The sequence below is a fragment of the candidate division WWE3 bacterium genome (assembly GCA_026396615.1).
In the GTDB taxonomy this organism is placed as follows: Bacteria; Patescibacteriota; WWE3; order JAPLWK01; family JAPLWK01; genus JAPLWK01.
The window spans coordinates 133,709-191,379 of record JAPLWK010000010.1 but is presented as its reverse complement, the minus strand read 5'-3'; the positions used below and the strand labels follow the sequence as shown (position 1 = coordinate 191,379).

Below are 57,671 nucleotides of genomic sequence, written 5' to 3'. Positions count from 1 at the left end.
CCTCTTTTCTAATCTGGATCACTTGTGACCAGTTAAGCAGTTCTTTATTGTCGATAAAATATTTTGGATCAAAATATAGCAAATCCGCCGCTGCTCTCTCTGGAGTAGCAACAAAATAGCCACTCTTATCTACCAAACCAAGGTCGATAAACAGATTTTGACCCTTCAGCTGACGCGCTTTATAAATATTATCACCAATTTTGAAATTTTTAGAGACTGAGGAAATCAGGGTAATGGCAGTGGGGTTTTGATTGATGACGCCAGCTGCGGCAAGAACGCTCTCGGTGCTTAAGTAAGCGAAAGTGTGCAGAGAGGCCAGTCCTAGCTCGACAGGGTCAAGTTGCTCTAGAGGAACCGTGTTGTAAAAACCTTTGTAAACCGACCGCAAAACGCCATTTTTTAAGTAGCGGCTAATAGTCTTATATAAAGTGTTTTTATTGGAAATGCCCCAAATAACGGCTAAGTCCTGAGTATGATAGTACGGTCTATTTTGGAGCATCAGTTCTTGTATTCTGTACATATATGTACAGTATATCACAACGTGTCGTGGAGTCAAGGCTGAAGATAGCCATGTGCCTTAAAGGCTTGATATATCAATCCCCTACGCCGCCACTTCGAGTAGATCCCGAAGAAACCTTAGGGGCCGCATATATGCGGCCCTCAACCAATCTATAGAAAACGAAAAACGGGAGGTAAAATTTATAAGCATTGCTGCAAATAAACTACCTCCCGTAAAGAGACATTTAGAGACTCTTATGAGTAAACGAATTAGAGTCTCTTAACCCTCCGAAGCTTTGCCAGACGTAGCTTTAGCGAAGTCTGGTTTAGCGAAGGAGGGAACTTTCCACCTAATTTTTTCAAGAGCATTGGTGGTCTTGGCTCCGGTGCGGTTTTAGATTAAATTTGATCTAAAACTTATACAGCACCCTTCACGAAACTACACGAGCTTAAGACGAGTAATTGTATACGTCGTCTGGTAGCGGTGAGTTTCCTTGGTCTTCCGATCGTATACGCTGTAGCGTATGCGGCCTTCGATCGGATTATTGTTGCTTATGCTGGAGAGTAGGAACTCCCAGCAATATTCGTCTTCGGGCTCTTCGTCGAGAGAGATGCCGGTTTCTTTTGTAACCAGTTCCCTCCCTAATAACGGATTTGCTAGCTGCGAAAAGTCGCTAACTAGCTTTAGGAAATCCCTCGCGAGTGTCCCCGGCATGGTGTAAACCTTGCCTTCGACTGCGAAGCTATTTCCGTAGTACGACTGGCCCTCCCCGAAGATCGGGTCATTCGTCTCGCGAGATACAACGTAAACGTTCATTTGATTACCTCCTAGGAAACAGAGCTGGCGCCCCGCCCTCGCTCCGTCTGCTGATCGCTAACCTAACGTAGCCTTCTTAAAGGCCTCCAGGTCAGCAATTTGTCGATCAATCTCTGCTACGGCGTCGGATCTTAACACAGCGGTTGAACCACCGGTCAAACTCGAGCCCGGCAAGAAAACAATCGGTTCGGGTGTGGCGAGTTCGAAGGAGACAATGTTAAATTGCTCCCGCAAAGCCACCCGAATCTCAACATTCGCCTTTGCGTAACGCTGAGAAAAATCGTCCCGGTCTATTAAATAGACCTTCGGCGTAAACCGAACGCTGCGCTCTGTGAACTCCACTGTCCATAAAACGCTCATGGCTGGCGCCTGTATGGATAGCCCACGAGGCTTTAAATACTGCTCGTGGAGCCCCCGATTCGAAAGCGGATGCCACACAAATTGTGAAAAACCCACCCCCGTCCGATCGTCGAACTTTCCGCAACGCTCCTCAAGCTGCTTGCGGATCCAAATATTCAACTTCATGGCGTCTTTCATGTTCTTGGACCTCCTTCTAAATATCCAAAAACTCGTAACACAACTCGGGAGCGATCTCCTGAGTTGACCACCCAATCCACTCTTCGGTGTGGCGCATGGGGTTAAGAACCTCCATGTCCTCATCGAAAACATGGAACGAGACCTGACCAACGACCGTCTCGAAATAGACGATGCCGTCGTTCGCCCAGCAATGATCGCTAAGTCTCTGTGCGTGCGCGATCAAAGTCGACTTGATGTCGTAAAACGACGGGTCGATCTCTTTCGCGCTCAAATTCGCCAGGTTTGCTAGTAAAGCCAAACCTTCGCCAGTCTCATACAACGCCCGATCCAGTGGCAATTGCCACAATGAAATCAAGCGCTTGATGTCCGGCATAATCTTCCCGATCGGGAGTGGTTCATCCCAATCCCCTACCGGAAAGAATTCTTCCGTACCGAACATGTATGGCTCTGGGTTTTTAAAGGCCCGAGCGAAAGCACCGGCGATTGTATTCATTTTCTCCTCTTTAATTCTTCTGATTTCGACCTTAATAAATCCAAGTCATTTAGACTCATCAAGGTCGAAACCAGTATTTATATTTTCAACGTGCCTCTCTTTCCTAAAGTTTTTGATCTAAACCATTAATCACTTGTCATCCGCCGGCTGGCGGATCCAGTAACTCCGATTTAGTCCAAAAACTTTAGGTCCAGTAGCAGCGATTTCACCAGGTGGCTAATTTCTTCTGCTACTGAACCAAAGAGACAAACGGAACGGATCTAACACAATTTGACACTTCCTCAATGCTTATTTGCCATTGAAGTTTTATTTCACCAAGCCGTGTCAATTCTTAGAACTAAATATCTACTCCTCGTCGTTCTCCTCGACCACTTCCTCTTCGACGATCGGAGCTGCCTTGGGGCAATTCTCCTCCAAACCGTTGAAGTTTGGTCCGAAAGCGGGGCGATGCTGGCAAACACCGTGTGCATAGATATGCTCAGATACGTTGACGTTGCCGCGCTCACGAGCGAACAGGCTGTCCTGAGCGTCGTGGATCGCCTGCTTCGCCTCCGGCCCCCATACTGCGTTGAAAGCAGCGAACGGACCCGCTTTCGTGGAATCCCAGACCTCGATCCAAACTTCCTCGCCGGCGTCGAACGGGTCATTTTCGAAAATCTCAGGCGGCCGGGCTGGCAGATCGCGTTCGACCAGCTCACCGATCCATTTCTGACGGCATTCCTCACCACCGAACGGTGAATCAGGCCACCGCGGTTCGACTGTGAAGCACTTTGCCACGAAACCGGCCTCGCGGGGCGAGAAATGCGGCTGCGGATCTTTGTCCTCGGTCGGCGCCAAATAGGCCCGCAAAGTGGCAGACTTATCCCCGTGCGCCCACTCCTTACGCAGCCACACCCATGTGTTGGCTTGCTTCCATTCCCAACCCTTCTCCGGCCAATCGGCAGCCTGGAGCTTCGGAATGCGTGACTCGTACATGGCTCGAAGTTCTGCAGCCTTTGCTGCGCGTTCTGAACGAGCGGACTTTATTTGTTCTACTGTAATCATTTTTCTCTCCTAAACTTTTCTGTGATTTCGACCTTTGCAGACCCAAATTATTAGATCCATAAAGGCCGAAACCAATTTCTAGAAGAAAAAGATATTTGTAATATTTGTGAAAGTGCAGATCTATTTAATTCGTAGCACCTCACCAATTACTTGATGAAGTCTTACGAACTCGGGAAGTGATGTTAAAGACAATAAAGTCAAAAACACATCACCTCCCGATCGAGACAAACGTTTCTTTCCACAAATCTTAGAGCTTAGTGGAGTGGCTCAGTGCCGTTTACAACTAATTTGCTTGTAAACTTATTTAGCACCATTAACTAACGACTTACTTTCCGAGGGCGTCCATGATTTCGCGAAGAGCTTTACGGGCTGCCGATATTGGCGCCTTTTTACTCAACGCTTCATACGCCGCATTGCACGCATCGTAAACCTCGGGACTCAAGCCGTTCTTCATGATCCGAAAGTGATTGCTCTGTGCACGATCACACCAACCATCCACATTTTCGATATGTCTGGTGCCACTCAAAAAACGACCTTCGGACACTTGATCACAAGGCAAATCAACTGATTCGCCTTCAGCTAGAACTTTCCAATCTTTACCGTCACCGTCTGGCGGTATCAGATTAAAACACGTCTCGTGGCAGTCAAATACTGGCCACTGTTGTATGTCCATCTGAAATGTTCGGTACCATATTGGCAAGGCAAAAACAGCCCGAGCTTGTTTGCGGACTTGCCCAGCAATCGTAGCAATCTTGTTGCCGATCCAATCCACGTTTTCCGCAACGTCAGCGTTCGTTTCGGTAGAATTGCCGCTGGGCTCATATACCCAACGAAGATTCGCAACTTGGAATCCGGCTTGAACGAGGTTATCCGCAACCTTCTGCACGTGAGCTGCAGCCGCCAACTTCCAAGCTTTTTCGGAGCCAACTTCTGGAATTAAATCGGTCTTTTTAAGAGAGACCGACTTTCCCTCACAGGTAACCGCTGTGACCTCATTCCCATCGTCGTATGTAACGACGACAGCACCGGAAATCAACTTACCGAACTTATCGACCGTACCCTCACGAACGAAAAAATACTGCTTCATTTTTCTTCCTATACTTCACATCGAAGCCTCGTCGGGAAGATTGTCGGATTCGATTTTTCAAGAACCTTCTGTTACTTGCTCTTGCGAGTTCAAGTTTCCAGTTCTAGTCACAGATTCAGCTGTGCTCCTAAGTCCCTTGGGTTACCCCGCTTCTGGACCAGCCTCGTTTTTAGGACGATCTCCTAGTCTTCTCTCCGAAAGTATCTTTTCCAAACTTTACCAGTTGCCATACGCGAAGCTTATGCGCCTTTAGGGCGGCTCGCAGCAATTAATAAACCTATGGATAGGCCTGCTGTTAAGCAGATTCAAAGTACTTGTTCTTTAAGAAGGCAACCTAGCTACCAAGTTTGATAACCACGTTGCGCTTCTTAAAGAAGTTTGTTAGTCGTTAAGTTCTCAAAGTGCTGCTTCTAAATGTCACTTGTGACATTTATCTAGACTGAAAGTCTAGTTATTCCCTAACTCCAAAAAACTGCACGGTATGTTTTTTGGGGTCAGCTAACAAGCTGATCGGCATTAATCATTTGCCATTAAACATTAATCATTAATCATTAATCGAATTGGTTTGGGGAAGAAAATGAGAGAGTACTTAATTGGTAGGTAATCTTTTCTCTCTCATTGCCTTCTCGGTCTCTCCTCTAGTACCCACGAATCTATTTGGTAAGTACCTAAGGTAGGTTTAGGTAAACAAATTGATGTTTACTACTTCTATTTATACGGTTCTTAGTTTGTCTCTTTATTTGAGCCTTACTCCTTCGACAAGCTCAGGACAAGTTATTTTGACAAGTCATTTGCCAATCTCCAGCAGATTCTCTTGGGGCCGTGTTATCAGGTGACAACGTGCGAGTTTTGAGTACCGCGGTTGGGATATACCCAGTCGTGGCCGGTAGGCTTGTAGGCAAAACCGCTTCGGCTACTGTTCTGTGTTATTTGTTTTTTGTTGTTTCTATTTGTTCTCTATTTATAGGGCTCTGAGCGGGGGGCTTATTTGACCCTTTCTCAGCATGCTATCATCATAGCACCTATAGTCTTATTTGTCAAGGGGGTTTGACGGCGCTGGCAGGTAGGGCCCTTGCCGTGTTCCTCACTGTGACAATCATATTGTAGCATACCCCTATAGTATTGTCAAGTGGTATTGACAATTATGTTGGTTGAGGACGGGGCATGCCCCGTCCCTACAACCGTGTTTCAGGAGGCCTCCTATAGATCTGTAGGGACGACCCATGGGTCGTCCTCAACCCGATTGCGTCTCTACATGGAATCGAATATATTATTGGTATGTACGAGAAAGCACTTAAAGAATCTGGATTAAGGGACAAAGAGGCGCTCCTCTACTCCGTTCTCCTACAATCAGGTGTCTCCCCCGTCGGTGACGTGATTAAGAAATCGGGCCTGAAGCGCGGGATTGTTTATAAGACTCTGTATGACCTTGAAGAAAAGGGCCTGGTATCGCAAGTAACGATTAAGAAACGGCTCCACTTTCGCCCGGAGCATCCCTTTAAGCTAGCCGATATCATTGAGAACCGGTTGAAAGAAGCTAAAAACAGTGAGGTGTCACTGCAAACCTACCTGCCAGAACTAATCTCCGCCTTTAAGACCACCGAAAATAAGCCTGGGGTGAAGATTTACGAAGGACTGGAAGGCATTAAAGCGGTGTACGAGGATACTATTAAAGAGCAGGCCGAAATTTGGGCTATTCTGCAGACCGAAGACGTTGACCCTAAAGTTTATGCTTGGTTGACCAAGGTTTATGCTGTGAAGCGATCAAAAGCCAAGGTCTGGGCCAAAGTCATCGTCGCCGAAGACGCCAAAACCAAGACCTATACCAGTCGTGACGAAGCGGAACAGCGGGAGACGCGAGTCGTCCCCAAAGATAAGTTTCCAGTAGGAATTGAAGTGGATATTTATGGCGATAAAGTGGCTTTTATTAACTTCCACGCCGAAAAAGATTTAATGGCGATAATAGTTCAGAATGCTCTCATCGCCCAGACTATGCGTGCCCTCTTTGCCCTGGCATGGGATCAAGCAGGGTCGTATAATACGCCCCCGCGTACTCCGTAGTTAACTCTGTGCCGTAAGCAGTGACGTGCGCCAAACACGGCCCGAGCATTTCCGGTTTAGCGTGATCCAGCGTATAGGGACCAAGGGCTAACGCTTGCCCCAAAGTGCCCCGCCACGACTTAATATTTTGATTGTAATCTACCCCGCTATCAAGTAACCCCATATGTGCAAGCGCATCTTGTAGCTCCCAGCGATTCATTTTACCGGGGTCAAAATTCGGATCTTTTTGTAAAGTGTAGTAAACGTTAGTTATTTCGCCATGATCACCTAGTCGATGCTTCTCCATCGCTTCAACCGTAAAACCAAAAAGTTCGGCGTATTCATGTATTTGAGTATCGGTTAAAGCCATCCGGTTAAACTTATGAAGTTGATCTGGCCCATCAAAAAGCCGCATCGACTCGGAACTATCCAGACCTAAGTTACGAGCGTGCTCCCGTAGATGAGCCTCATTGTCGTTATAAACGCCATCGGCCATATCCGGCACGTCTAAAAGAAGATAACCATCGTCTTTAAGAACCCGCCAACTTTCATTCATAAAACTGGCCCAATCAGAGCCAGTGCGATTGTGCAGCGCTGAACGGCCTAAACAGTAAACCATATCTAAACTATCCGCCTCAAAGCCTAATTGGTGCCAGCTCATGGCCGCCACTTTAACCTCATCAAGACCCTCGGTAGCCGCCTCTTCTTTGATAAGCTTTAAGTGATCTGGAAAAGTGTCGCAAGCGGTAACGTCAGTATAACCAGCCCGCAAAAGCGCTAAAGTATGGCGCCCCGCTCCGGCCCCTAGGTCGGCGATCCGATCATTCTGATGACTAACCCGCTCGATTAAACCGACCTCAAAGTCAGTTAACTCTTTATTATTAAGAGCATACTTACTAAACTCCACGTGCGAATAGACTTCGTCAAGACTGGCCATGACCGCCTGCACTTGCTCTCCCTCAATCTCGTCATAAAGAGTTTTTAAATTCTGACGTAACTCAACTGGTAAATCTTCGTTTTTGAGAGCGGTAGACAAAGTATCAACAGCTTTAATAAAGCCAAAAGTATTAATATAGTGTACTAAAAGCGTCCGCCTATCTGTTTCTGGAAGATCCTCCAATAACAGCAATTCGCGAGGAGTAACCTCGTCATGAATTGACTTATAATGCTCTAAAATTAGTCGTGGTGTTGCTAGGTCACCATTTTCTAACAGTAACGGCACTGCCGCTGTTAGTATAGGCGAAATCTGATCCTCAAGACTCGCGTAATAATAAGTTTCCGGGGACGTTACCCAGGCTCCGTAAACTTGATTTAGTAAATACGGAATCAGCACTTCTCGAGCAGTTATTTCTGGATCCCGCAAAGTTTCTAAAATTAATTTGGGGTTAGGTTTATTTGTGAGTCCTCCAAAAAACCGGTCTAAATATTCGTCCTGGCGAATAAAACGTTCGTCGAGAATCTCATCGTTATAGTTGCCCCTGTCGCTAATCCCTAGCCTCAGCTCGTCTGTTTGATCTTTGGACTCCTTCCAGGCACTAAAAATAATCCCTAAGTCTGTTTTATTTTCGGACGATAATCTATCAATCGTAATGTTTACAGGGAACTGGGAAGCGACACGATAGTAGGCATCCACCGCGGCTTCCGATAAATACTGTTCTGAACCTAATTTTTCCAGCACCTTTTAATAATGCCTTATTTTTTAAATTATGCAAAGCCGGGAAAGAAGTCGGTTTTAATATGGTGATTACTTACGCCTTGTCCGAGAAGAGCCTCTTTAGTTGCCTTAACCATCAATTGCGGCCCGGAAATATAAAAAACTCTGTCCTGGTAATCTTTTATTGTCTCTTTAATTAGCTCAGTAGTGACATGGCCAAAAGTATAAGTTGTCTCAATGCCAAGTGTCTCCTTCGCCGCGTCAAACACATCTTTATAAACGATGTCCTCGGCTTTTTTATTAGCATAAATTACTTTAATGTCGCGTTTATCGTTCGTGTCTATCAAATATTTAAGCATGCTCCGAAACGGCGTGACGCCAATGCCACCGGCAATAAAAACGCATTTTTCATTTTTATATGACGGTAATACGAAGTCACCGGCTAATTGCGAAGCCACAATAGTGGCGTTAGATCCCGTCAACAAGGCTTCTTTATAACTACTGGCTGGTTGATAAAACTTAACGCCCAATCGTAAATTATTTTCGGTTGGCGAAGAAGCTAAAGTAAAGTAGCGACGATTGCCGCGGTTGTCGTTGCGACTCGATCCCAAAGTCCATTCCATATATTGCCCGGGGAGATAAGATACTTTTTTAGTTAGTGGAAAGACGAAATCGAAAGTATCGGCGGCCGTTTTTACTCTTTCTTTGATATTAAAGACTAATTTATATTTTGGGGTCACGAAGTAAGCAAAAACATTACCAATGACCAAAGCTAATTCCGGCGTAAAGTAAAAACTGCCAACGTGAATCTGGGGCACGAATAAAATGCCAACTATAAACGCGAATATCATTTGAAATGTGTTATTGACAGGGCTGGTAATCGGTTCGGTGAGCATCACAAAAGCGAAAAAGAATAGTGGAGAGTGCCATAAAATCGTATTTAGCATAGTAAGCATATTCGATCCTTTAACTAAACCGAAGAGTAAACTCACCCCAACAACAATGGCAATGAATGTATAAACTATCTTCTCGCGTCGAATTTTGCGAGTGAGTAGCAGGCCGCCGATGATAACTAAAGGCGTCGTGAAGGTATTCCCTACCCACCAGCTGGCACTTTGATTAATACCAAAGGCTGTTATGACGACGGCGATGGCAGCCGGATTAAATAAATGCTTCTTTCCGATTGCCAGGATATATTTTCCGGCCGTGGCTAGTACCGAAACCCAAAATAAAAAGATTAAATCATGAAATGACGTGATAGGAGACACGATTAAAGCCAGTATTAAAGCGGTAATATAAACCGATTCCTGATTTTTGACTGCTTTAAAAACTTTGGCAAAAACGTCGTTGGTAATAAGAGATATGAGGAGAATAAAACTAGTCGATAAAATTAGAGCTGCTGGGTTGTAGGGAACGACGCCGAGAGCCCCTAATATGACCGCTGAGGCTAGTAGTCCGATCAGAACATACAGTACCAAACGGTACATCGTAATTCGGTTTAAAAAGTTGTCGATTAAGTTTAAAAACTTAGACCACATAATTAGTAAAACCACTGGTATATGTAGCAAGGCCGTCTTTATCTATCAAATAGCCTTCCAGACCTGGCAGAGCCTCAATAAAATTAATGCCCTCTGTGCCCATCGCAAAAGCTGGCGTCGCCATTCGATCCGCCTCGTAAATATTTGGTCCAATGACCGTTAGGCTAGCGATTTCCAGAATTGGCTGACCGGGTTTAAATGGATTATAGATGTGTTGACCGCGAGCCGACGTGCCAGAGGTAGCCACACCACCTTCTATTAATTTAACAGTTTTTACTATTTCTTGATGCTTAAACGGATTGCGAATTCCAATATGCCAACCGTCGCATTGATGCCCCGGCCCTTTGACTTGAATGTCGCCGCCGGCTTCGACGTAATAATTAGTAAAGCCCAGCCCGTCAAGAATCTGTGACGCCTTAAATATAGCCCAGCCTTTAACTAGTCCTAAAGGTTCTAGGCGACCGCTGCGATTGATATCATAATATCCGTGTGAATCCTCTTTTGTTTGGTCGCATAGTTTTAAAACTTCTTTGACATCGCGTGACGCGTCGGCCAGACTTAATTCTCCGCGATTAATCCGCTCAATCTCACTATTTTTATTAAATGTGCTAAAGGTGTCGTCAACATATTTAAAATAGTCGTAAACTTTATTTAGATCGTGAAGGCCAACCCTAGTGTCCAAGACTTCAACAGTGATTGGCATGTCCCACATGACACGTTTTTCCTGCATAAATTAATTTAAGGCGGATGCTAATGCATCGCCAAGGGATTGCACAAAGGCGGCACTGGAATCAGAGGCTCCGGAAACGCCATCAACCTGATTACTTTGAGCGCTAATTGCTTCTTGCGATAGTAGCGGCATCGCGTGTTTATTAATTTCGATCGAGCGGGAACGATCACTGGGATACTGCAAAAAATTGACCGCGGTTAACTTACCGTTTTTAATTACTGCTGCCACCTGAATATTACCGTAGTAAGCATCGGCCACGGAACCGATAAAAGTGCCATCTTTATATTTAGACATCATTGGCGGCCTGGCTGGTGGTGCAATCACTGCAGGCGTAGTTGGCGGGGCCATCACTGGTGCTTGCGGTGTTGTAGTAGGAACAGTAGCGATGACAGGAACAGTCGCGGAGTTTCCCTGTTGAGTTAAGCTATAAAAAATAAAGGCGGAGACGACGACGACAGATAGGAGTATTTTTTTCATATAATTTAATATATGAGACTACGCTGAAATTTAGCTGATAGATTATTATCTATTCTTTTCGTTTTTTACAAACAAGAAAGTACCGATCGAAATGAAGATAACTGTAAAAGCCAGGATAACCCCCAAATTAAGAATAAAAGGGTGCAACACCACTTTATTAATTTCCGGGAGCCCTGAATAGTAAATGCTGCGCAGGAGGTCAACGGCGTAAGTCATTGGGGCAATGCGTGACAAAATTAACAGGTAGATTGGTAAAGTTTTAATAGGCGTAAAAACACCGGCCAGGAAAAATTGCGGGAACATTATAAAAGGAAAAATCTGATTAGCTGAGCGCTGACTACCTAAATTAGATAAAATTAAAATCCCAAAGGCCCCGCCAAAGAGGCATACTAATAAGCTAAACGGTATCAGCAGTATTAAATGCGACATCTGTAGTGGTACTCGAATTATAAAACCGATTGCGAAAATTCCGATGAGTTGAACCATGGCGACGAGTGATTCTCCTAAGATTTTGCCGATGATAATAGAGTAGCGAGAAATTGGGGAGACGAAAATTTCCTGACTAAAATCATTTTCCCGATCTTCTATTAGTGAGATGACACCGGAAGCGGTGGTCTGGAACAAAGTTTGAGCGATCACTCCAATGAAAATAAAGGTTAAATAATTATAACCAACGTTTTGAGCAAGATTTGAGTTAATACTGCCACCAAGAACCGCAATAAAGACCAAAGGAAAAACTAAAGAAAACACGATTCGTTGCCGATCGCGTAGAAACTTCATTAAATCACGATAAGCGATTACTAAAATTGGGCTTAATTCATGCATCATTCTCCTTTATTATATCCAAATACACATCTTCCAAAGATTGTGTGTTATCGAGCAAAATGTTTTTGGTACTGTCGTTCATAACAATTTTTCCATGATTAATTATCGCCACTCGATCAGAGTCCTCCGCTTCTTCTAAATAGTGAGTAGTTAAAAAGATCGTCATGTTTTCTTTTTTACGAACATCCTTTAAATATTCCCAAAGATTGCGACGACTCAAAGGGTCAAGACCGCTTGTAGGCTCGTCTAAAAATAATACTTTTGGCTTATGCATCAAAGTCCGCATAATTTCCAGTTTTCGCTTCATGCCTCCAGAAAAGGTTTTTACCGGTTTAAATATTTCCGATTTTAAGCCCATCAGTTCCGACAATTCTAAAACTTTATCCTGATATTCTTTTGGCATTAGCTTAAACGAAGGACGAAAAGAGTACATTTTATAAAGAATCGTATGAAAGCGAATGTTTTCTTCACCGGTTAAATTCAAGTCAAGACTGGGTTTTTGGAAGATCACTCCGATTTGCGACCGTACAAACGAAGCGTCTTTATCGATGTCGTGACCGGATATTTTAACGGAACCTGAGGTCATAGCCAAGATTGTGGTTAGAATGGAAATTGTAGTCGTTTTACCAGCGCCATTAGGGCCCAAAAAAGAAAAGAACTCCCCTTCCGCGACGTTAAAAGAAATGTGATCAACGGCATTTGTAGTCGATTTTTTATAAGTTTTAACTAAATCAGTTACTTCAATTATATTCATATGTGTCTATATTATATACTACTCACTACCAAGATTCTAGCCCAGCCTTTTTAATAGGCTTAAAGTCGCTTCAATAGACGGATTCTTAGTGTTTATAAGATGGACTCTGTCTCCGTAACGTTCTCCTAATTTAGTCAAAAACTCGTCCGCCCATGACGGTGTAAGAGTTATTACCCCCTGGAAATCAAGCACTATTTCCAAATTTCCAAAGTTCTAGCTTCATATTTTAATATTTATACTATATTGTCCAAATCTACGCAATAAACAGCTAAAACTATGCAAAAATTGTTAAATTGTACAAACCACGGACCATTACCACTAAACGCACGTTATATTCATGTATATATAAAAGATTAAGCTTTCCTTAAAATCTCTGTTAATTCTGCTAATGATTGAGTTTCCATCAGTTTTTGCCTTAATTCTGAAGCACCCGGGAAGCCGTTTATATAGACTTTGGTGAATTTCTTGAGCATATTAAAATCACGGGTCTCTCCAAAATATTCTTGATAATTTGCAATGTGATATCTAAACATTTCGATCTTCTCGCCTTCAGTGTGTTCGACCGAATCAAGAGGCTTCTCAAAACACCACAAATTCTCAAACACTCCCCTACCAATCATAACGCCGTCAACCCCTGTCTCTTCTGACCGCTTGACCACATCAGCGTAACTTTTAACGTCACCATTACCCACTATAATAGTGCTGAGACTTAACTCGTCACGAAGTTTAGCCACTTTACCTATTTCTTCCCAATTAGCCGGATATTTAGAAAGCTGCGAAGCGACCCGGCCATGCACCGTAATAGCGGCTAAATTCTGACCAAGCAGAAAGCTAAACCAGCGTTCAGTGTCAATTTTATTAAAACCGATTCTAGTTTTAACGCTAACTGGCATATCGCCAGCTCCTTCTTTGGTCGCCGCAACGATATCGGCTGTTAATTTTTCGTCAGTGATGAGGTAGGAACAGCTATGATGCGCAATTACGCCCCGCACTGGACATCCCATGTTGATGTCAACCCCATCAAAGCCTAGATCTTTGACCGTTCGCGCGGCTTCAGTAAAGGCGGCCGGTGTACTGCCCCAGATCTGAGCCACGATCGGATGTTCCGCCTTGTTAAAAACGAAGTTACGCAGCAGTCGCTCACGACCGCGAGAAAGCAGACCTTCGGAGCTGGTAAATTCAGTAAAGAAAACGTCCGGCCTTGCTGCCCGGAATAAGACTTCCCGAAAGGCCACGTCAGTCACCCCATCCATAGGGGCGAGAACTGTGAAAGGTTTGGGAAGTCTTTGCCAGAAATTAGTCATTAAAGTTGTATTGTACATTATATCGGTTGAGGACGGGGCATGCCCCGTCCTCAACGATCAATTAATACCTCCTCTAACTCTTTGATCCCACCAAACGCCACCCGGTCGGGAACGTTTTTTTCGGTTCCCAGCATCAAAGCCGGAGTAATCACAAAGCTACCGTAGCGTTTATTAATCGCATCCATCGCTGAGACCAGCCGTTCTTTACGATCCAAATTTTCAACTAGTGATAATTGCTGATTGGTTTCTTTTTCTAGATTAAAACAGGATACCGCTAAATTATGGACCGCTTTTACGCAAGGCGAATGCCGTAAAATATGAAGAGCTTCCTTGTAAATATCGCGAGAATCAAAAAGCAAAGAGTGCGTTACTTGACCGTGGTGCCAATAACTGCCATCTCTATATAAAAGACCAACGTGAACACCTCGCGCTTTATAACCGGCAGATCGCATCCGAGAGCCCGTCTTTTCAACTAACTTGAGGAGCACCCGCGACAGTCCCGCTTATCGGGAAGCGCATAAGAGTTGCCGTAACTACTACGGGCAAAAAGAACGTCATCAATTTCGTAGCCATGCAGACGCAAATACCACTGGTAGCCGCAAACAGAATGAAAGGCTAACTTTAGAGTCGCCGCGGAAGCTGCATACATTTGGGTGACGGTATACACACCACCTTCGTTAAGTCTGGCCGCATTCGCCTCTTTAATACCGCATAAATCAGTAAGCTTAAGGGAATCGTAAATGGCGGCATAGTTAGAGTTGTTTATAACCGTTAAACCGTCGGGCTTTTGGTAGGAAGAAGCCACTTTAGCCAAATACCGATTGGGAGCAATTCCAACAGAAACCCGCAAGTAATCCCCTACTTCCTCTTTAATACGACGTTTAATATTCAAAGCCGTCTCCGCCATTCCCAGCTTTAAAGATGGTGATCCGGCCAAATCTAATACAAACTCATCGATTGACTTTGGGGTCACTAAATTAGTGTAAGAGTTTAAAAGCTGCCGCATCTTTAAATGGACAGCCCGATATTTATTGGCGTCCGGCGGCAGTACCACTAAATCTTTGCAGAGCATTTTGCCGTCCTGAACGCGCATTCCGGTTTTTACCCCCAGTTTTTTTGCTTCATAAGAAGCGGCGAGGATACAGCCACGCGGCGACACATAGGCGGCTACAGCCACCGGACGACCGCGTAATAAAGGGTTGGCCTGCTGCTCAATAGAAGCAAAACAGGAATTTAAATCCAGATGTAATATCGTGGGATCATTTGGATTAAAAGGCAAATTAATTGGATTCTCCATCGCTCACTTCCTCCAAAGTCCAAAAAAGACTTTCGGTATCTAAATTTAATCTAAAGAATAAATTATCGCTGGCGACAGAGAAGATATGGTAAAGGACGCGGCCTGTTCGGTAGGTGTGGTGATAACCAATTTTTACGATTTCATAAGCCCTACCCTCAAATAAAACCCGCAACGGCTTTACTAAACGCGTCTTATGATCGAAAATAGAAATTACCGAAACCGGTAAACTAAGACGTTGATTCATGTTTTAATATTACCGAATAAAGTACGAATGTCAAAGCGGAATTAGATTTAAATGGGTATAATGCACATGCGGCGACGTTTTGGGGAGTCGTCTAATGGTAGGACACCACCCTTTGGAGGTGGGTATTCTTGGTTCGACTCCAAGCTCCCCAGCCAGATAAATTACTTTCGAAAGCTAGTTTGAAACATAGTTATAAAACCCTTTAAATACCAATCATTTGTTATATAATTCCACTAGTTTAGTAAATTTTTACATTACGAAAGAGGAGTTTTATTTTAATATGAATGAATCTGAATCCTTAAAGCTTGCAAAAACATTTCTTGGGAAGACTGTAGAAGGAACTACAATGCAAAATGAGGAGATTGAAAAAGCGGTGAAATTTCAAGAGCGGTGGTTTGAGCACATGATTTATGAATAGTATTTACCCCAAATGGCCGGTTTATGTTGGTTGGTCGGAAACTTTAAAGTGCCGAGGAATGTTTGCGTCCAGTGATATTAAAAAGGGTGAAGTTATAGAAAAATGTCCTTTGATACTTATTAAATACGAAGATGAAAGAAAGAAGCTTGAATCTCGACCGTCTGGAAACATCATCGACAATTATTATTACGATTGGGACGATAACAACTGGTGCCTGCCTCTTGGTTACGCCATGCTATACAACCACTCCTATCAACCTAACGCAGAATATGTTTTTGATTACACTAACGAACTTTTGGTTTATGTCGCGGTTACAGATATCGCAAAAGAATCAGAGATATTGGTAAACTACAACGGTTTCCCTGAAGATCAAAACCCAATTGATAGCTGGTTTAAAGAATACGATGGTCGAAACATCGTTTAAAGTGTAAAATGGCCTCGTGACACTCTTCTATATTATTATCGCTTTATCAATCGTTGGTTTTGGGTCCTTACTGGGAGCGCTGACGCTAGTTATAAATCAAAAAATCCTCTCAAAAATATTACTCTCGTTAGTTTCTTTAGCCGCCGGAACTTTAATGGGTGGAGCTTTTTTGGATCTGCTACCAGAGGGGGCGGCCAGACTTCCCGTGACGACCTTGTTTGAAGTTACTCTAGCGTCATTCGTCTGTTTTTTACTCCTGGAGAAAGTCCTGCACTGGCATCACTGCAACGAAGCGGAAGATGCCCATAAGCATTTTGGCACTCTAAATCTAATTGGCGAAGCGGTTCACAATTTTATAGATGGCTTAATTGTGGCCGCCGCTTTTATAACAAGTCCGGCCCTTGGCGTCACTATTAGTACCGCCGTCATTTTTCACGAAATTCCCAAAGAAATTGGTGATGTGGGAGTATTTTTACACGCCGGCTTCGGCCGTAAAAAAGCCGTTCTTGCTAATTTTGGGATTTCTATGATCGCAATTTTAGGGGGAATTTGCGGCTACTTTTTAGGTCAGTCGTCACCATTAATCATTGCGTATCTTTTACCAATTGCTGCCGGTGGTTTTATTTACATTGCCGCGGCAGACTTAATCCCGGAAGTTAGAACCGATAATTCACGTCTTAATATTGTCTCTTCATTTTTATTATTTCTACTTGGAATTGGAATTATTTACCTCACTCGTGGCGCTTAAACAGGTTTTTGGTAGTAGTGACGATCGTTTATTTTTTCCGGCAAATACGACTTATTAGTATAAGCTTGGTAGCCTTTGCCGTAATCCAGATCTTTCATTAGCTGCGTGGGGGCGTTGCGAACGGACAGCGGAATTGGCAAATTACCAAATTCTTTAACGTCCACAAGAGCTTTCATATAAGCATCATAGGCACCTCGATCTTTAGTGGCGCATGACAAATAAACCACACCGTGCGCTAGATTTTCGCGACATTCCGGGTAGCCAATAACTTCGCAAGCCCTAAAGACAGCGTTGGCGACACTTAAAGCGGCCGAATTAGCCATTCCGATATCTTCCGAAGCAAAAACGACCATGCGCCGCGCAATGAAGAGCGGGTCCTCCCCGGCATCAATCATGCGAGCGAGATAGTAAAGAGCCGCGTCCGGTTGACTGGCCCGCATACTTTTAATGAAAGCACTAATGGTGTTGAGTATCTGCTCATATTAGACTTTCTACTAGCTAAATTGACTACTGTTTGAAGGTTATTTATATGCTTATATTGGGATTTAAGAAGATAAATTAATAAGCCTCTAGTCTGCTATATTTTTTAACAATTTCTGAAACTGATGTTCACCACACCACCTACGATAGTTACCTTTTCGAGGAGAGTCTGCAGGAGCTCTTTTTTGTGCATAAATTCGGACTTTTCCCAGATCTCGTCAAAATTGGCAAGAGCTAAAATGGCGTCCCTAGAGTGTCTTTCGGCGTCCGCCTCCCTTAAAAGCTCCTCCTGAGTTTCTGCACACTTGTTTTCCAGATTTTTAATTCTTTCTTCCAGCTTCCTCCTATCTTGTTCGTACTCTTCTAGTTGAATTGTGCCAGCCAAATACGCAGCCTTTAGTCTATCCTTACGTATTAGTAAATCCTCCTTCGTTTTGTTTAGCATTACCAGTTCCTGCTTAATATCTTTAACCCTATTTTTCTTCATTTGCTTAATAAACTCCTCTTGCGTTTCCTTACTGTTGGCTAACTCGCGTATTTGCTTAACTACTGCTTCTTCAATTTTACCTTGAGATAATATATACCTTTGGCTGCAGACTGTCTTTCCGTGCTGGGAATAATTGCCACACATATAGGCAGAACCTTTCGTGTACTTGGTTCTGTCCTTCTTATTTTTTTCGTACGCTAGCCAATGGTGATAACTGCATAAATAGGCACTTCCACCACACCTGCCACATTTAAGGATCCCAGTTAATAAACCTTTGGAGTGTACGGCTTTACCTCCTAGTTCTGCTCTGCGTTTAAGTTTATCTTGCACTCGCTTAAACTGCTCGGGGTTAATGACAGCTTGGTGCTTTCCTTTAACAATAATTCCTTTATGGCCCTGTTGTAACCTTGCTCTACTAATTTTGCTCTTACTTAGTCGCCAGCCGTACCTAACCAACCCACAGTAAGTAGGATTTTGCAGAGTGTATTTAACGCTAGAATAACACCAGATTCCTCCTTTTGGTGATTTAATGCCTTTAAGATTAAGTTCATCAACAATTTTTCGTATTCCCCACGAGTTGGTGTCGTAATAGTTAAAAATATCTTTCACCACACAAATCTCATCTGGTACCGTTACATCTTCCTCAATTTTCTGCTTCGGGTCGTTATTTATGTATTTGACTGACTTTCTAAACCCGTAAGGTGTTTTGACTGGTATCAATCCTTTTTCGGCCTTTCCGATTTTCCCAATCCTAAACCTCTCCGATATTTTTCGTTTATCACACTCAGCACTCCAATCTTGAACGTAAGCTAGTATTTTTTGCATTGTTTCATTGCCTTCCAACGTAAGTTTGCGGGGGTCAATAATTTCGGCAGGCTCTTTGGTAGTCGTAACCTGAACGTTTATTTTTCTTAGTTCTGCCCTAAGTTGCGTCATTTCATCTACATTTCTTGCTAACCTGTCGGTACTCCAAGCGAGCAGAACATCTATATTTCCCGCTTTAGCGTCAGCTATCATTTTGTTAAACTCATCCCTGCCCACCATAGTCCCACCACTTTTTCCACCATCGCAGTACGTTCCCGCAATTACGTAACTACTAAATTGTTTAAGATATGAATTACATTCAGACTCCTGAATATCTAGGGATACTTTATCTTCTGTAGCCTGGTCTTTTGTGGATACCCTTAAGTAAATAGCAACTCTCAATGAGTAGGGTTGGCTAAGGCTTTCTAGAAATAGGGGGTCATTTAAGCGTGAAGACTCTAACTCCGAAATCACTTCTACAAAATCTTTAGAAATAGGGTTTGGTGTAGTACAATAATTCATAACACTTACCGTGTTCAAAACCAGAGCTTCATCTCGCAAGGGTGTCTCTGGTTTTTGTTTTGTATACTTTTATTCTAACTTTTTTACCCCCTAATGCAAGGGTTTATGTTGTCACAGCAACGTTATTTAACACTTTTGACATAAAAATACCAACTGCTTTACGCGCATTACTTTTCTGCCTTGGCGTCAGATTGTTTAGATTCGATGAAACTACAATTTTGATATTCTTTTTCATTTTAGATTTCATATTTTATTAGTGAGTCAAAAATGTTTTTAAGTTGCTCATTCTTCTCGATATCCTGCCATTTGAAAGTAAAGCTTGGCCAGTTTGTTGACACGGGGTGCTTAACTGTAAAATAAATAAGCTTATCTTTACCAATTGATATTTTCGTAACCTCCATAGTTAAAAATTTATTAAATGAAGTCATATATTTATTCCCAGAGCGAGCTGAGCCTCCTGAGGCGATCGTATTTTCTCATTGGCCCCCCAAACCCCCCAAGGGATTTTCAGTGGATACGTTTATCAGTTTTTACCTCTGCGTACCCTTCGCTCTATCTCTCCTGAGGATGCCTTAGCCTCCGCAGGGTTTCGAGGGTTAAGAGCTTTTAACCTACACCCCTCGTTCCACTTATTTTTGTTATAAATTAATTCCCAGTTTGCTTCGCCGTTGCCCCGTCGTCGTTCGTTTCCTCAGACCCCCCCGAATGCTCGGACTAGCGTTGTAACGCAGTATCCGTTGCTTTAATGTCTTAATTGCATTTATGTATGCGATTGGCTCAACTTGTGCTATCTGACTCCAGTAGTTCTTCTCCAAAGCGTTGCATTTATCGCAATCTTCAAATATAAACCAAGACTCACCCGATAAATTATCGGGGACAATCTCTATAACTTTTAAAAAGGATACGACTAAAAATGCGGAGAGATGGAGGTCTTTTGTTGTAAATCTGTTTGCATCTTTCATTATGCAAACATCTTACGAAATCAATTTTTGAATACGAAAATCTGTCACGAAACCCTACACGTAAATTTTCCTATTTCTTAAACTCCTGAACCTATTCCTACAGATAGCTTGTTTGCAGGTTTTACTGTTAGGTCGGGACGCAGGTCTACCACAAACTCGGCATAATCTTATTTTGTCGTTTTTACCAAATAAAACACGCCATATATTTTGAGCAACTATACTTTCGATGCCACATCCTGATGTATGCATTCCTCTAAGAGTATTTGGTGCGTATACAAGAAGTTCACTCGGCTCTCCTAGTTTAAGAGTAGCTTCGTAGCGAATGCGAGGGCCAATCAATTTCGTAGACGCAACTACCCACTGATGCAAAAACTTTTCGTCTAGTGGATAATTTATTTGTGTCAATATATCCTTAACGAGTTTGCTGTCTAGTTTTTTTCGTATGGGCACCCAATTCCTTTGATTTGTAGGTTCAATTAGAATTTTTATTTTGGCAGCCTTAGGAGATATTTCAGGGTGTCCTAGAATTTCTATACTGGTAAAACGGGTTTCGAGAGTGTCCGAGTTACAAAAGACTGGCAGGTAGTTAAACAATTTACCAAATCCAGGATTTTCTGATATAACAGCAACTTTAATTTCTGATAAATCTTTATTTAGTTCTTCCAACTCTGAATAGTTGGCATACGTATAGTCTAAACCTCTAACCTTATTGATTAACGACTCATATTTTTCCTTAGCCTGTGAGAATCTTTCTTTAATATCACGTTGTTTTGGGGTATATTTAGCAACTACGTCAATATAAACATCCCATCTTTTTGAGAAATTCTCAATCTTCTGCCAACTTTCTGTATTTAATTCGCAAAACTCTGCCAAGAAAGTGTAAGGGTCATTGTTATTGCCAAAACTCTTTGGCTTCGAATCCTCAAGAACTGGAATTATCTTTTTCATAATGCATTTTTAATGTCTTAATTATACTTACTTATTCTTACGGTGTAATGTGTTTGACTTTTACTCCTTTGGCTTCTAGTGCTGGAGTTAAAATCAGGTACCTGTGGCACTTGTGGTAGTCGCCTTCACTGCACATCAGAACAACCTTTCTGTCTTCGGAAAGTTTAAGCAATTCATCAATTGTTTCAATAAAATTAACGTTCTCATATAGTCCACCTAAATTGTGGCCTCTAAAGAGATATGTAATTTTATGATTGGGAAGCACTGCAGCCAAACTCTCTCGATTAAACTGAGGGTTTCTTTTGGAGTAAGGAATAGAACGTACGTCTATAAGCACCTCAATATCGTATTTTACAAGCGCTTCAACGAAAAACGTAAGACTATAGTTAGAGTGTCCTATCGTGCTTATCGAATTCATACTAATTTACAATATTTATAATTATTTGATTATAATTTGTATCATTCCCTATGTACACAATTAGTTGTCGTTACAGCATTTCTCTACACTTTGCCCTAAGGATCCTCTAGGCGATATACCCCTGCTATTTTTAGAAATTTGAACTACTAGACTATGCCTAGAAGCCTCTGTAGCACTCGTAGAGATTCGTTTTTGTTATTAAGTGATGAATTTATAACTAACTACAGTTTCTTATACCTAACCAGCGCCTACTGAACTACTTAGACAACAGAAAAGCCCCCTTATTCAGGAGGCTTTTGTTAGTGGATTAGCTTACTTAAACATGTCAAGAACAGTTTCCCAAACATTGGGTAATATTTGCAAATCAAGTGTTGATTTGGGAGCATAATTCCAATTCACTTTTTGCGCCTCAGCTTTAGTCAATCTAGTTTTCATCACAGTTTCGTTATTCGTTTTCCCATATTTATCAACAGTGTTCATATCAGCAAAAATTATGACTGTATCTATGTTCATTGGCACTTTATACAAAGCTGTATAAATATTAGACATATCTTGCCAAATCCCTTTGGAAATGAAGCCAGTTGTTAAGTTATCGTCAACGTTGATTGTTACAAACACGTTGTAACCCTCACCAAGTTTAGTGAAATCTGTTACTTGAACGTCCTTGAATTTATTACTACCTGATATGGATGCTCGCACTTTTGCTTCTATTTGTTGTGCCACAGTACCACTAGTATTAGCGACTTGCTTTGCTTGACTAGTTTCTTGCACTGGAGTTTCACTGCTCTCAAGGGTTTGTTTGGCTTGTTCCATTCCCTTTTGAAGGGCGTTATTAGTACTGGCACCCTTCTTGTCTCCTGTAGTTAAACCAACAATTAAGCACAGTACAAAAAATCCCCCTATTGCAATTACACCCCATTTTAGTAATTTTTTCATTTAATTATCACCTCTTTTTTTTCTTTGTTATTTCATCATTTAAAGTTTTTATTTCTACGTTGTGCTTTCTTAACTCTTTGTTCCCAACAATGGGCCTATTACCTCTAGGCTAATGCTAATGCTTCCCACGAAAAGTGCTGTTTAGGAGACTAAAGGCGAAAGATAAAGGTCTTTTAACTTAACATTTTTCAAAATTGCAGGATGAATGTAATACTCAATTGTGGAGTTCTCCATTTGCGTATAAATAGGCTGGTATATTAGATTGCCCCAATCATATTTATCAAACTCTGTTTTTGCCATAGATATACGCATAGCATCCTCTGTACTATCTTTCCCATAAGTATCAGTGAATTCACCCCTAATAACTACCTTTACGACATCAACCCCAGATATTTTGAAGGCTTTAGATCCATATGCAACTAAGGTTGAGTAACCACCCCGCACAGTACCTGTTTCATCCCAAAAAGTACTGCCTGTTTGAGTAACTGTGACCCTTTTATCTATATCTTCATACTGAATATCGTAGCCTTTTCTGGTTTTAATAGAATCATCAAGTGCAGTCCAAAGCTGATCCATAATGGAAGAATGAGTTACTACTGGGGTGAGTGTTTTTGTAGGCTCTGGACTTGCTTTGGGTGTGGCAACAGTGGGACTCGCTGATGGCGTAGGTTTTGGTGTTGGTGCAACAGTGGACTTTGTAGCTTCTTCTGTCACTTTTCTATTAGTTGCCTCCTGTCGTGTTTTTTCCTCGGCTGAAATCTCTCTGGTAATTACTAGACTAACTGAGGCTCTTTTCCAATCACCAGCTTTAACTTCAACCTTGTTTTCTCCCATTTTTAGGGGATAGGTATATTCAAAGCTCCCATTAGATGCTGTTACTTCAGTGTCGTTTATCCAAATCTTCCTATCAGCTGGCTCGTAAGTACCCTTAATAACAACTTTGTCTGCTTGAACAGTAGAAATTAAGGCAGGGCTTAATAATTGTAGGTGAGGTTCTGCATCCTTTGAGTAGGATATAGACATCCAGGCCCCCAGTAGTGCGAAAATACAGCCAAAACCAGCTGTAGTAATGATCTTTGTTCTTTTTGATATTTTTGATTTCTTATAAAACCACCAGATAACTAAACAGGGTAGCGTTAAATAGGGGATAAGTAAGATTGCTAAAAAGACACAGATAACAGCCAGTAAAAACTTTCTATCAGTTTTTAACCTCTCAACAAGTTTCATATGTATCTAAACTACGAAATGCTTACCTATAACCACATTATAACATAATTACTATTCTTCGACTCTGGATACATTGGCATTATCCAAATAACCTTTAATTGTAATAGCAATCATTTTTATATGCCTGTAAGTAAAATACTAGACAGATTTGGAAATAGAATTAAGCAACTTAGGAAGCTAAAAGGCTTAACACAAGAGGGTTTAGCGGATAGATCACACTTGCACTACACCTACATAGGAGCAGTAGAACGTGGTGAGAAAAACATTTCCTTGAAAAATATAGAAAAAGTGTCCAAAGGTTTGGGTGTGACTTTATCTGAGTTCTTCTCCACCCTGTAAAGGGTAAACCAGCATGTCTATTTGCCAGATTTAACACTAGCAGGTGGTAAGTTTGGGACTCGGGTCCCAAACATAACAGTAAAGCTCCCCCCCAACTGATAACCTTCTAAAGTTAAGGGTTTACAAGTTTAACTAAGAAAAGTATCATTTTAGTATGTCAGGTGAAGAAATAGTATCTATTGTTGACGCAATCCATGTCTCCTCAATTACGTTGTTGGTTCCTTTAATAGATAAATACCCAATATTGAAGGACATTCTAAATAAAAGTAAAAGCAAACGTCCTGCTGATGACTGGGATTTCTTTATGACAGCAGCTGGTTCAGGACTTGTTTTAACTTCTGACGAAACCTACAAAGGAGAGCACGAAAAAGTACTAGGCAGAGCATCAGAAATTAACAAAGACATTCCTAGAGCAATTGACGACTTCATTTCTTTTACGAACAAGAATAAAGGGAAAGAGGAAATGGTAGCCACTACAATAGGTTTATGGGTACTTTGGAACCTAAAGCAAGAAGAGCCAACTTATGACGAGACAAAAGAATTAGCACCTATAATAGGCAACTTCCTGTTGAAATTAATCGCTGATTGGCGAAACTCTCCTAAGACCTAAGTCCTACTAACAGATAAAAAGCTTGTAGCTTCTCCTTGTCGTTTTATTTATAACCTAAAGGCTAGGGATTTATGCAAGGAAGATTAAAATACTAACCTATTTTTCTTCATAAAGTCTTTAACTAATTCAACAGAAACAGTCTTAAATCCTAGGTTCCAGTGAATTTCATCCACCATCTCGAAAAACTTACCAAAAGCCTCGTTAATATCATTTAATTCAGCTGTATTTAAGGTAAATTCCCAAGTATAGTTTGGTAGCAAAGCTTGCTCCTCCGCATTCCAATGGAATGGATCGTTCCCTGTAAGACGATAGAAATTGACGTCCTTCGAATTTAGATTAAGAGTTAAATTTATCTTTAATACGCCTTGGTACCCAATGTAGTTGTAAAAAAGCTTGGCAGATTTTAGAGTAGTAAATAACCCTCCAATAATGTGCGAAATATAAATCACTGACTTTCCTGTTTCTCTATTTTGTGCCAACACATCAAAGCAGTTGTACAAAAGTCCGGTGGCATATATCTGATTACATCCGATATCTCCACGAAATGAGTGGCTGGTTGCCATAACACCATCAGGGATTGGTCTTAGGTTTTGTTTAGGAAACTCAGTGAAATCAGTAGTACAACGAAATATGTTTGCATTCTCTAATATGTCCCTGGGTGTCACTTTGGCACTTCTAGGATAATTAGGAAGTATTGTAATTGTAAAAATCTCCGTATCTGTGCCTAGCTTCTTCAGATAATAGTTATTTTCGCTACCATCGCCTTTTAGTTTAGCCTCTTCGACCAGGCGAATTCTTAGCTTTTCCTCTAGTGCTAGTCCGTGCTTAAAAACCTCATCTGCAATAGTAATGTAATTCCTTCTGGCTTTCTCAGACCTATCTCTCTTTCTATAAAGCAAATCAAGCCATTCAGGAGACGCTATATCCACAAGATTTCTGATATTTCCTGTTCTCGTCCACACATTCGAGTCATTCTTAACAAAGTACGGCGTGGCATCCCCCTCGTAAACCTTAATAAGGATGAAAACTTTACCATTCTTTTCGTCTGTTTTCCTAACCTTAAAATCTGGAAGTGGTGATACAGCTAAGGCAAGTTGGTTAGTTTTCTCAATAAGCCCAGCGTCATCGGATATACCATCCCAAGATGATGGAAAACCAGTTTGCTTATCTTCAGTAACACCAATGATAATTAAACCACCACGGGTGTTAGAAAAGGCTGCAATAAGCCTTGATAAGTCTTTATCTGGAAAATCTTTCTTGTAGTCCAGTTCTATCCCCTCAGGCTGTTTTTCCTGACAACTGGCTACTACATCATCAAAACTAATGCTATTTATCTCTTGGTTTAATATCTTCATAATACTTTCTGCCCTTTAATGTGTCAGGCAACAAACTTTCATCTGTGTATGGTTTATAACCTTGCCCATAACCTATCTCTTTCATAAGCTTTGTGGGTGCATTCCTTAGATTAAGGGGTATTGGCAAATTTCCATACTGCTTAACATCGCCTAGAGCCTTCATATAGGCTTCGTAGGCTGACCTGTCCTTGGGAGCCCTGGCTAGATACACAGTTCCGTGGGCGAGGTTTTCTTGGCATTCAGGGTAGCCAATGGTCTCACAAGCTCTAAAGACTGCATTAGCCACTCCTAGTGCAGAGGCATTGGCCATTCCAATGTCTTCCGAAGCAAACACCACCATTCGTCTGGCAATAAACAAAGGATCTTCCCCTGCATCTACCATTCTAGCCAGGTAGTATAAGGCTGCATCAACATTAGAGGCTCTCATACTCTTAATATATGAGCTGATTGTGTTGTAATGTTCTTCGCCTTGCTTATCGAAACGCAAAAACTTTGACTGCAGCGTGTTCTTCAAGTTGTCGACTGTGATCGATCCGTAAAGTTTAAGAGTATTTTCAATCATGGTAATCGCCTGTCTGGCGTCACCATTAGCCATTCCAATTAACCAGTCCCGGGCGTCCGTCGGAAGTTTTACCTCCGTGCGATCAATGATCTGTGACACTTCATCGTTACTAAGTTCGTTTAGAACAAAGACACGACAGCGAGAAAGCAAAGCCGGAATAATTTCAAAACTGGGATTTTCCGTAGTCGCCCCAATGAGTGTTAACTCACCTCTTTCAACATAGGGAAGCAGAAAGTCCTGTTGGGCTTTATTAAAACGGTGAATCTCATCCAAAAAAAGCACTTTTGGCTTGTTCTGACCGTCACTTTTGATAATTTTACGAATATCATCTTTACCGGCCGAGACGGCCGACAACTCCGAAAGACTGGCCCCCATTTCTCCGGCGTAAATCTTAGCCAGAGTCGTCTTCCCCACCCCCGGAGGACCCCAAAGTACAAAAGAAAATAAATGTTTATTAGCGATGGCAACGCGTAACGGTTTGCCCTCGCCAACCAGATGCGATTGACCTACAAACTCACTTAAATTTTTAGGACGAATTTTAAAAGCCAGCGGTTCCATATGTTTAAGTATGTCATTCCGGGCTTGACCCGGAATCCAGTAAAAGACTAGATACTATTATTATGATCGCTCTTTACTATTTCGTCAAATCTTCGGTATTGCTTTTTTAGGCCTATCTGATGTTAAAATAGTCACGTGCCTTTTTTAACATCAAGTAACCCCGAAACCCAGACGATAATTTTTGGCGGCTTGTTCATTTTGTTAATCCTGGCCTTGGGATTCAAAAAATCAGCTGACTCCTTAAATCTCTCTTTAAACAAAGTGTCAGAGTTAAAAGGGCTCGCTATTCTAATGGTTATTTTTTCCCACGTTGGTTATTTTTTGGTACCAGACAACCGATTTTTAGTACCCCTCTCTGGCTTTGGTGGTGTCGCCGTTAATTTATTTTTAGTTTTGTCGGGACTCGGCCTCACAATTTCTCAACTTAAAAATCCATTATCGCCAATCGAGTTTTATAAAAAGCGTCTATTAAAAATATATATTCCGGCCTGGTTTGCCCTTGGTATTATTATAATTGCGGAACGGCTTTTCTTGAATTTAAGTTACAGTACTAATGAAATTGTGAGTAGTTTCTCTGGATTTTTTCCCAAAGCCAATTTATACGCTAATCTAGATTCGCCCTTTTGGTACTTCACTTTTCTGTTAATTTTTTATTTAATTTTCCCATGGGTAATGAAAATTAAAGTTAAGGTTTTGGCCCCATTTATAACTTTATTGATTATTTTCCTACTACTTATAATTAATTGGCCTAGTTCTTTTGAAGTTCTGGGACTTTATAAAATTCATTTTATCGCTTTTCCTCTTGGCATGCTGCTGGCAACTCTTGCCCAAACATCCCTTAAAAACTGGACAGCTAAAATATTTAGCAGTATCTATTTAAAGGTCCTACTGGCTATAGCTTCCGCAAGTATATTTGTCTATTTTGCGGTGCATTCAAACGTCGGAAACCCCGCTACTTATCTTGAACAATTTAGCAGTTTGGGAACAGTCATTGGTATTTTGGGATTATTTTTTGTAATTAATTTTGAAAGTCGATTCTTAAAAATCTTTGGCGAATATTCTTACGAAACATTTTTGCTGCACTGGCCAATCATGCTGCGTTTTGATTTTCTTTATAAAACTCTCCCCACCGGCCTAGCCACTTTTATCTACATTCCATTTCTACTGGGAGTCAGTAGTCTCTTTCGTCGTCTCGTTGACTTTATAGTCCCAAAGATATCCGCCGTGACAGATGCTCTCACAAAGCATAAAATTAAAGGATGAAACGTCTAATACTTTCAATCATCGTCGCAAGTCTTATTCTTCCAATCTTAGTAGTCACTAAAGCCAGGGCCGCTGAAAACATTAATTCATTCCATGCTGACTGGGCCATTCAAAGTAACGGGACAATTAATGTAACCGAAGATATCATTTATGACCTAGGTACAACTCCCAAGCATGGTATTTTTAGGAATATCCCGTTAAAAATCACTAATCAAGATGGAAGTAATTACTTAGTGACAGCGTCAAACATTTCAGTTTCGGGAGCGTCGTACAGCGATCAAAGCAGCAGTGATCAGATTTACTTGAAGATCGGCGACCCCAATATAACGCTGACTGGAATCCAGCAATATCAAATTAATTACACTTTATCGGGAGCTATTCAAAACTTTAGTGACCACGACGAGCTTTACTGGAGTCCCGTTGGTAACGCCTGGCAAGTCCCAATCCAAAACGCTTCAGTCACGGTGACACTGCCCACCACTTCCAGTAATCTTAATGCCACATGTTATACCGGAACCACTAAGTCAACCGCTAAAAACTGCACGACTTTAACTACCTCTGACGGCGCCAATTTTACAACAACCCAATCGCTTAACACTTATGAAGGTTTAACTGTTGTTTTCGGCTTTCCAACTGGTTTAGTGACACCGCTCGCCCCAACGCCACTCGGAACCACCAGTCAAACAAACAATAACAATGTCACATCGTCACCAATACTACCAATTCTCTTTGCCCTCTGGTACATTTTAGTGCCGATTCTGGTCGGCATCGCCTGGTTTTTATTTGGAAGGGATCCTAAAGTTCTTGGCGCTCCTCGGGTCCTGTTCGATCCTCCAAAGCATATTGACGGTGAGCCTTTGAGGCCGGCGGAAACGGGACTACTAACTTCGGAGCAAGTCGATAGCCGTGATATTTCGGCCACCATAGTGTCGCTGGCCATTCGTGGTTTTTTAACGATTAAAAAAGATGGTAGTGATTTTACATTTACAAAAACTGAGCCTAAAAACGGGTTTGGATCTTTTCGGCCGTATGAAACTATAATCTATGACGGAATATTTGCCACAGACACGGAAGTCTCAACTAGTGATTTAAAAAGCAGTTTCTACACAACTGTTAATCAAGCCAAGAAAAGCCTATACAGCGACTTAACTGCGGAAGGCCTATTCGCTGGTAACCCCGACACTGTACGTAAACTTTACGCCGGTTTTGGAAGTGCAATTTTATTTACCGGTATAAACATTCCGCTGGGAATTGTGCTTCTAATTTTCTCGAGAGTAATGCCAAAAAAGACGGCTCTGGGAGCCCAGAAGAAAGAGGAGGCCGAAGCTTTAAAGAGATTTCTAGTTTCTCAAGAAAAAGAGCTCAATTTTCAAGAGAAGAATTGGTACTTTTTTGAAAAACTACTACCTTACGCTGTGGCTTTTGGTGTGACCCGCGAGTGGGCCAGTCGCTTTAAAGACCTGTCAATTCCAACTGACGTGACTTGGTACGGCGACAGCAGTGGTCAATTGTTCAATGCACTAATACTTGCGAATACTTTAAATTCGTTTGATAGGGCCACGACCGGATTTTCAGCCGCCCCTTACACCAGCACTCGCAGCAGTTCCGGCTTTAGCAGTGGTTTCGGAGGCGGCGGATTCTCTGGCGGTGGTGGTTTTAGTGGTGGAGGCGGAGGCGGAGGCGGCGGTGGTGGGAGTTGGTAAATTAAATTACCTTAGAGCTTTTGAGCGTTTTAAATCCAATCAATAAGGCTAAACCGGAAGCCAAAACAACTCCAGCGGTATATAAAGGACTAGCGGTGTTAGGAGTACCGGAAGGAGTCGCGCCATTTCCTGAAGGACTACTACTACCAATGGTTAAAGTGAAGCTAAGTGCTGTCGATGTACCGGAACTAATCACAACAGCATGATCACCTATCGTCAAAGTTGACGTCGAGAGTGTCCACAACCCTGAAGCATCTGCGGTCGCGGTATTAGCAACACTGTCGATAGTGACGGATACTGAGGCTGAAGGATCGGCCATTCCCTTAAGCGTCGGGTTAGCGACCGTATACCACCAGTGATTATAAATATGACCAGCGGTGGAAACAGTACCAATGTCGGTTAGAGTCAGAACGGAAGCTTGGGCTTTGACGACCAATCCCAAGGAAACGATAGCAAATAAAATAACAACAGGCAGAAGTTTACGCATCTACATATTAGTATTGACCCTAAGAGTAGCTCTGTCAAATAAATCAATTATTATCTGCCGAATATCAGGATAAAAAAGATACCAGGGCGACTCCGTAGGCTTCCCGGCAACTTTCGGCATTTGTTGAATAGCGTAAAATTGTGGATATGGCTTATTTTCAGGGTCCAGCCAATTAAAGTGATCTTCGGGATGACTGTATTTAATAGTAAACGGAGTGACGGCAATAATGCGAGGGTCCGGCAACCAAACCTGTTCGTAAGCTTCTTTGATTAAAGCGGCCGTTTGGTCAGCGGTGTAAAATGAATAGTCCGGAGTGACGCCTTCTTGGTGGGCCCAACCGGTTTCGGTAATGAAGACCGGTAAATTATTGACCCCGAACTTATCTTTCAAAAGTGACAATTCCCAATCGTAAGCTTTAATACTGTCGCGACCAGTGTCTGCCAGCGATCCCGAAAAGTTTGGCTGTGGATAAGGATGCGACGCCCAACCATCAAGCCGCTTAAAAATTCCAGGAACTGCTTTATTCATCGCTGTGACGTAATCAACTTCGTCCATGTAACCATTGCCGTTTCTGGCCGAAGCATTAAAGGCCCCGTTTAACATAAAGAAAGCTGAATTTTGTTTTTTAAAAGTGGTAATTGTTTGATCTAGAACCGCAGCGTAGCCCGCAGGATCGACTTTGTTGTACCAGAAACGACTGTCGTTGGGCTCATTGTAAACGCTAACATAGTGGATAGTCGTCGGCCAAGGTAGTGAATCCAAAAACTCGGCCGCGTGCTGCGTATCCTCAGAGTTCCGAAGATCCCACAGTTGAATTATGGGAATTAAATTGTCTTTGTGAAGTTCTAAAAAGAAGCCGCGCCACTTTTCTATGTCCGTATCGTAAACCGCGTAAGGGACGAGGACGTACCCCCAGTCTCCTCCGTTACTATTAACGAGTGTGGCCGCTGCCGAAGCATAATCGTTGACTGAGTAGATATATAAACCGAACTTATTGTTTGGAAGTGCCCAAGAACCAACCGAAGCACTTAGAACCTGATTATGGCCCCCAAACAGACCAAGTAAAGTCGAAAAAACCAACCCCCAAACTGAACTCATGAGGCCATTTTAACAGCAACCAGACGACTTAGGAAAGGCGAGCCGAGAAAGAGAAAGTGTAGGTTTTACCGTCACTAGTAGTAATTTCGGTGGACCCGGTAGCTTTGTAGTATTCGACCAACGAAGCTGACAAGGAATCTTTGTAATCACGTAATTCTATTTTTCGCTCTTTTAAGGCGTTCATTAAGCCGGTAACGGTGGTGTTGGCTTCCGCCTTTTGAGAAGCCATCGCTTTAGCTTCACGAGCCACTTCCACTTCTTTTTGAGCGTCCGTGTAGACCGGATCCGAAGCTAAAACTTCATCTAATTGATTCTTTATCACTTTTATATCCTCTTTGGACTTCTCAATCAGCTCAAAGGCCTTGTTTATCATGGCGGTTATTTCGGCGTTTTCTGGCACAGTTGTATGATCGCAAAAAATTATGGCTCCCGCAAGAGTCAAAATCTGGTATCATGAAGACGGATATGATGTCTAAACACGCCATGATAATAGCCACTATTTTAGCAATTGTTGCTGCTATTGCGTTGTCGCTATTCGTTATTAATACTCTTAATCCGATTAAAATAAATATTCAATCTAAAAGTTTAAATTTACCGCAGGCCAAACAGGCTTCAGGGCCCGCCGCAACAAAAGCGGATCAACCTTGGCAAACCCCGGAAGCTACCACCTCGGCCCAACCGTTATTTTTAGTTTTAATTAATCCGACCGATAAATTGATTACTACCAATATGCAGGAACCACTGCGCGGTCAGACAACGAGCGGCGCCAAAGTCCTCCTTAATGAAAAGGAAGTAACGATTGCTGACGATGGGTCTTTTAATATGATCGCACCACTTAAAATAGGTCCCAATGAATTAGTAGTGACGGCTCTAGATAATAGCAACAATGAAAAAATCGAATCGGCATATGTGCTGGCCGCCCCTGCAGATCTGGGAAATATTACCATTGACACTTTTCAAGGCATTGTTTCAGAAATTCAAGCCAAAACTATTACTGTGACAACAACTAAAGGTGAGTCAAAAGTCTTCAACATTAACACCTTCACCAAGTTAATTAGAAAGTATGGGTCTGATATTAATATTGTTGACCTCACCACCGGACACGAAGTCGAGGTGGCCGCCATTGGTGGTGACGCCTATGCCATCCGCGATTTGACCAATACCACTCGTAACACCTATCTTTCCGGCAGTGTTTCGGCTATTACCGGCAAGGCACTCAGTTTCACGTTGATAAATAACCTTACCATCATTGTGGATACAACCAGTAGCACCTTAATCCAGAACCTGAAGGTAAATGATAAAGTGCGTTTACAAGGATTATATGATGAAAGAAATAAAACAATGACCGCGGTTACCGGTGTTACTAAACTCTAACATGGACTTGGCTGATTACGATTCTACCCACTTTAATTATCAAAAATACTGGACGGGCCGTGATTACGAAAATTTAGCCGAGCAGCAGGCTATTAAAAAATTAGTGCCTAAAAAGTGCCAAAAATTTATTGATGTTGGCGGTGGCTTTGGCCGTAATCTTAAAGACCTGCTTAATCGCTGTCAAAGCGCTGTGTTACTTGATTACTCAACCGAAAATTTAACCAAAGCTCGCGAATTTCTAAAAGATGACCAGGTTACTTACGTCCGCGGTGACGTTTATAAATTACCGTTCCCGGATAATAGTTTTGATAGCGGTATGATGATTCGAGTGATGCACCATTTGGAAGAACCGGAACTGGCTTTAAAAGAAATATACCGCGTAATGGCCCCCGGCAGCACTTTTATTCTAGAGTTTGCCAATAAAAATCATTTTAAAGCGCTGCTAAAACACGGTCGACACTTCGCCGCCGATAAAACCCCTTATAATCAATTGACTGCTGATTCCGGCGTATTTCTAAACTTTCACCCTGAGCATATTTTAAAAATTCTAAATGATCTAAATTGGAAGGTGGTGGCAACTTTAAGCGTTTCTAATTTTAGAAGCCCGGTTATTAAAAAGATTATTCCCGGTAGGGTTTTAAGTTCTCTTGATAATCTTGTTCACAAACCTTTAGGAAAATTATATTTCGGCCCCAGTATTTTTATTAAATTAGTTAAGACTATTTAAAGCCCCAATTTGAAAGAGATAAAAATCGATCAGACGGCAGAGAAAAGTTTTTTAAATCTAAACCATTTAAATTATCCCGTACATAATAGTTAAAAATCGGATGATATAAAAATATCGCCGGAACTTCATCCATAACAGCCTTTTGAAAAATACTGTAATGTTTTTGACGAATATCGGCAGCTTTTTCTTTTCGACCTTCCTCAAGCGCTTTATCAATTCGGGAGTTGGCGATCCCGCTTAAATTAAGGCCCGGAAAATTCGCCTGGCTGGAATGCCATAAAACGTAACGATCGGGATCGCTACTTACCTCCTGACCGAATAATAAAACATCAAAATCACGTTTACCAATAACCTCGCTATTAAATTGTTCAATCGTGTAAACATTAATTTTTACTTTTACAGACAATAGTTTCCAAGCAGCGCTAACTTCATTAGCAATTTTTATATTGACCGAATTACCAACAATTGCTAAACGCAGTTCTTTTGGTAATTCCAATTTTTTAGAATCGGGAGCAGCGTAATCCAAATCACCGCGGGCAAATTTGTTTAAACTTAGCGGACCGGTAGTGGCTACAAAATTATCGCCGAAAACGTTTTTTAAAATACCCGATACCGAAAGACCGGAAGCTAATTTGGCGCGAACAGAAACGTCTGCTAATTTTTTATCACGGGTATTAAAAAACAGGGCGTAATAACGATTCTTTTCCGGAATTGAAATCTTAGTATAGTTGTTATAAGAAAATTGATCCTCCTTTTCGGAAAAAGCGTTAACCTCTCCCAGTTTAGCCGCGGTTTCCAAATCTTTTTCGGAATCGTAAAACTTAAACTCCACTCTCGTAATTGCCAAACTGGGAGAATTTCCTTGTAAAATAACGTCTTTAATAAGCCCACGATCGCGGTCAACCCGAATAACCCGATAATTACTACTACCAACCGGTAACCATTTATCATTATGGCCTTCCAAATGAGCCGGTAAAACCGGAATAGTCAAAAGATCATAAAAAGGCGAAAATTTATTGGGTAAAGTAAAACGAACGGTTCGAGAATCAAGCCTGTCGGTAGCCACCCCGGTTAGTTCACGAGAATTACTGGCGGTATAAATAATATCATTAGCCGAAAGCGATTTCCCATCTTGCCAACGCTGACTCGCCTTAATTCTCACGGTATAAGTAAGGCCATCAGCGGAAACCTCCCAGTAGTCAGCCAAATCGGGAATAATAGTTCCGGTTACATCGTATTTAAATAAACTGCGATAAATTATTTTTTGAACGGTGCGATCAATATCATTTGACGTGGCCACGGGAACAAAACCGGTTGGCTGCTCCGTAACGCCCTCAACGTAAGTTGGTTGAGGTAGAATTGAAGCCGCGAAAAAAGCCGCGAAAAAAAGTAAAGAACGAATTAGACTTAGGATTTGCAGGATCATGGGCGTACCGAAATATTACTTAAAACGCAGATGTGCAATTATAACTATTACAAAAACGACCGAGAACACTATAGTGGCAACAAAAACTATCTTTTCCAGCCCCCGCTTACTACTGTAAAAACCACCGACCCCGCTAAAAGACCGAGCTAAGCCCGTCCCTTTGGCTTGAATTAGAATCAAGCCGGTTATAATTACGGATAAAACGATTTCGGTGATGCTAAAGGCTAAATTTAAATTCATGCTACTCCACAAACCAATTAAATATACCGGTTATTACGCTAATACCAACCGCCGCCGCCACAGTTGCCGTAATTTTACTTAAATGGGCCGCTGGAATTATAACTCCCAACAAATTTAAGCCGGAAAAATTAAAGGCGTTAATAAAAAATCCCGGAATGATCAGGGTGACCGCGTAAAGCATTAAAGCGTTAACGACAATCGAGAACAAGCCAAGGGTAATTGCGTTAATTGGTAAAGTGATGATTTTAACAATCGGCCGAACCGTTACGTTAATAATCCCCAAAGCTAAAGCCGCCAGTAGCAGCACTTTTAGATCGCCTCGCCAATCAATACCGGTGACCACAAAGCCCACTACGTAAATAGCCACTAAATTAATAAAGATGTGACGCAATATCGATTTCACTGCTCTATTATAACGCAAAAAGTCCCGCCAGTGCAAAGCATTTAAATTATGCCTTCGCTGACGGGATTTATAAAAAGGTTGTCATCAATGGCGATAATCGGAGAATGTCTGCGGATTGATTAATTCGGTCACAATTAGACCGCTGATCAACGCGAAGACAAGCACAAAGCCGCCAATGACAAAAACGCGAACGACGCTAACGACAACTTCAAACAAGACCTGTGCGGTTGCATCCAATTGCTGGAACATTTCTTCCTCCTTACTTGAATTAACCGATTATTAACGATATATTAGCACTTTATCGACTCGCCAACAAACCTGTAGTATAGATAGCGATCTATATTATAGATTAGTTATCTTTTTACGGTAAGAATTGGCAAATCGGTGGGCTTCGTCACGTAAGCTTTGCAGCAGTCGAATGGCCGGTCGGTTTCTTGGAATTCGAAGGGACGTTCCGTCTGAGCGTACGATAGTCTCAAATTGCTTGGCAAGCCCTATTAGTTCTAGTTTTGAAGTCAAGTTTAAATCTTTAAGGACTTTTTTTGCGGCCGCCACTTGCGGCTTCCCGCCGTCGATGATCAAAACTCTCGGGAGAGGCCATTCTTCATGCTTAAAACGTCTCGTCAAAACTTCTGATATAGAATCAACATCGGAAATGCCGCGAACAGACTTGATTCGAAAGCGTCGATACTGAGTTTTGTCCGGTCGACCACCGTTAAAAACGACTAAACTCCCTACCGTTTGGCTTCCTCCAAGATGGGAAATATCGACGCACTCTAAGCGTTGATTTGACGTTTCAGAAAGACCGAGAACAGTTAAAAGATCTGTCACGGACGCGTTATTTTGATCACTTTGGAGATTAGGGTTAATAAGGAACTCTGAGGCCGGCCTAAAAGTCTGGGTGATGTATTCAAAACGGCTGATTTGATCACGAAGCTGTGAGGCCGCTTCAAACTCCTGATTTTCAGACAATTTTGACATCTCACCTTTCATCTCCTGAATGAGAGGATCTTTTTGACCACTAGATAAAAACTTTACAACCCGATTGATATTTTTGTTGTAGTCGACATCGGAAATGCGGCCGACGCAAGGGGCCGCACATAAATTAATGTCACCAAACAAACACGGTCGCTTCAAATTTTGGTAGCGATTATACTTGGAAGCCCCACAATCTCGAAACATGAAGATCCGACGGAGTTCCTTGACCACCTGACGCACCGTTCGCCCTTCAGGATACGGCCCGAAATATAACCAGTTTGTGTTTAAATTACCTTTATTATGGGTGGTACTTATTCGAGGAAACTTTTCTGACTTTTCTATCACAATATACTGATAACTCTTATCATCTTTGAGGCTAATGTTATAAGGCGGCCGATGCCTCTTAATAAGCTCGGCTTCAAGGAGCAACGCTTCCAGTTCCGAACCGACGTCGACATGTTCAATAAAAATAATCTTAGCTACTAAAGCTCTGGTTTTCGGACCCAAATCAAGGCTACCTTGAAAATACGAGGAGACCCGGTCTTTTAGAGAAATCGCTTTCCCAACGTACAAAATATGACCGGCTTTATCTTTAAAAATATAGACGCCGGGAGTTTTTGGTAAAGTGGCGAATTCTGCAGGAACCATAAATTAATTACTAATGCCAGCCAAAAACCTAATAATTTTAGTCCCCAAAGAATTGTCGACGGAAAGTGGGACTACTTTAGTCGCATCTGTAGTGACCGCATCCGCGAAAACTACCGCTACTTGATCCTTTTCTGTAATATCCAGTTTAAAAGCTCCGGCCGGAGCGGGTGATACCGGCGACACACCATGTATGACAAAGACCAAATGGTTAGCGTCAAGATGCGTGAAGAAATCAGTTTTAGCGGTATTGCCCCACGTTGGATCAACGGCCACCCAACCAAAGACCGGATCATAATACTCAGCCCAGGCGTGTAGCACGTCATTTAAAATTGGTCGATTATCTTGATTAGTCGCAGCGTAGCCCTCGAGTTCCCGAGCCGGAATACCATTTGACCGAGCCAGTGCCACAAAGAGATCTGAAAATTCAGTGCATACGGCGTTATCGGGAGTTTTTAAAGTTGCTACGGCTCCTAAACGATTATCAAAACCCTTGGCATTATTATATTTTAGAGTGGCCACGACATAAGTGTAAATATTTTGAGCATTTTGAGAAACGGTTTTAGTAGGATTATATAAATCAGAAGCAATCTTTTTAATAATCGGATCAGTTACCTCCCAAAAACTTGCCGCATTAGTCAAATATTTTAGGTTAGAGGTTATGGCCGTAACATTACCTCCAACAAAAGGATTAATTTGACGATTATAAACTTTGGCCTCTCCGTCTAAAGTGATTTCTAAATCTTGACCCCACCACAAAAAATACTTGGCCAGCAAATTACCGTCACTATCAACTCGTGACGAAATGGGACGGGGTGATAAACTAGTAATAAAAGTTTCTTGATAATTAGCAACACCTGGAGGTAGAGTAATTTCTTCAAAATGCGGTAGTAGGTTTAGGTTTTTTAAATGATACTTAAGAGTATATTTAAAAACTTGATAATCGCCAAAAACAGCGGCGACACCTTGATTAAGTAATAAGTTTTTAGAGAAAACATAGAAGTTTTTACTACCAGCTACCCCGCTACTAATTGCGGTATTGGCCATTTGGGCATCGTCACCAAAGCTTTGGGGCACCTTAAGAACCGTAACGTAATCGGCTAGATCTATACTCCCTTCAACTTTAGGAAGATCAACTTCCCAAATCCGGCCTTTTTTTATTGCCAGATCGGGAGTTTTATAAATTAGAGTCCAATGAAGTATGCTATTTAAACCAACAACTTTATCATTGAACAGGACCTTAATTTCTGAGCCATTAAGAGTCACCGGACAATTACCCAGGCGATCATAGGCAGTAACTTCTAAAATATGCGGAAAACTTAACGTTAAAACGTAATTGGAAGCGTAAAAATTGGCGGATTTATTGGTTAAACTAATCTCGGAAGTGACTGTCGTTAAACCGCTAATATCAACGTCATAGGTAGTTTTGTAAGAAGTAGAAAATTTAGAGTCGGCTGCTTTTACGTCAGTTGACCCAACTAATAGCAAAAGGGTTGACAGGGTTATAATCGCTAATCCTTTGAGCATACAACTTTATAACTTCGCTTTTAGATATTTTCCAGTCCAACTTTCCTGGCAAGCCACCACTTCGGCAACTGTACCAGTGACAATGACCCGACCACCACCCACTCCACCCTCCGGACCCAAATCGATAATGTGATCGGCAAAACGAATTACGTCTAAATTATGTTCAATAACAATGACAGAATTGCCGTAAGAAACCAGTCGCTTAAAAATGGCGATTAAACGCTCTAAATCAGCAAAATGGAGGCCGGTGGTGGGCTCATCCAAAATATACAGGGTTTTGCCGGTTTGGCGACGCGAAAGCTCAGATGCCAGTTTAATCCTTTGGGCCTCTCCGCCAGATAAAGTTGGTGCGGGCTGACCTAAATGCACGTAGCCCAAACCCACGTCCTGCAAAGTATCCAGTTTATTTTTTATACCGGGATGGTTGGTAAAAAATATCGCCGCTTCATCAATCGTCATATCTAAAACTTGGGAGATATTTTTGCCTTTATACTCAATTTCCAAGGCTTCGTGATTGTAACGCCTACCATCACATACTTCACAATCAATATAAATATCCGGCATAAATTGCATTTCAATTTTAATTTGGCCGTCACCCTTGCAGGCTTCGCAACGACCACCTTTAACATTAAAACTAAAACGGCCTGATTTGTAACCGCGTAATTGAGATTCTCGGGTTGACGCGAATAATTCTCTAATTTCATCAAAAGCTTTAGTATAAGTGGCAGGGTTGCTGCGGGGCGTTCGACCGATTGGGGACTGGTCAATGTCAACCACCTTATCAATGTACTCCAGGCCTGTAATGCCATCGTTAGCGCCAGGTTTTTCCTCATTTTTAAGATTAAATTCTTGGCGCAGTTGGCGCAATAGCGTTTCATTAATCAAGGATGATTTTCCCGATCCTGAGACACCAGTGACGCAGACCAATTTGGCCAAGGGAATTTTAATAGTCACGTTTTTTAGGTTGTTATGACTGGCATTCATGAGGACTAACTCGCGAGATGACGGCTTAACTTTTACGTCAATTTCTTCTTGATTGAAATTGGGAACGGTAATTTGACGACGGCCGGAAAGATAAGCCCCGGTAATCGATTTTTTGTTGGCCTTAATTTCGTCTGGGGTACCTTGAGCCAAAATTTCGCCACCGTGCTCCCCAGCCCCTGGCCCAAAATCAACAATGTAATCGGACTCAAGCATCGTCTGCTCGTCATGTTCGACGACAATGACCGTGTTTCCAAGGTCCCGCAGGCGCTTGAGAGTTTGAATAAGTCGATCCTGATCACGCTGATGAAGGCCAATTGACGGCTCATCAAGGACGTAAAGAACCCCGGAAAGTCCGGAGCCAATTTGCGAAGCCAACCTAATTCGCTGGGCTTCCCCTCCGGCGAGGGTATTGGCGGCCCGGTCAATGGTTAAATAATCAAGTCCAACATCGAGAAGAAAATTTAAGCGGGCATCTATTTCTTTAATAATCGCCTTCCCGATCTCTTGTTCGCGACTATTTAAAGTTTTAAAATCAGCCGACCAATCTAAAAACTTTTTAATGGTTAAATTGCTAGCCTCGGCAATATTTAAATCTAAAATAGTCACTCCCAGCACTTCTTTTTTAAGCCGCACCCCTTTACATAAAGGACAAAGCTCTTTAACCATGTAGCGCTCGATTTCCCGACGAATATAATCGGAATCGGTTTCTTTATAACGGCGCTCTAAATTGGGAATAATGCCTTCAAAAGTAGTGTCGTAAGTGCGTTCTTTACCAAATCGATTTTTACCGTTCACGGCATAAGCTGTTTTTCCGGTGCCGTAGAGGATTAAGTGTAGTTGGCTATCCGAAAGCTGGCTAATCGGAACACTTAAGTCAATATTATTAGTTTTGGCCACTGTTTCGAGGAGTCTGCCGCTCCAAGTTTCATGTTCCATTACATTAGCCCACGGAAAAATGCCGCCTTCACGAACGCTTAAATCGGGGTTGTAAATAATGGCCGGATTAATTTTAAGTTCTGTTCCTAGGCCCTGACATTTAGGACAGGCACCATGCGGTGAGTTAAAAGAGAAACTGCGGGGCTCCAGTTCCGGCAGCGAAATATTGCAAAATGGACAAGCAAAACGCTCCGAAAATAGATGATCCTCCATCTTTTTCGGGGATTCCGGAAATTCAAAGGCTTTATCGGTTACTTGAGAAACAATGGCCACGCCATCAGCCAACTTTAAAGCCGTTTCTACCGACTGGCGAATTCGAGTAATAGTATCTTTAGAGACTTTCTTTTCCAGCACTAAACGATCAATTACGGCTTCAATAGTGTGTTTGTTTGTTTTGATAAGATCAAAATCGCTATCCAAACTTATCACTTGCCCATCAACCCTGGCCCGGCCAAACCCCTGCTTTCGCAGATTCTCAAAAAGATGCGTATATTCGCCTTTGCGGTCTTTTACGATTGGGGAGATGATCATGTAGCGCCCCGGCCCTAAAGCGAGGATACCATCGCTAATTTGATCGATGGTTTGCCGAGAAATTTCTCGACCGCAATTGGGGCAATGGGGATGGCCTACGCGAGCGTATAAAAGACGAAGATAATCGTAGACTTCGGTGATAGTGCCAACGGTGGAACGAGGGTTATGAGAAGCCGACTTTTGATCAATCGCAATTGCGGGGCTAAGTCCTTCGATAAGGTCGACATCGGGCTTATCCATGACGCCTAAGAATTGGCGGGCGTAGGAAGACAAAGATTCTACGTAACGGCGCTGCCCCTCAGCATAGATAGTATCCATGGCCAAAGAGGACTTACCACTGCCGGAAACGCCGGTAAAGACTATTAATTTATTTTTGGGAATAGTTAAATCGACGTTTTTTAAATTATGCTCTCTGGCGCCGCGAATAATGAGTTCTTCCATAAGATGACGATCTGGTATTCTACTATATTTTGAAGCATTTATAAAGGGTCACACTCAGATACGTCATTCCGGGACAAGACCTGGAATCAAGTAACAAAGGTATAATTTTCAATTTTAAATTGTAAATTTCAAATTAAAAAAATGAAAGGGCGGTGAAACTTAACTCTCTGTAGAGAAAAATTCCACCGCCAAACCTACGCAAAGCTAACTAGCAATGATAGATACTGTACGAGTTCACGACGCATTGGGAGTGTGTGCAAACACGCCGACGAGAAAAACGACCGTAATGCACAGTACCCTTTCCACAACTCGGACAAATGCTGCCCTCGGGCGGACATTCATTCTGAGAGTTTGGCGAAGCCATTGGATTTACTTTGGTCGCCACAGAACTCGATCTGACACTTGCTACTACTTTGCCTGAATTATTTGCGGAACCCATGATGTATCTCTCCTGAAAACTTTGTCGAATCTTTCGCGAACATTTGAGATTACAGCCTTCCCTTGCCAACAGGCTGTTTAACCAACTAACTGATATGATAGTTGCCCTTAAGCTTTTTCGCCAACCCTTGACCACATTGTTGGTCTTTAGGAAGGCTGTTCCAAGCTTTAAGTGCTTTTGCATTCAGGTCTTTCGACGGAACACCTTGATGCAGCATCCCCGTTGGAACCCAAGGATGCTTATCTTGAACGTAGTTCCAGGCGGTTGTAAATGCCTGCGCTGAACTATGAACGAAACCAGAACTTCTCTGTGCGATCACTGGATGACGAGCTTGACCACCCACGAGAGCCTCCGATGTAGTAATAATAACAACGGCAAGTCTAATTAACGCTTGCCTGTGATTAGAATATTGTGGGCATTATAACTAGAGGTTCTTCTTTATGTCAAGTAGCTCGTCCCTAATTTGGGCGGCAAGTTCAAAGTTGAGCTCTTCGGCAGCCGTTTGCATTTTTAGTTCCAGCTCTTTAATAAACTTCTTCCGTTCAGACGGCGGAACATCAGCCAGGTCGATTAAAGAAGCTTTGCCGCCTTTTTTACTGTATACAGTGGGGTGAGATTTTTCGGCAATTTCGGCCGCCGTAAACTCCACCATTTTATCGCGAATCGACTTGGTAATGCCCACCGGTGTAATATTATGTTCTTGATTATAGGACAGTTGTATCGACCGTCGTCTATCAACCTCATCTATAGCTCGTCGCATGGAATCAGTAATTTTATCGGCGTACATGACCACTTCGCCTTGTAAATGCCGAGCCGCCCGACCCATCACTTGAATTAAAGCCGATTCACTCCGCAAAAAACCTTCCTTATCGGCGTCAAGAATGGCGACCAGTGACACTTCTGGAAGATCTAAGCCTTCCCGTAGCAAATTGATACCAACTAGGACATCATAATTACCACGTCGTAAATCATCTAAAATGGTGCTGCGCTCTAGAGTTTGAATATCAGAATGCAGGTAAGTGACTTTAATATTTAAATTCTTTAAATAATCAGATAATTCTTCGGCCATTCTTTTAGTTAAAGTTGTAACCAGGACCCGCTGGCCATTTTTTATTCTTTCCTCAATGCGACATCGTAAATCATTAATCTGGTCTTTCGATGGTAAAACTGTAATTTGGGGGTCAATTAAGCCAGTTGGACGAATTAATTGCTCTACAATTGGAGTCAAAGTTGCTTTCTGACCGCTCAGCGATGACAAATCACTGGCTGCCACTGTCGCCCTGGTTAATTCCCAAGGACTAGGCGTTGCGCTCATATAAATAGTTTGTGGCATGCGAGTTTCAAACTCTGGAAAGTCTAAAGGACGATTATCCAAAGCCGATGGCAGCCGAAAACCAAAGTCGATCAAAGTTTGTTTGCGACTGCGGTCCCCTTTATACATCCCCCGAATTTGGGGAATCGAAATGTGGGACTCGTCGACGACTAGGAGCCAATCCTTAGAGCTAGCCTTACCAAAACGATGGGCAAAAAAATCAAGTAAAGTATAAGGTGGCGAACCGGGCGCCCGACCGTCAAAATAACGCGAATAATTTTCAATACCATTTACAAACCCGACTTCTTTAAGCATTTCCAAGTCATACTTAGTGCGTTGCTTTAAACGATAAGCCTCAAGCTTCTTGCCTTGACCTTCCAGCGACTTAAGTTGCTTCTCCAAATCCACTTGAATTGCCGCCAGAGCCTCATCAAAAGTCTCCGGATCGGCTACATAGTGACGGGCCGGATAAAGTACAAATTCACTTAAAGGTTCTATTTGCCCAAAAGTAATGGGATTAAGCTTGGAAATGCGAGATAAAGATTCCCCTAAATATTCCAAACGTAAAATGTAATCTTCGTAAGCCGGCCAAACTTCAATGTTTTCACCTTTAACGCGAAAAGTCGCTCTTTTAGATTCAAAATCGTTGCGATTATAATGCATTTCTATTAATCGACTTAGAACATGGGCACGTAAAGTTGTGGCTGATCCGACTTTCAATTCTAAAATTGCCTGGCTATATTCTTCGGGATCACCTAGTGAATATATCGCTGACACGGAAGCCACTATGATCACGTCCGAACGCGTCATTAAGGCCGCCGTGGCTCGCAAACGAAGTCGATCAATTTCATCATTAATATCGGCATCTTTTTCGATGTAAGTGTCAGTAGCCGGGAGGTAAGATTCCGGTTGATAGTAATCGTAGTAACTAACAAAGTACTCCACGGCATTTTTAGGAAAAAACTCCTTAAATTCTTGATACAGCTGGGCCGCTAAAGTTTTGTTGTGCGAAATAATTAAAGTGGGCTTTTTAATTTCTTGGATAACGTTAGCCACCGTGAAAGTCTTGCCACTACCGGTAACACCAAGTAAGACCTGATCCGAAAGTCCGGCTTTGTAGTTACTTAATAGCGACTTAATAGCCTGAGGCTGATCTCCGGCAGGCTTGTAAGATGAGGTAAGCTTGAATTCCATAAATAAAACACGTCATTCCGGCCCCGGAGCCGGAATCCAGTAACAGATTAAATTGTTAATTAAAAATTTATGTTAGATTTTCTGGATTCCGGGTCAAGCCCGGAATGACAGATTGGTTAGTAACGCCTAATTACACCCACCACCTTACCCTGAATCTTAACATTCTTAACATAAATCGGTTTCATCGTATCATTAGCCGGTTGAAGTCTAATTCGATCTTTTTCCTTGTAATAGCGCTTTAAAGTGGCCGTAGCGCCGTTAATAAGAGCCACCACTATGTCGCCATTATTAGCCGTTTGTTGTTGTTCGCAAACTACGAAGTCGCCATCGAGAATGCCATCGTTAATCATACTTTCGCCGCGAACTTGAAGAACAAAGGCCCGCTTTTTACCGGACAGCATGCTGGCCGAAATTCGAATCGTGTCTAGGGGACTTTCAATAGCCTCAATCGGCTTCCCGGCGGCGATATAGCCAATGATTGGAACTTCCACACCCTCTAAAGCTGGCGTAATCACTTCGTTAATCACTTCAAATCCTCTAATATTACCATCAAATTTTTTAATTAGACCTTTTTTCTCCAGAGCTTCTAAATGCTGATGAACGGTGGCTAGAGAACTTAAGCCTAATGCGGAAGCAATTTCCTGTAAAGTTGGGGAGCTGCCGTATTTCTGAATATACTGAGAGACAAAATCGAGAACTTCTTTTTGGCGGCGGTAAGTAGTTGGTGGCATTGGTATAATATACGAATATTATACGAAGTTGTCAAGGGGTTAAATATTCGACAGCAAACCGGGCTGCGCGCCGTAGACGCCGATGACAGAAGCCGACTCCAAATTCCCCCACTTCAGAGCGGTAGCTAGGCCATGACCGCGAAGTAAAGCTGCCAAAGCGCCTGTCGCAAAGGCATCGCCGGCACCGGTAGTGTCGATGTATTCTAGGATCGCAGGACTTGGTTCGCTATAAAAAGTTTTACCGTCATAAGCCTGAGAACCGCAAACATCGCGAGTGATAATAACTTTCTTAGCTCCTAAATCGTAAAACTTTTTCAAGGCTTTTTTAACGTCTTCTTCAATGGTAGCGCAGGTATTAAGTTCTGTTTTTTGATATTTAAGATCGAGAAGTTCGTAGGCCTCGTAAACATTGAGAACGAAGAGGTCAGTTTCTTGCAAAATTGGCGCCAATTTATTAATTCCCAGTTTTAATTGGTTTTGACCGGGCACAAAAGCCAAACGCACATTATGAAATTTAACAAGTTTGAGAACCTCAGTAGTTAAAGCTTCACTAGTACTGCCCGCATCAGCCAAATAAAAGAATTTAGTATTTGTGAGTTCAATTGATAACGCTTCGGCCTCAATTTCCAAGTCATCGTTAGTCCCACGGTACATAATTATCGCGTGTTCCCCACCCTGCCCCACCAGTATTGACGATACAGATGAATGCACCTTCCCCGTAATCTCTAAAAATTGCAAGCTCACTTTTTCCTGCTTAAAGTTTTTAGCAATTTCCGCCCCCGGTAAATCGTCACCGATTTGCCCCCAAAAGGCGGTCTTGATTCCTAAACGTGAAAGACCTACTGCGCAGTTAGCTGCTCCCCCACCAAAAGTAATCAAGCATTTGCGAACGAGGAATTTTTCGCCCCACTCAATACTTAAAGCGTCATTTTTGACCGGAAAGTCTTCGTCGATAAAAAAGATGTCTTGAGTGGCGCCGCCAATTGTAATTACTTCATACATAATTAATCCTTTACTTCGTAGGTAAAATAATTATCGTAAGGATTATCAATTTTTAACATCTCCTCAATTGTAAAACCTTCAAAAAAACGCCGAATCACACGCATTGAATTGTTCCCGGCGCAAACAGCGACGTTTTGACTGGATTTTTTGACGTGGTCAGCTAATTCGTTACAAAACGGCAACACCCGCTCTTCCACCATAGCAATACTTTCCCCATTCGGCGGCGGTGTGTTGTAGGAGCGATGATAAGTTAAATATAAAGCTAAATCTTGACGCATTAAATCTAAATGAGGCGTTCCCTGAAGGTCGCCGTAACTGCGCTCCCGAAGTCGTTTGTCTTGAGTTATGGCTACGTTGGGATGATATTTTAAAACTTCCGTTACAGTCCTTAAATTACGCTTCAAATCGGAAGTATAGACACTCATGAATACCTTATCTTTAAGCAATTCTGCTAGTTCTTCAGCATCAATGACGCCTTTTTGTGATAAATCAGGATCCCGCCAACCGCTAAACAAATGCTGGCGATTATCCTCTGATTCAGAATGACGGAATAAATAAACGCTACCGTAAGTCATCAATAATTTGGAGGAGTCGGTTATATTTAGATATTCGTTCTCCTCTGGCAAACCCACCAAACTTAACATAATCAGCGCCGACCGCGACCGCTAAATCCGCCAGCCAATCATCAGTCGTTTCTTCGCCGCGATGGGAGACGATAATTTTAAGTTTCGCTTGACGAGCCAGTTGAACAAATTCTAGAGTCTCGCTCAGTGTCCCGATTTGATTAGCTTTCACGACCACTGCCCCGGCCGCATGCTTTTCGATTACCTTCTGAAGTCTAATTTTATTAGTGACGACCAGGTCATCAGCAACAACGAGTGTTTTTGAAGAATTATTTTTATTAAAAACTTCCCAGGAATCCCAAGCCTCTTCATCAAACGGATCCTCAATCGATAGTGGCGCGTATTTAGAAATAATATCTTCAAAATCAAGCGGCGCGCCATTGGTGTAAGAATCGGCCACATCAAGACTGATTGATCCGGGACCGAATAAGCTCGACAATAAATCTAAAGCATTTTCATTGGTAAAATTTGGCGGTGAAAAAGCCCCTTCAAACCCAACGGTCGTTGGCAAATTACGAGTATTCATGGCGTCGTTGACCCTTTGATACGACTTAAGACCATCCTCAACTGTTTTACAATGGACCATAAACTCTTGAATCGACAACAAACTACGAGCGTGCATCCCACCTTCAAACATCAAGACTAGCAATTCTGGAATTTTCAAATATTTTGACCCAATAATATCACTTAAATAAATATAAAGAGGTGACTCATCTTTAAACATCGCCGACGCCTTGGCAAAAGCTAGGGACAATGACAGTGTTGTGTTACCACCGAGTTTTGATTTATCCGGCGTCCCGTCAAGCGCAATTAAAGCTGAATCGAAATCTTTAAGTGTCGCAAAATCCTTGTCTATTAACTCCTTCGACAAGGAATCATTGGTGAGAATGACCGAATCGCCCACTTCTAACGTCTTCGCCTCCGCTTTACCGGTAGAAATTCCCGCCGGCACCGAAGCAATCCCGTATGACCCATCCTCAAGGACGAGAGTCGTCTCAATTGTCCAGTCGCCTTTAGAAGCGAGTATTTTTCTGGCCGAAATATCTGTAATTTTCATATTCATTTACGCGAACGCTTATGGGCCAAATCTAACTCGGCGTCATGCACAATCTGCCTAGTCTTCTCGATGACGTCGACGTTAATAGAAACTGAAGTGATTCCCCATTCCACTAACTTCCGAGTGATTTCGGGATAGTCAGAGGGTGCTTGACCGCAAATGCTACTGGTCACCCCGTGCTTAGCACAGGTTTTAACGATTTTTTCCAAGGCCCACATTACCGCCGGATGTCGCTCGTCGTAAATATTAGCCACTTTGTCATTATCTCGATCACAACCCAGCATTAGCATTGTTAAATCATTGGTCCCGACCGACACGCCATCCACTCCGCAATCCAGCATTTCATCTAGCATCACTACGGCTGACGGCACTTCCACCATAATCCACAATTTAAAATTAGCACTGCGATGCAAACCAAAGGCCGAAACGATCTTTTTAACCTCTTGCAACTCTTTTACCGTTCGCACAAACGGCAACATTAAATGGACGTTTTTATAACCCATTTTGTTACGGACTTTATCGAGAGCCTTAAGTTCCAGCTCGAAGACAGCAGAATCGGCGATGTAGCGACTCACCCCACGATAGCCCATCAACGGATTTTGTTCTTCTTGTTCGTATTTGGCGCCGCCTTTGAGACTCCTGTACTCGTTTGTTTTGAAGTCTGTCGCGCGATAAACGATCTGACGGGGATTAAAGGCTTTGGCAAAAGTTTCAATCCCTGTGGCCAGCTTATCAGTGAACTCGCGACCGCGACCGGCCGACAACATCGCTTTGGGATGCTCTCCAATTACTTGAGCAATAATAAATTCAGCCCTCATTAAACCCACTCCGTCGACGTAACGCTGAGAGACTTCGGCAGCCAGTTCCGGAACTGACAGGTCGACATAGACCTTAGTAGCCGTCTTAATATTAGTCGGATCATCATAGCGACTTAAATTAATACTCTCTTTGATTTGATAAATTCCCTGATAAATTTTTCCGGAAGCGCCATCAACGGTAATTTCCTCGCCCGTCCGTAGCATTTTAGTGGCTTCATTAGTTCCAACAACACAAGGAACTCCGAGTTCTCGAGAGACAATCGCCGCATGTGAAGTGCGGCCACCTTCGTCGGTAACAATCGCTGAAGCTCGTTTCATGGCCGGAACGTAATCCGGATCAGTCATTTTTGTTACCAGTACCTCGCCATCTTTTAGCTTATTAATTTCGCTGGCATTTTTAAGAATTCGCACTTTCCCGGAACCCACTCCCGGACTGGCAGCTGACCCGGTTAAAATAACCACTGCGCTATCGTCAATCTTTTCGGGATTATCAAGGGCATCTTTGGTTTTTAGTAAAGTGGTGATGGGACGAGACTGCACTAAAAATAACTTTCCAGACTGCATGCCCCATTCTGTGTCCTGCGGATGCCCGTAATGCTCGTTAATCAGCAGACCTATTGCCGCCAGCTCTAAAATCTTGGCATCCGGTAATTTCTGACGTTTTTGGTAATCTTTAGAAACTTTAAGACGCCCTGAGTAGGCCCGTTGCCACTCCTGACGAATTATTTTTTTATCAATTATTTTTAAAGGGGCTTTTTTAATCAAATATTGATCGGGAGTTAGTTCCCCTAGTACAACCGGCTCCGCCAGCCCATAAGCCGCTTCAATGTCAATTTGGGATTCATCGGAAGTAAGTGGATTGGCAGTAAACATGATTCCCGCCACTTCAAACTTGCCCATGATTTGAATCGGCGAGGCGAGACCAACTTTAAAATGATCGTATTTTTCGGTGTTACGATAATAAATAGCCCGGGCTTCAAAAAGTGAGGCGTAACAACGTAGTAAATTTTCTAGAACTTGCTTTTCTCCTTGAGTATTTAAAAAAGTTTCCTGCTGCCCGGCAAATGAAGCATCCGGCAGATCTTCAGCCGTCGCCGAGGACCGAACGGCCACTTGCTGATCATGATTGCCACAGAGTTCCCGATAAGCTGCTGTAACATCCGTCTTAATATCTTCCGGCAGCTCTGAGGCTAAAAAGGCTTTCCGAATCCGGGCTGAAGCGCTCTGTAAAGCCTTAGAATCTTCGTAGTCTAAATCTTTGAGTTCAGTTTTTATTTTTTGTTTAAGCGAAGTTTTATCTAAAAAGTCAAAGTAGGCGTTAACTGTCACTACAAAACCAGGTAGTACCGGAATGCCGGCGTTCACCAATTCCCCCAGATTGGCTCCCTTACCACCGGCAATATCGGTGTCGGTGCGATGGAGCTCCGAAAACCATTTTATGTATTTATACTTATGGGCAGACATATCGTATCTTTTCTATAACTACCTGCTTAACTAGTTCTTTAGACTTCTTCAATAACTCATAAGACTGTAACATGTCTGAATTCTCTTTAAAAGTACTTTCCAAACCCTCTCGCCAAGCTTTACGAAGGCAGGTATTCATGTTTATTTTAACTACCCCTAAACGAATAGCCTCTTGAATTTCATTCATAGACCGACTGGATCCGCCATGCATTACTAAAGGTAAATTGGTGATCCTTCGAACTGACTTAAGAAGTGACAAATCGCAAAAATTATCTTTCTCAACCGCCAAAAGATTCGCCCCCAGTTCATCTAGATGTAAGGCCTGACTGGGACTACTTACGGTTACCTCCAGCAAAAAATCTTTAGGTAATTTTTCTTTAAGTTTTGCTACCAACCTAAAACCTGTTTCGACCTGCATTTCTGAGATATCGATTAGCCCGGAGGTAAAACCGGCCGCCGCCGCTTTTAAGACCGTATCGACGTCGGAACAATGATCAAGATGCAACGAGAAATCGACTAAACTGTTTTTAGAGAATGATTCCGCAATGACAAAGGCCGTTCCAATCCCTATAAAATCGGCTTCTTTAGCGTTTAGCTCAAAGATGAAAGGCTCCGCAAGACTCGTTGCTCCGGCCAAAATAGACTGAGCAATATCTAAAGTGCCAAAATTAAAAGCGGCCACTGCCATGCGTTTAGTTAATAGATGTTTAGTTGAAGTAATCATTAATACTTATTAACCTGTTCTACCATAATATCGCGAGCCGCGGTTAAATTCTCATCGGTTTTACTCCATACGTAAACCTCAAGTTTTGGCATGGTATCGCTTTTGCGAATCATCCCCCAGGTATCGGTCAAATCCGCTCCAAATTTTATCCGTAAATCACCTTCGTAATCAGCCACGAAATATTTATCTTTAAAAAACTCGGCCAATTTTTTCATAGTTACAAATTTCTGCTCATCGGAGGTGGGAATCGCGATTTCACCGGTGGCTTTGTAAAAGGGAACACCGCCAAGCAACTTCGACAAAGGGAGATCTGAAGCCGCGAGAAGCTGAAGTACCCGGGCTCCGGCATAAATGGCATCATCAAAACCGTAATAATGATCAGCAATGTAGATATGACCTTTATATTCACCGGCCAACTTCCCTTGATAGCGCTTTAAATAGTCCGACACAATGGCGTGACCCGTTGGTACACAGACCGGTTTACCACCGTTCGCGATAATATCTTCTTCCAGTCCCGGCGAACATTGAGTGTTATAGAGTATGGGCTCGTTTTTAGATAATTTTAAAAAGTAACGTGACAACAAAGCCAATATTCCGTCAGCCCACACCACGTAACCGGTTTCATCGATTACATTAAGGCGATCCACATCGCCATCATAAGAAATTCCAATATCGGCCTTATTAGTCCGTACTTTCTCTAGCAGTTCCATAAGATTAAAACCAACTGAAGGATCGGGAATGTGATTCGGAAAAGTGCCGTCCAGTCGACTGTGAATTTCAATGACTTCGTGTCCCAAATCTCGATACAGCGGCGCCGCGAAGTAACCACCAAGAGCGTTCCCGCTGTCCATGACAACCTTTAGCTTTCTAATCGGCTTTAAATCAACTTTAAGCAAACTGGCTTTTATGTCTGCCAGATATTCCAAGGAGATATCCGCTTTTTTAAGACTGCCCTCGCCAACAATATAAGAACGCTTATCAAGCGTGCGACGTAATTCTTGAATATCATCACCAGTAATAGTCGTAGCATCGTTAAAACAAGGCTTCAAACCGTTATACTCCGGCGGATTATGAGAGCCGGTTATTTCCACACTTCCTACTTTTCCAAAACCAAATCGGTAACGCGACCAGTAAATCATTGGGGTAGTGGCTAAACCAAAATCGACAACGTCAATTCCCGTTTCGACCATACCGGAAGCTATATTTTGAGCAATTTTTTCACTGGTTAATCGATTATCTCGACCTAAAAGACACTGCTTAACATTGTGTTTCCGCAGCCAGGTTCCCCAAGCTTTGCCAATCTCTAAGGCGTCATTGTAGGACCAATCACTACCAACAATTCCGCGAATATCATCTTTTCTAAAAATAAAAGGGTTCATACGCTATTGACCGATTAAGTCTATTAATGCTATTAAGATCATTTAGCGGTTTCGAAGAGCGATAAATAATCTTAATGGTCGTAATGGTCTCAATAGTCTTAATTTAGTTGTTTTTTAACGCCGATACTTGATCTACTGCCAAAGGCAGAGTAAAAAAGAACGTTGTGCCGTGACCCTCCAAACTTTCCAACCAAATCTTACCGCCGTGAGCTTCCACAATTCCTTTGGCTATAACAAGCCCGAGACCGGTTCCTTTAGAATTAGGGTCGACCGTGTTTCGTAATTGCTCGAATTTATTAAAAAGCCTTAGTTGTGCCTCTTTATCTATCCCCACCCCGGTATCGCTCACCGATATTTTAGCCATATTTTCGCCAACGATAATAGTAGCCCCCAAAGTAACTGATCCTTTTATTGTAAACTTAACGGCGTTACTTATTAGATTATTTAGGACCTGAATAATCCTAGATTTATCAAAAAGTACCGGTGGTAAATTATCGGTAACGTCGATTTTGATCGTTAAGCCTTTTTGAGAAGCTACATTTTCAAAATATTGAGTCTCATCAACTAATATCGTTCTTAAATCCCCGGATATTGGGACGACTTTAAATTTACCGGCTTCAATTTTAGCCGCATCTAAAATATCATTAACCATGTCTAAAAGATAATGGCTGGAATCTTTAATATTACCAAGTAATTCTGTAGTTTTAGCAGGATTCAGTTGCGTAATTCTTTTTAAAAGTAAGTCGCTGGTGCCATACATAACACTCAAAGGGGTTCGCAACTCATGAACCATCATCGCCGTAAAATCATCACGCAGTCGCTCTAAAGTCCGTTCCGAAGTCCGATCACGGATTATAATGGCAATCCCTAAAAGACCGGATTGGTCTAAAACCGGAGAAATAATTAATTCTAAAAAACGCTCATTCAGAAGAAATTGTGAAACCTTAATTGTTTTTAAAGTCGCGGTAACCTCCTTAATTTGGGCCATCAAGGGGGTGGACCTTTCTATAATCGTTACTACATCTATTAAATCGACGGTATCGGCAGTAATCCCTAAAAATGTTTTGGCGGCAGGGTTAATAATCATTAAACGTGTGAAATTATTAAGCATCATTACACCATCAGCCAAACTTTCCACCATCATTTCCAACTTCCCTTTCTCCGTTTCAATGACTGTTTGTAAGCGAGAAACGGCATCCGAGGCTTTAGCGGCAATTTTATATAAAACATTAATATCCGCTTCTTGGTACAAACCAACATTGGTAGAAGCAATATTTATAATTCCGGTTAACTTGTCATTTATTACTAACGGAATGTTAAAAAAAGAGCCAATCTTGTTTTTATTGGTTTCGGAGGTTAAAGAACCAAAAGTCCCCTCGTCAACTTTAAATTTGGTGTAGTCAACAACCGATAGAGCGATAAGGGACGCCAACATACGTTTCTTTACCTCCTTAATAAAGGCTTCCGAAACTGATTCCCGCAGGTTAGTGCGCAGTAGCAATCGGTCACTTTCGATAATTAGGTAAGAAGTGGTCGAAAATGGAACTAGGTTGGAAAGGGAACCGGTAATAATTTCCGCGATTTTAGTAACATTTAAAGAGTAGCCAATCCGATCGCCGATCTCTGCGAGAATCGCATTTTCATAAAGTTTACGATTTAATTGTACACTGTGAATTTTTACAGCTTGATCTAAATTATAATATTTTCTTTGAGAAATTAAGAAAACTACGAATAATATAATAACGAGCAGTATTAAAAAGGCGATTACGAAAACGGGCAGCATGTATTAATGAAAAACATCACTTCTGTTCTGGCTTTACGGAGAGGAGCACAAAAACCCCTAAAATTTGCATGAACATGAGCATACCAAGAAGGCCAAAAATACTTTGGACAATTGGAACCACCCATAAAACTTGACTCCCCCAAATAAGAGGCAAAATCGCTGAAACTAAAAAACCAAAGCTAATGATTAAAAGTGGCTGAGCAATTTTTCCAGTCCCAATCCGCAGGACCAAAAGCAAGGTTAATAAAAAAACAACTAAATTAATAGCCACGTAAAGCATGCTACTGCCTATCATCGGCCCGCTGTAAGTTAAAATTAATCTACCTAGCATAAATTACTTTGCTAAAACACCTGACGCGACCGCTAAATTAGGGTATTTTTTAAGTAACGGCTCCATGGCTTTTTTAACAATTAAACCGGATAAGGCTACGTACTCATCAATTAATTTTTGTAGCGTTTCCGAGGGATCGCCGCCAACGTTAGTCACAAAACCATCACTGCCTACCGCTAATCCTTCAACATTTCGCGCCTTAAGTAAAGAAATATCCGGCCCCAAAATGACCATTTGGCGCTGAATAATCTCACTCATTACTTTTTTATAATCGTCAAGTCCACCCATAACTTATTTAGCCGCCTTTCGCTTTATGATCTCTTCTACTTTAGCAACTACTTCTGACGGCACTGATTTAAATTTTAAAATAAAATCTTCCGCTCCGGTATCAATGGCTTTTTTAACATTTTCTTCGTTACCAAAATTAGTGAGCATTATCGCCGGAGTGTCCTTAATTTCTTGATCGGCTTTAATTTCAGATAAGATAGTTAAACCATCTTTTTTGGGAAGCATAATGTCTAAGAGGACAATGTCGGGATGTTCCTTCTTTATAAGCTCGTTTACACCGTCACCAGTGTTATTATTAATGGTAGCGTGCCCGGAAAACTCAAATTCAGTTTGGTAAAGGGTATATAAATTTAAATCGTCTTCAACGATTAAGACTTTAGCCATGCGAGTATTATGGCCACGTATTTTCCAAAATGCAACAGCTTAGTCTTAATGGCTGTGCCACGTTAGATCTTTCTTTACTGTCACGTAATGCCTAGAAGGTAAACGTGACAATGTAAATCTCTAGACTTGTGATGGCCACTCGTCAGGATCTTTACGTGGTGACCCCAGCGGGATTCGAACCCGCGATCTCCTGGATGAAAACCAGATATCCTAGGCCACTAGACGATGGGGTCAAGTGGAATTGATCATTGACCATTAAACATTTATCATTTAATCGGTCGCGATTGGCATTTTATCGCAAAAACAGGCCTAATACTAGTTGTTAAAATCAGGTTAAGGCGATAGAATGGCCATACTTGGCCTCGTAGCTCAGTGGTAGAGCACTTCCCTTTTAAGGAAGTCGTCGTGAGTTCGAATCTCACCGAGGTCACCAAACAGCAAGCCGAGGTGGCGAAATGGCAGACGCGCTATATTTATCGCCACGGTAAATACATGACTACGAAGTAGTCATACTTTGATGTATAAATTTATATAAGAGAACACGCGCGGGTGGTGAAATGGTATACACGTACGCTTGAGGTGCGTATGCCGCAAGGTGTGGAGGTTCGATTCCTCTCCCGCGCACCATATAAACTTAAAGTTGACAAAATAGATTATTAAAGTATACTACAGGACTATATGAACCGTTATTGTTTCGAATTACAAACTAATATTAATCCTTGTGTCGCCGCTCATACGAGCGGTGATATGGGTTCTACCTACTTTATGGCTTATCTACTAATTTAACAATTTACAATTTAAACCGCAGTAGATAAGCCTCCAAAACGGAGGCTTTAGTGTTTTTAAGGACTTCGTTTTGGGGTCGAATATAACCTCAGTCGCTTTGATGGTCGATTAAATCAAATTAAGATGGGAGAAAGAAAATGTTCGGTCCAAAATTGAGTATTCATGGCGCTAGTCACTTAATTCAACTACGACCGTGTCGCAAAACAGAAATGGGTGTCGTGGCAGATTATATGAGTAATCCAATCGTACAGCGTTTTACCTTGCAAATTGGCGGGTTCACCGAGTCGGATGAAATGGATTGGTTCGAGCGAAACCGAATAGATAGAACAAGCTACATTTGGGCAATAACTATAGATGACAATGATGAGTTAGTTGGTATTACTAGCTTAGGCGAAGTGAATCATTATCAAAGCTGTAAATCGGGAATAATTATTTTCAGAACTGATTTGTGGCACCAGGGTATTGCCTCGGGTGCGCATATCCTGAGGACCGGCTTTGCTGCCTATACCCTTAACCGAGCTACTATTGCAACAGAAGTTAAGGAGCCAAATATACCGTCACGAAAAGCTCTCGAGAGGGTCGGTTACATGGTAACTGGTCGACATTTACGAACGGTGCGTGTCGATGGGGCTTTTGCGGACCGATTGGAACTGAGTTGGCTCAATCCAAATTGGATAAACGTGCTGTACCCTGAAGGATTGCCGGATGTGTATCGCGAGGGAGTTGAGAAAGCTAAATTGACATTACAAAAATACGAGGAGGCTATAAAAGCTAAGTAACTAAACAGAAAGCCGCACGAAATCTTTACAGATTAGTGCGGTTTTTTATGTTCTCAACACGCATCCAAACGCACTGCAAACCAAACCCAGTCTTATCAACCTCAAAGGGAGTGATCTTTTCAACTCGGTCAAAACGGACGAAAATGGCGTACTTTTTTTCGGTTATATAGTTTTTAACTGATTCTGGAATTTCAGATGTCCCTAGGTCATCTATGGCATATTGACTCATTATTTCTAGAGCTTGTTGATTACTTGTAATTTCGTATTGGGTGACATTTGTAACTGCAGCTTTAACGGAAACCGGGCCGCCAGAATCTTTAAAATATATAGTATCACCGGCTTTGATCTTGCCCCACGGTGCTATTTTAGACTTGTACCAACGCGCTTCCACAGTTTTAACGCCGGATAGTATCTTCGGAAGCAGCCCCCACTCCTTTTTCATGATGGCAATATGATCCATCTTCAGCCTACCAGTTTTAATTTCCTGGCGTTTTTAGAAGTAACTACTTTTTTACCAGTTTTAGACTCTATTTCTTTTCTGGCGTTTCCGGCAACTGACCCGCCTTCACGAGCCACCTTTTTGTTTTCAGGGAGACAGGAAGGCTTTCGTTTCTGAGAAATTTCGGTCGTAGCGGTTTCAGCCAACATATTCAGAACCAATTCTACATTGGTCATAT

The 57,671-nt window shown here is 42.1% G+C and carries 61 protein-coding genes, 4 tRNA genes and 1 pseudogene (1 of these 66 cut by a window edge); 14 read left to right on the top strand and 52 right to left on the bottom strand.

The genetic code is table 11. The features are described from left to right. The 6 genes from NT141_03975 to NT141_03950 form a co-directional block, all read right to left on the bottom strand. Positions 1–520, bottom strand: partial view of a hypothetical protein gene (locus NT141_03975; protein MCX6784188.1) — the 5' portion only. Its footprint begins 14 nt before the window's first position; 520 of the gene's 534 nt are visible here — the first part of the coding sequence; its start codon is at positions 518–520; its stop codon lies off the left edge, out of view. Positions 521–937: 417 nt separating this feature from the next. Beyond that, on the bottom strand, positions 938–1,315 hold the full coding sequence (locus NT141_03970; protein MCX6784187.1) for a hypothetical protein: 378 nt from the start codon (positions 1,313–1,315) through the stop codon (positions 938–940). A gap of 57 nt (positions 1,316–1,372) precedes the next feature. Next, positions 1,373–1,852 carry a hypothetical protein gene (locus NT141_03965; protein MCX6784186.1) on the bottom strand — a complete coding sequence of 160 codons (480 nt, stop codon included), beginning with the start codon at positions 1,850–1,852 and terminating at the stop codon, positions 1,373–1,375. A gap of 16 nt (positions 1,853–1,868) precedes the next feature. Further along, entirely contained in the window at positions 1,869–2,345 is a 477-nt protein-coding gene (locus NT141_03960) for a hypothetical protein (GenBank protein ID MCX6784185.1), read from the bottom strand. A 345-nt stretch (positions 2,346–2,690) separates the two neighbouring features. Next, a complete protein-coding gene (locus NT141_03955; GenBank protein MCX6784184.1) occupies positions 2,691–3,389 on the bottom strand; it encodes a hypothetical protein in 699 nt (232 codons plus the stop codon). Between the two features lie 325 nt (positions 3,390–3,714). Further along, entirely contained in the window at positions 3,715–4,476 is a 762-nt protein-coding gene (locus NT141_03950) for a hypothetical protein (GenBank protein MCX6784183.1), read from the bottom strand. A gap of 1,278 nt (positions 4,477–5,754) precedes the next feature. Between NT141_03950 and NT141_03945 the strand changes: the two genes are divergently transcribed. Next, positions 5,755–6,537, top strand: a complete 783-nt coding sequence (locus tag NT141_03945; GenBank protein ID MCX6784182.1) for a hypothetical protein — start codon at positions 5,755–5,757, stop codon at positions 6,535–6,537. Here the strand turns inward: NT141_03945 and NT141_03940 are convergent. From NT141_03940 to NT141_03895, 10 genes and pseudogenes are all read right to left on the bottom strand, one after another. Continuing rightward, complete coding sequence (locus NT141_03940) at positions 6,467–8,194, bottom strand: class I SAM-dependent methyltransferase (GenBank protein ID MCX6784181.1); 1,728 nt, start codon at positions 8,192–8,194, stop codon at positions 6,467–6,469. The two genes, NT141_03945 and NT141_03940, sit on opposite strands and share 71 nt — an antisense overlap. A 26-nt stretch (positions 8,195–8,220) precedes the next feature. Beyond that, complete coding sequence (locus NT141_03935) at positions 8,221–9,708, bottom strand: RnfABCDGE type electron transport complex subunit D (GenBank protein ID MCX6784180.1); 1,488 nt, start codon at positions 9,706–9,708, stop codon at positions 8,221–8,223. Continuing rightward, positions 9,698–10,438 (bottom strand): FAD:protein FMN transferase, encoded by a 741-nt coding sequence (locus NT141_03930; protein ID MCX6784179.1) that lies wholly within the window; start codon positions 10,436–10,438, stop codon positions 9,698–9,700. The genes NT141_03935 and NT141_03930 overlap by 11 nt, the downstream gene beginning before the upstream one ends. 3 nt (positions 10,439–10,441) lie before the next feature. Next, positions 10,442–10,915 (bottom strand): FMN-binding protein, encoded by a 474-nt coding sequence (locus NT141_03925; protein ID MCX6784178.1) that lies wholly within the window; start codon positions 10,913–10,915, stop codon positions 10,442–10,444. A gap of 45 nt (positions 10,916–10,960) precedes the next feature. Then, the gene (locus tag NT141_03920) at positions 10,961–11,743 is read right to left on the bottom strand and encodes an ABC transporter permease (GenBank protein MCX6784177.1); all 783 of its coding nucleotides are present in this window, start codon (positions 11,741–11,743) and stop codon (positions 10,961–10,963) included. Positions 11,744–11,825: 82 nt separating this feature from the next. Then, positions 11,826–12,494 (bottom strand): annotated as a pseudogene (locus tag NT141_03915) (ATP-binding cassette domain-containing protein). A 353-nt stretch (positions 12,495–12,847) separates the two neighbouring features. After that, complete coding sequence (locus NT141_03910) at positions 12,848–13,798, bottom strand: tRNA-dihydrouridine synthase (GenBank protein MCX6784176.1); 951 nt, start codon at positions 13,796–13,798, stop codon at positions 12,848–12,850. A gap of 50 nt (positions 13,799–13,848) precedes the next feature. After that, entirely contained in the window at positions 13,849–14,286 is a 438-nt protein-coding gene (locus NT141_03905) for a hypothetical protein (GenBank protein ID MCX6784175.1), read from the bottom strand. Continuing rightward, positions 14,271–15,095 carry a hypothetical protein gene (locus tag NT141_03900; protein ID MCX6784174.1) on the bottom strand — a complete coding sequence of 275 codons (825 nt, stop codon included), beginning with the start codon at positions 15,093–15,095 and terminating at the stop codon, positions 14,271–14,273. Before NT141_03900 ends, NT141_03905 begins: the two co-directional genes overlap by 16 nt. Next, positions 15,079–15,339, bottom strand: coding sequence for a hypothetical protein (locus NT141_03895; protein MCX6784173.1), 261 nt, complete (start codon positions 15,337–15,339; stop codon positions 15,079–15,081). Before NT141_03895 ends, NT141_03900 begins: the two co-directional genes overlap by 17 nt. Before the next feature lie 80 nt (positions 15,340–15,419). Here NT141_03895 and NT141_03890 point away from each other — a divergent pair. The 4 genes from NT141_03890 to NT141_03875 all read left to right on the top strand — a co-directional run bounded on the left by NT141_03890 (position 15,420) and on the right by NT141_03875 (position 16,929). Continuing rightward, a tRNA-Gln gene (locus NT141_03890) sits at positions 15,420–15,494 on the top strand. Positions 15,495–15,619: 125 nt separating this feature from the next. Beyond that, positions 15,620–15,757, top strand: coding sequence for a hypothetical protein (locus tag NT141_03885; protein MCX6784172.1), 138 nt, complete (start codon positions 15,620–15,622; stop codon positions 15,755–15,757). Next, positions 15,750–16,181, top strand: a complete 432-nt coding sequence (locus tag NT141_03880; protein MCX6784171.1) for an SET domain-containing protein-lysine N-methyltransferase — start codon at positions 15,750–15,752, stop codon at positions 16,179–16,181. Before NT141_03885 ends, NT141_03880 begins: the two co-directional genes overlap by 8 nt. A 16-nt stretch (positions 16,182–16,197) precedes the next feature. Then, positions 16,198–16,929, top strand: coding sequence for a ZIP family metal transporter (locus NT141_03875; protein ID MCX6784170.1), 732 nt, complete (start codon positions 16,198–16,200; stop codon positions 16,927–16,929). On the opposite strand, the gene NT141_03870 is transcribed toward NT141_03875, so the two are convergent. The 8 genes from NT141_03870 to NT141_03835 form a co-directional block, all read right to left on the bottom strand. Next, positions 16,926–17,369 (bottom strand): hypothetical protein, encoded by a 444-nt coding sequence (locus tag NT141_03870; GenBank protein MCX6784169.1) that lies wholly within the window; start codon positions 17,367–17,369, stop codon positions 16,926–16,928. The genes NT141_03875 and NT141_03870 overlap by 4 nt on opposite strands. A 146-nt stretch (positions 17,370–17,515) precedes the next feature. Further along, on the bottom strand, positions 17,516–19,222 hold the full coding sequence (locus NT141_03865) for a recombinase family protein (protein MCX6784168.1): 1,707 nt from the start codon (positions 19,220–19,222) through the stop codon (positions 17,516–17,518). Between the two features lie 236 nt (positions 19,223–19,458). Next, a complete protein-coding gene (locus tag NT141_03860) occupies positions 19,459–19,650 on the bottom strand; it encodes a hypothetical protein (protein MCX6784167.1) in 192 nt (63 codons plus the stop codon). Between the two features lie 210 nt (positions 19,651–19,860). Next, positions 19,861–20,184 carry a DUF5659 domain-containing protein gene (locus NT141_03855; GenBank protein ID MCX6784166.1) on the bottom strand — a complete coding sequence of 108 codons (324 nt, stop codon included), beginning with the start codon at positions 20,182–20,184 and terminating at the stop codon, positions 19,861–19,863. A 54-nt stretch (positions 20,185–20,238) separates the two neighbouring features. Next, a complete protein-coding gene (locus NT141_03850; protein MCX6784165.1) occupies positions 20,239–21,132 on the bottom strand; it encodes a hypothetical protein in 894 nt (297 codons plus the stop codon). Between the two features lie 37 nt (positions 21,133–21,169). Beyond that, positions 21,170–21,550, bottom strand: coding sequence for a DUF488 domain-containing protein (locus NT141_03845; GenBank protein ID MCX6784164.1), 381 nt, complete (start codon positions 21,548–21,550; stop codon positions 21,170–21,172). 312 nt (positions 21,551–21,862) lie between these two features. Continuing rightward, positions 21,863–22,486, bottom strand: a complete 624-nt coding sequence (locus tag NT141_03840; GenBank protein ID MCX6784163.1) for a hypothetical protein — start codon at positions 22,484–22,486, stop codon at positions 21,863–21,865. Positions 22,487–22,627: 141 nt separating this feature from the next. Continuing rightward, positions 22,628–23,713 (bottom strand): hypothetical protein, encoded by a 1,086-nt coding sequence (locus tag NT141_03835; GenBank protein MCX6784162.1) that lies wholly within the window; start codon positions 23,711–23,713, stop codon positions 22,628–22,630. A gap of 120 nt (positions 23,714–23,833) precedes the next feature. Here NT141_03835 and NT141_03830 point away from each other — a divergent pair, with 120 nt between their 5' ends. Beyond that, positions 23,834–24,052 (top strand): helix-turn-helix transcriptional regulator, encoded by a 219-nt coding sequence (locus tag NT141_03830; GenBank protein ID MCX6784161.1) that lies wholly within the window; start codon positions 23,834–23,836, stop codon positions 24,050–24,052. Positions 24,053–24,206: 154 nt separating this feature from the next. Next, positions 24,207–24,662, top strand: a complete 456-nt coding sequence (locus NT141_03825; GenBank protein MCX6784160.1) for a hypothetical protein — start codon at positions 24,207–24,209, stop codon at positions 24,660–24,662. Positions 24,663–24,745: 83 nt separating this feature from the next. Here NT141_03825 and NT141_03820 read toward each other — a convergent pair whose 3' ends face one another. After that, entirely contained in the window at positions 24,746–26,017 is a 1,272-nt protein-coding gene (locus NT141_03820; protein MCX6784159.1) for an ATP-binding protein, read from the bottom strand. Continuing rightward, positions 25,989–27,137, bottom strand: a complete 1,149-nt coding sequence (locus NT141_03815; GenBank protein ID MCX6784158.1) for a replication-associated recombination protein A — start codon at positions 27,135–27,137, stop codon at positions 25,989–25,991. Before NT141_03815 ends, NT141_03820 begins: the two co-directional genes overlap by 29 nt. 135 nt (positions 27,138–27,272) lie before the next feature. Here NT141_03815 and NT141_03810 point away from each other — a divergent pair, with 135 nt between their 5' ends. After that, entirely contained in the window at positions 27,273–28,400 is a 1,128-nt protein-coding gene (locus NT141_03810; GenBank protein MCX6784157.1) for an acyltransferase, read from the top strand. After that, on the top strand, positions 28,397–30,103 hold the full coding sequence (locus NT141_03805; protein MCX6784156.1) for a DUF2207 domain-containing protein: 1,707 nt from the start codon (positions 28,397–28,399) through the stop codon (positions 30,101–30,103). The genes NT141_03810 and NT141_03805 overlap by 4 nt, the downstream gene beginning before the upstream one ends. Position 30,104: 1 nt before the next feature. On the opposite strand, the gene NT141_03800 is transcribed toward NT141_03805, so the two are convergent. From NT141_03800 to NT141_03790, 3 genes are read right to left on the bottom strand one after another with little or no spacing between them, the layout of a single operon-like run. Further along, positions 30,105–30,590: a hypothetical protein gene (locus tag NT141_03800; protein MCX6784155.1), complete on the bottom strand. Its 486-nt coding sequence runs from the start codon at positions 30,588–30,590 to the stop codon at positions 30,105–30,107. Further along, positions 30,591–31,688, bottom strand: coding sequence for a hypothetical protein (locus tag NT141_03795; GenBank protein MCX6784154.1), 1,098 nt, complete (start codon positions 31,686–31,688; stop codon positions 30,591–30,593). It lies immediately after the preceding gene. 28 nt (positions 31,689–31,716) lie between these two features. Next, positions 31,717–32,088 carry a hypothetical protein gene (locus NT141_03790; GenBank protein ID MCX6784153.1) on the bottom strand — a complete coding sequence of 124 codons (372 nt, stop codon included), beginning with the start codon at positions 32,086–32,088 and terminating at the stop codon, positions 31,717–31,719. Between the two features lie 53 nt (positions 32,089–32,141). On the opposite strand from NT141_03790, the gene NT141_03785 reads away from it, so the two are divergent. Both NT141_03785 and NT141_03780 read left to right on the top strand, forming a co-directional pair. Continuing rightward, positions 32,142–33,062, top strand: a complete 921-nt coding sequence (locus NT141_03785) for a hypothetical protein (GenBank protein ID MCX6784152.1) — start codon at positions 32,142–32,144, stop codon at positions 33,060–33,062. 1 nt (position 33,063) lies between these two features. Further along, positions 33,064–33,789 carry a class I SAM-dependent methyltransferase gene (locus tag NT141_03780; protein ID MCX6784151.1) on the top strand — a complete coding sequence of 242 codons (726 nt, stop codon included), beginning with the start codon at positions 33,064–33,066 and terminating at the stop codon, positions 33,787–33,789. Here the strand turns inward: NT141_03780 and NT141_03775 are convergent. From NT141_03775 to NT141_03675, 21 genes are all read right to left on the bottom strand, one after another. Next, positions 33,782–35,215: an ABC transporter substrate-binding protein gene (locus tag NT141_03775; protein ID MCX6784150.1), complete on the bottom strand. Its 1,434-nt coding sequence runs from the start codon at positions 35,213–35,215 to the stop codon at positions 33,782–33,784. The two genes, NT141_03780 and NT141_03775, sit on opposite strands and share 8 nt — an antisense overlap. Before the next feature lie 15 nt (positions 35,216–35,230). Further along, on the bottom strand, positions 35,231–35,455 hold the full coding sequence (gene secG, locus NT141_03770) for a preprotein translocase subunit SecG (protein MCX6784149.1): 225 nt from the start codon (positions 35,453–35,455) through the stop codon (positions 35,231–35,233). A 1-nt stretch (position 35,456) separates the two neighbouring features. Beyond that, on the bottom strand, positions 35,457–35,858 hold the full coding sequence (locus NT141_03765) for a phage holin family protein (protein ID MCX6784148.1): 402 nt from the start codon (positions 35,856–35,858) through the stop codon (positions 35,457–35,459). 84 nt (positions 35,859–35,942) lie between these two features. After that, on the bottom strand, positions 35,943–36,107 hold the full coding sequence (locus NT141_03760) for a hypothetical protein (GenBank protein ID MCX6784147.1): 165 nt from the start codon (positions 36,105–36,107) through the stop codon (positions 35,943–35,945). A gap of 93 nt (positions 36,108–36,200) precedes the next feature. Next, the gene (locus NT141_03755; GenBank protein ID MCX6784146.1) at positions 36,201–37,484 is read right to left on the bottom strand and encodes a GIY-YIG nuclease family protein; all 1,284 of its coding nucleotides are present in this window, start codon (positions 37,482–37,484) and stop codon (positions 36,201–36,203) included. Positions 37,485–37,487: 3 nt separating this feature from the next. Next, positions 37,488–39,008: a transglutaminase-like domain-containing protein gene (locus NT141_03750; protein ID MCX6784145.1), complete on the bottom strand. Its 1,521-nt coding sequence runs from the start codon at positions 39,006–39,008 to the stop codon at positions 37,488–37,490. A 6-nt stretch (positions 39,009–39,014) separates the two neighbouring features. After that, positions 39,015–41,900 (bottom strand): excinuclease ABC subunit UvrA, encoded by a 2,886-nt coding sequence (gene uvrA, locus NT141_03745; GenBank protein MCX6784144.1) that lies wholly within the window; start codon positions 41,898–41,900, stop codon positions 39,015–39,017. A 524-nt stretch (positions 41,901–42,424) separates the two neighbouring features. Next, on the bottom strand, positions 42,425–42,682 hold the full coding sequence (locus NT141_03740) for a hypothetical protein (protein MCX6784143.1): 258 nt from the start codon (positions 42,680–42,682) through the stop codon (positions 42,425–42,427). 81 nt (positions 42,683–42,763) lie between these two features. Further along, complete coding sequence (uvrB, locus tag NT141_03735) at positions 42,764–44,845, bottom strand: excinuclease ABC subunit UvrB (protein MCX6784142.1); 2,082 nt, start codon at positions 44,843–44,845, stop codon at positions 42,764–42,766. Positions 44,846–44,961: 116 nt separating this feature from the next. Beyond that, complete coding sequence (gene lexA / locus NT141_03730; GenBank protein ID MCX6784141.1) at positions 44,962–45,576, bottom strand: transcriptional repressor LexA; 615 nt, start codon at positions 45,574–45,576, stop codon at positions 44,962–44,964. A 39-nt stretch (positions 45,577–45,615) separates the two neighbouring features. Then, positions 45,616–46,578 (bottom strand): carbohydrate kinase family protein, encoded by a 963-nt coding sequence (locus NT141_03725; protein ID MCX6784140.1) that lies wholly within the window; start codon positions 46,576–46,578, stop codon positions 45,616–45,618. A gap of 2 nt (positions 46,579–46,580) precedes the next feature. After that, positions 46,581–47,153 (bottom strand): histidine phosphatase family protein, encoded by a 573-nt coding sequence (locus tag NT141_03720; protein ID MCX6784139.1) that lies wholly within the window; start codon positions 47,151–47,153, stop codon positions 46,581–46,583. After that, positions 47,140–48,258, bottom strand: coding sequence for a hypothetical protein (locus NT141_03715; protein ID MCX6784138.1), 1,119 nt, complete (start codon positions 48,256–48,258; stop codon positions 47,140–47,142). The genes NT141_03720 and NT141_03715 overlap by 14 nt, the downstream gene beginning before the upstream one ends. A gap of 2 nt (positions 48,259–48,260) precedes the next feature. After that, the gene (gene ppsA, locus NT141_03710) at positions 48,261–50,540 is read right to left on the bottom strand and encodes a phosphoenolpyruvate synthase (GenBank protein MCX6784137.1); all 2,280 of its coding nucleotides are present in this window, start codon (positions 50,538–50,540) and stop codon (positions 48,261–48,263) included. Next, a complete protein-coding gene (locus tag NT141_03705; protein ID MCX6784136.1) occupies positions 50,527–51,264 on the bottom strand; it encodes a class II fructose-bisphosphate aldolase in 738 nt (245 codons plus the stop codon). The genes ppsA and NT141_03705 overlap by 14 nt, the downstream gene beginning before the upstream one ends. Further along, positions 51,264–52,643 carry a phosphomannomutase/phosphoglucomutase gene (locus NT141_03700; protein MCX6784135.1) on the bottom strand — a complete coding sequence of 460 codons (1,380 nt, stop codon included), beginning with the start codon at positions 52,641–52,643 and terminating at the stop codon, positions 51,264–51,266. Before NT141_03700 ends, NT141_03705 begins: the two co-directional genes overlap by 1 nt. A 103-nt stretch (positions 52,644–52,746) precedes the next feature. Next, a complete protein-coding gene (locus NT141_03695) occupies positions 52,747–54,426 on the bottom strand; it encodes an ATP-binding protein (protein MCX6784134.1) in 1,680 nt (559 codons plus the stop codon). 16 nt (positions 54,427–54,442) lie between these two features. Continuing rightward, on the bottom strand, positions 54,443–54,757 hold the full coding sequence (locus tag NT141_03690; protein MCX6784133.1) for a hypothetical protein: 315 nt from the start codon (positions 54,755–54,757) through the stop codon (positions 54,443–54,445). A 3-nt stretch (positions 54,758–54,760) separates the two neighbouring features. Further along, positions 54,761–55,045, bottom strand: a complete 285-nt coding sequence (locus tag NT141_03685; protein ID MCX6784132.1) for a hypothetical protein — start codon at positions 55,043–55,045, stop codon at positions 54,761–54,763. A 3-nt stretch (positions 55,046–55,048) separates the two neighbouring features. After that, complete coding sequence (locus NT141_03680; protein MCX6784131.1) at positions 55,049–55,429, bottom strand: response regulator; 381 nt, start codon at positions 55,427–55,429, stop codon at positions 55,049–55,051. Positions 55,430–55,585: 156 nt separating this feature from the next. Then, positions 55,586–55,662 (bottom strand) — tRNA-Glu (locus NT141_03675). A gap of 125 nt (positions 55,663–55,787) precedes the next feature. Here NT141_03675 and NT141_03670 point away from each other — a divergent pair. The 3 genes from NT141_03670 (at position 55,788) to NT141_03660 (ending at position 56,994) form a co-directional block, all read left to right on the top strand. Continuing rightward, positions 55,788–55,862: transfer RNA gene (locus NT141_03670), tRNA-Lys, on the top strand. A gap of 110 nt (positions 55,863–55,972) precedes the next feature. After that, positions 55,973–56,056 (top strand) — tRNA-Leu (locus NT141_03665). A 296-nt stretch (positions 56,057–56,352) separates the two neighbouring features. Continuing rightward, entirely contained in the window at positions 56,353–56,994 is a 642-nt protein-coding gene (locus NT141_03660) for a GNAT family protein (protein MCX6784130.1), read from the top strand. Positions 56,995–57,019: 25 nt separating this feature from the next. On the opposite strand, the gene NT141_03655 is transcribed toward NT141_03660, so the two are convergent. After that, positions 57,020–57,454 (bottom strand): hypothetical protein, encoded by a 435-nt coding sequence (locus NT141_03655; GenBank protein MCX6784129.1) that lies wholly within the window; start codon positions 57,452–57,454, stop codon positions 57,020–57,022. 2 nt (positions 57,455–57,456) lie between these two features. Continuing rightward, the coding region (locus tag NT141_03650) for a hypothetical protein (protein ID MCX6784128.1) at positions 57,457–57,671 on the bottom strand (215 nt) is incomplete at its 5' end.

Bases quoted from the DNA above. Each gene is read 5' to 3' on its own strand.
- secG (MCX6784149.1), bottom strand. From the start codon at position 35,455: ATGAATTTAAATTTAGCCTTTAGCATCACCGAAATCGTTTTATCCGTA.
- uvrA (MCX6784144.1), bottom strand. From the start codon at position 41,900: ATGGAAGAACTCATTATTCGCGGCGCCAGAGAGCATAATTTAAAAAAC.
- NT141_03820 (MCX6784159.1), bottom strand. From the start codon at position 26,017: ATGAAGATATTAAACCAAGAGATAAATAGCATTAGTTTTGATGATGTA.
- ppsA (MCX6784137.1), bottom strand. From the start codon at position 50,540: ATGTCTGCCCATAAGTATAAATACATAAAATGGTTTTCGGAGCTCCAT.
- NT141_03680 (MCX6784131.1), bottom strand. From the start codon at position 55,429: ATGGCTAAAGTCTTAATCGTTGAAGACGATTTAAATTTATATACCCTT.
- NT141_03780 (MCX6784151.1), top strand. From the start codon at position 33,064: ATGGACTTGGCTGATTACGATTCTACCCACTTTAATTATCAAAAATAC.
- NT141_03700 (MCX6784135.1), bottom strand. From the start codon at position 52,643: ATGAACCCTTTTATTTTTAGAAAAGATGATATTCGCGGAATTGTTGGT.
- NT141_03795 (MCX6784154.1), bottom strand. From the start codon at position 31,688: ATGAGTTCAGTTTGGGGGTTGGTTTTTTCGACTTTACTTGGTCTGTTT.
- NT141_03845 (MCX6784164.1), bottom strand. From the start codon at position 21,550: ATGAATTCGATAAGCACGATAGGACACTCTAACTATAGTCTTACGTTT.
- NT141_03760 (MCX6784147.1), bottom strand. From the start codon at position 36,107: ATGTTCCAGCAATTGGATGCAACCGCACAGGTCTTGTTTGAAGTTGTC.
- NT141_03900 (MCX6784174.1), bottom strand. From the start codon at position 15,095: ATGGAGAATCCAATTAATTTGCCTTTTAATCCAAATGATCCCACGATA.
- NT141_03695 (MCX6784134.1), bottom strand. From the start codon at position 54,426: ATGCTGCCCGTTTTCGTAATCGCCTTTTTAATACTGCTCGTTATTATA.
- NT141_03860 (MCX6784167.1), bottom strand. From the start codon at position 19,650: ATGACTTCATTTAATAAATTTTTAACTATGGAGGTTACGAAAATATCA.
- NT141_03895 (MCX6784173.1), bottom strand. From the start codon at position 15,339: ATGAATCAACGTCTTAGTTTACCGGTTTCGGTAATTTCTATTTTCGAT.
- NT141_03715 (MCX6784138.1), bottom strand. From the start codon at position 48,258: ATGAAAATTACAGATATTTCGGCCAGAAAAATACTCGCTTCTAAAGGC.
- NT141_03865 (MCX6784168.1), bottom strand. From the start codon at position 19,222: ATGAATTATTGTACTACACCAAACCCTATTTCTAAAGATTTTGTAGAA.
- NT141_03930 (MCX6784179.1), bottom strand. From the start codon at position 10,438: ATGCAGGAAAAACGTGTCATGTGGGACATGCCAATCACTGTTGAAGTC.
- NT141_03950 (MCX6784183.1), bottom strand. From the start codon at position 4,476: ATGAAGCAGTATTTTTTCGTTCGTGAGGGTACGGTCGATAAGTTCGGT.
- NT141_03690 (MCX6784133.1), bottom strand. From the start codon at position 54,757: ATGCTAGGTAGATTAATTTTAACTTACAGCGGGCCGATGATAGGCAGT.
- NT141_03655 (MCX6784129.1), bottom strand. From the start codon at position 57,454: ATGGATCATATTGCCATCATGAAAAAGGAGTGGGGGCTGCTTCCGAAG.
- NT141_03775 (MCX6784150.1), bottom strand. From the start codon at position 35,215: ATGATCCTGCAAATCCTAAGTCTAATTCGTTCTTTACTTTTTTTCGCG.
- NT141_03685 (MCX6784132.1), bottom strand. From the start codon at position 55,045: ATGGGTGGACTTGACGATTATAAAAAAGTAATGAGTGAGATTATTCAG.
- NT141_03825 (MCX6784160.1), top strand. From the start codon at position 24,207: ATGTCAGGTGAAGAAATAGTATCTATTGTTGACGCAATCCATGTCTCC.
- uvrB (MCX6784142.1), bottom strand. From the start codon at position 44,845: ATGGAATTCAAGCTTACCTCATCTTACAAGCCTGCCGGAGATCAGCCT.
- NT141_03880 (MCX6784171.1), top strand. From the start codon at position 15,750: ATGAATAGTATTTACCCCAAATGGCCGGTTTATGTTGGTTGGTCGGAA.
- NT141_03800 (MCX6784155.1), bottom strand. From the start codon at position 30,590: ATGCGTAAACTTCTGCCTGTTGTTATTTTATTTGCTATCGTTTCCTTG.
- NT141_03960 (MCX6784185.1), bottom strand. From the start codon at position 2,345: ATGAATACAATCGCCGGTGCTTTCGCTCGGGCCTTTAAAAACCCAGAG.
- NT141_03925 (MCX6784178.1), bottom strand. From the start codon at position 10,915: ATGAAAAAAATACTCCTATCTGTCGTCGTCGTCTCCGCCTTTATTTTT.
- NT141_03725 (MCX6784140.1), bottom strand. From the start codon at position 46,578: ATGTATGAAGTAATTACAATTGGCGGCGCCACTCAAGACATCTTTTTT.
- NT141_03815 (MCX6784158.1), bottom strand. From the start codon at position 27,137: ATGGAACCGCTGGCTTTTAAAATTCGTCCTAAAAATTTAAGTGAGTTT.
- NT141_03830 (MCX6784161.1), top strand. From the start codon at position 23,834: ATGCCTGTAAGTAAAATACTAGACAGATTTGGAAATAGAATTAAGCAA.
- NT141_03660 (MCX6784130.1), top strand. From the start codon at position 56,353: ATGTTCGGTCCAAAATTGAGTATTCATGGCGCTAGTCACTTAATTCAA.
- NT141_03910 (MCX6784176.1), bottom strand. From the start codon at position 13,798: ATGACTAATTTCTGGCAAAGACTTCCCAAACCTTTCACAGTTCTCGCC.
- NT141_03885 (MCX6784172.1), top strand. From the start codon at position 15,620: ATGAATGAATCTGAATCCTTAAAGCTTGCAAAAACATTTCTTGGGAAG.
- NT141_03935 (MCX6784180.1), bottom strand. From the start codon at position 9,708: ATGTGGTCTAAGTTTTTAAACTTAATCGACAACTTTTTAAACCGAATT.
- NT141_03835 (MCX6784162.1), bottom strand. From the start codon at position 23,713: ATGAAACTTGTTGAGAGGTTAAAAACTGATAGAAAGTTTTTACTGGCT.
- NT141_03855 (MCX6784166.1), bottom strand. From the start codon at position 20,184: ATGAAAGATGCAAACAGATTTACAACAAAAGACCTCCATCTCTCCGCA.
- NT141_03850 (MCX6784165.1), bottom strand. From the start codon at position 21,132: ATGAAAAAGATAATTCCAGTTCTTGAGGATTCGAAGCCAAAGAGTTTT.
- NT141_03750 (MCX6784145.1), bottom strand. From the start codon at position 39,008: ATGCTCAAAGGATTAGCGATTATAACCCTGTCAACCCTTTTGCTATTA.
- NT141_03965 (MCX6784186.1), bottom strand. From the start codon at position 1,852: ATGAAAGACGCCATGAAGTTGAATATTTGGATCCGCAAGCAGCTTGAG.
- lexA (MCX6784141.1), bottom strand. From the start codon at position 45,576: ATGCCACCAACTACTTACCGCCGCCAAAAAGAAGTTCTCGATTTTGTC.
- NT141_03870 (MCX6784169.1), bottom strand. From the start codon at position 17,369: ATGCGGGCCAGTCAACCGGACGCGGCTCTTTACTATCTCGCTCGCATG.
- NT141_03970 (MCX6784187.1), bottom strand. From the start codon at position 1,315: ATGAACGTTTACGTTGTATCTCGCGAGACGAATGACCCGATCTTCGGG.
- NT141_03705 (MCX6784136.1), bottom strand. From the start codon at position 51,264: ATGATTACTTCAACTAAACATCTATTAACTAAACGCATGGCAGTGGCC.
- NT141_03720 (MCX6784139.1), bottom strand. From the start codon at position 47,153: ATGACTTACGGTAGCGTTTATTTATTCCGTCATTCTGAATCAGAGGAT.
- NT141_03945 (MCX6784182.1), top strand. From the start codon at position 5,755: ATGTACGAGAAAGCACTTAAAGAATCTGGATTAAGGGACAAAGAGGCG.
- NT141_03955 (MCX6784184.1), bottom strand. From the start codon at position 3,389: ATGATTACAGTAGAACAAATAAAGTCCGCTCGTTCAGAACGCGCAGCA.
- NT141_03785 (MCX6784152.1), top strand. From the start codon at position 32,142: ATGAAGACGGATATGATGTCTAAACACGCCATGATAATAGCCACTATT.
- NT141_03805 (MCX6784156.1), top strand. From the start codon at position 28,397: ATGAAACGTCTAATACTTTCAATCATCGTCGCAAGTCTTATTCTTCCA.
- NT141_03840 (MCX6784163.1), bottom strand. From the start codon at position 22,486: ATGAAAAAATTACTAAAATGGGGTGTAATTGCAATAGGGGGATTTTTT.
- NT141_03920 (MCX6784177.1), bottom strand. From the start codon at position 11,743: ATGATGCATGAATTAAGCCCAATTTTAGTAATCGCTTATCGTGATTTA.
- NT141_03755 (MCX6784146.1), bottom strand. From the start codon at position 37,484: ATGGTTCCTGCAGAATTCGCCACTTTACCAAAAACTCCCGGCGTCTAT.